The sequence below is a fragment of the Rhodococcus (subgen. Prescottella) equi genome (assembly GCF_003013675.1).
GTDB lineage: Bacteria > Actinomycetota > Actinomycetes > Mycobacteriales > Mycobacteriaceae > Prescottella > Prescottella equi.
Window position 1 is genome coordinate 3773354 of sequence record NZ_CP027793.1, and the last position, 56295, is coordinate 3829648.

Annotated in this window: 53 protein-coding genes (2 of these 53 only partly in view); 24 read left to right on the plus strand and 29 right to left on the minus strand. The window is 69.4% G+C overall.

Annotated features, from left to right (window positions below; all coding sequences use genetic code 11):
- Positions 1–432, plus strand: partial view of an IclR family transcriptional regulator gene (locus tag C7H75_RS17610; protein ID WP_005518689.1) — the 3' portion only. It extends 399 nt beyond the left edge of the window; 432 of the gene's 831 nt are visible here — the last part of the coding sequence; its start codon lies off the left edge, out of view; the stop codon is at positions 430–432.
- A complete protein-coding gene (locus tag C7H75_RS17615; protein ID WP_106851651.1) occupies positions 425–1636 on the plus strand; it encodes an acetyl-CoA C-acetyltransferase in 1212 nt (403 codons plus the stop codon). The genes C7H75_RS17610 and C7H75_RS17615 overlap by 8 nt, the downstream gene beginning before the upstream one ends.
- 55 nt (positions 1637–1691) lie before the next feature.
- Here the strand turns inward: C7H75_RS17615 and C7H75_RS17620 are convergent, their stop codons facing one another.
- The 3 genes from C7H75_RS17620 to C7H75_RS17630 all read right to left on the minus strand — a co-directional run bounded on the left by C7H75_RS17620 (position 1692) and on the right by C7H75_RS17630 (position 4784).
- The gene (locus C7H75_RS17620) at positions 1692–2609 is read right to left on the minus strand and encodes an NAD-dependent epimerase/dehydratase family protein (RefSeq protein ID WP_022597171.1); all 918 of its coding nucleotides are present in this window, start codon (positions 2607–2609) and stop codon (positions 1692–1694) included.
- Positions 2610–2762: 153 nt separating this feature from the next.
- The gene (locus C7H75_RS17625; protein WP_005518674.1) at positions 2763–3950 is read right to left on the minus strand and encodes a 4-hydroxybenzoate 3-monooxygenase; all 1188 of its coding nucleotides are present in this window, start codon (positions 3948–3950) and stop codon (positions 2763–2765) included.
- Positions 3951–4067: 117 nt separating this feature from the next.
- Entirely contained in the window at positions 4068–4784 is a 717-nt protein-coding gene (locus C7H75_RS17630; RefSeq protein ID WP_013416758.1) for an IclR family transcriptional regulator, read from the minus strand.
- A 178-nt stretch (positions 4785–4962) separates the two neighbouring features.
- Between C7H75_RS17630 and C7H75_RS17635 the strand changes: the two genes are divergently transcribed.
- The gene (locus C7H75_RS17635) at positions 4963–6246 is read left to right on the plus strand and encodes an MFS transporter (RefSeq protein WP_084846270.1); all 1284 of its coding nucleotides are present in this window, start codon (positions 4963–4965) and stop codon (positions 6244–6246) included.
- A 66-nt stretch (positions 6247–6312) separates the two neighbouring features.
- On the opposite strand, the gene C7H75_RS17640 is transcribed toward C7H75_RS17635, so the two are convergent.
- Genes C7H75_RS17640 through rfbD form a run of 4 tightly spaced genes read right to left on the minus strand, consistent with a single transcriptional unit; the run spans position 6313 to position 10045 of the window.
- On the minus strand, positions 6313–7089 hold the full coding sequence (locus C7H75_RS17640; RefSeq protein WP_005518669.1) for an SGNH/GDSL hydrolase family protein: 777 nt from the start codon (positions 7087–7089) through the stop codon (positions 6313–6315).
- Positions 7090–7138: 49 nt separating this feature from the next.
- Positions 7139–8218: a mannose-1-phosphate guanylyltransferase ManB gene (locus C7H75_RS17645; protein ID WP_005518668.1), complete on the minus strand. Its 1080-nt coding sequence runs from the start codon at positions 8216–8218 to the stop codon at positions 7139–7141.
- Complete coding sequence (locus C7H75_RS17650) at positions 8215–9117, minus strand: glycosyltransferase family 2 protein (protein WP_013416761.1); 903 nt, start codon at positions 9115–9117, stop codon at positions 8215–8217. Before C7H75_RS17650 ends, C7H75_RS17645 begins: the two co-directional genes overlap by 4 nt.
- Positions 9118–9151: 34 nt before the next feature.
- Positions 9152–10045 carry a dTDP-4-dehydrorhamnose reductase gene (gene rfbD, locus C7H75_RS17655; RefSeq protein WP_041674372.1) on the minus strand — a complete coding sequence of 298 codons (894 nt, stop codon included), beginning with the start codon at positions 10043–10045 and terminating at the stop codon, positions 9152–9154.
- 40 nt (positions 10046–10085) lie between these two features.
- Here rfbD and C7H75_RS17660 point away from each other — a divergent pair, with 40 nt between their 5' ends.
- Positions 10086–11621, plus strand: a complete 1536-nt coding sequence (locus tag C7H75_RS17660) for an LCP family protein (protein ID WP_372489600.1) — start codon at positions 10086–10088, stop codon at positions 11619–11621.
- A gap of 39 nt (positions 11622–11660) precedes the next feature.
- Positions 11661–12380, plus strand: coding sequence for a TIGR03089 family protein (locus tag C7H75_RS17665; protein ID WP_005518660.1), 720 nt, complete (start codon positions 11661–11663; stop codon positions 12378–12380).
- Between the two features lie 5 nt (positions 12381–12385).
- Here the strand turns inward: C7H75_RS17665 and C7H75_RS17670 are convergent, their stop codons facing one another.
- The 6 genes from C7H75_RS17670 to C7H75_RS17695 form a co-directional block, all read right to left on the minus strand.
- Positions 12386–14827, minus strand: coding sequence for an ABC transporter permease (locus C7H75_RS17670; protein ID WP_106851652.1), 2442 nt, complete (start codon positions 14825–14827; stop codon positions 12386–12388).
- On the minus strand, positions 14827–15582 hold the full coding sequence (locus C7H75_RS17675; protein WP_005518658.1) for an ABC transporter ATP-binding protein: 756 nt from the start codon (positions 15580–15582) through the stop codon (positions 14827–14829). Before C7H75_RS17675 ends, C7H75_RS17670 begins: the two co-directional genes overlap by 1 nt.
- 490 nt (positions 15583–16072) lie before the next feature.
- The gene (locus tag C7H75_RS17680) at positions 16073–16741 is read right to left on the minus strand and encodes a response regulator (protein ID WP_084847462.1); all 669 of its coding nucleotides are present in this window, start codon (positions 16739–16741) and stop codon (positions 16073–16075) included.
- 10 nt (positions 16742–16751) lie between these two features.
- A complete protein-coding gene (locus C7H75_RS17685) occupies positions 16752–17936 on the minus strand; it encodes a sensor histidine kinase (RefSeq protein WP_022597183.1) in 1185 nt (394 codons plus the stop codon).
- Between the two features lie 32 nt (positions 17937–17968).
- Positions 17969–18442 carry a 5-(carboxyamino)imidazole ribonucleotide mutase gene (gene purE / locus C7H75_RS17690; RefSeq protein ID WP_044991321.1) on the minus strand — a complete coding sequence of 158 codons (474 nt, stop codon included), beginning with the start codon at positions 18440–18442 and terminating at the stop codon, positions 17969–17971.
- An 84-nt stretch (positions 18443–18526) separates the two neighbouring features.
- Positions 18527–19810: a 5-(carboxyamino)imidazole ribonucleotide synthase gene (locus C7H75_RS17695; protein ID WP_087576507.1), complete on the minus strand. Its 1284-nt coding sequence runs from the start codon at positions 19808–19810 to the stop codon at positions 18527–18529.
- A gap of 113 nt (positions 19811–19923) precedes the next feature.
- Here C7H75_RS17695 and C7H75_RS17700 point away from each other — a divergent pair, with 113 nt between their 5' ends.
- On the plus strand, positions 19924–20472 hold the full coding sequence (locus tag C7H75_RS17700) for a GtrA family protein (RefSeq protein ID WP_005518653.1): 549 nt from the start codon (positions 19924–19926) through the stop codon (positions 20470–20472).
- Here the strand turns inward: C7H75_RS17700 and C7H75_RS17705 are convergent.
- From C7H75_RS17705 to C7H75_RS17720, 4 genes are read right to left on the minus strand one after another with little or no spacing between them, the layout of a single operon-like run.
- Positions 20469–21794: a sensor histidine kinase gene (locus C7H75_RS17705; RefSeq protein ID WP_005518652.1), complete on the minus strand. Its 1326-nt coding sequence runs from the start codon at positions 21792–21794 to the stop codon at positions 20469–20471. The genes C7H75_RS17700 and C7H75_RS17705 overlap by 4 nt on opposite strands.
- Before the next feature lie 12 nt (positions 21795–21806).
- A complete protein-coding gene (locus tag C7H75_RS17710) occupies positions 21807–22487 on the minus strand; it encodes a response regulator transcription factor (RefSeq protein WP_005518651.1) in 681 nt (226 codons plus the stop codon).
- Positions 22488–22526: 39 nt separating this feature from the next.
- The gene (locus C7H75_RS17715) at positions 22527–23111 is read right to left on the minus strand and encodes a PH domain-containing protein (protein ID WP_005518650.1); all 585 of its coding nucleotides are present in this window, start codon (positions 23109–23111) and stop codon (positions 22527–22529) included.
- Between the two features lie 42 nt (positions 23112–23153).
- Positions 23154–23729 carry an HdeD family acid-resistance protein gene (locus C7H75_RS17720; protein ID WP_005518649.1) on the minus strand — a complete coding sequence of 192 codons (576 nt, stop codon included), beginning with the start codon at positions 23727–23729 and terminating at the stop codon, positions 23154–23156.
- A 213-nt stretch (positions 23730–23942) separates the two neighbouring features.
- Here C7H75_RS17720 and C7H75_RS17725 point away from each other — a divergent pair, with 213 nt between their 5' ends.
- Positions 23943–24365 (plus strand): DUF7144 family membrane protein, encoded by a 423-nt coding sequence (locus C7H75_RS17725; protein WP_005518648.1) that lies wholly within the window; start codon positions 23943–23945, stop codon positions 24363–24365.
- Positions 24366–24368: 3 nt separating this feature from the next.
- On the opposite strand, the gene C7H75_RS17730 is transcribed toward C7H75_RS17725, so the two are convergent.
- On the minus strand, positions 24369–25202 hold the full coding sequence (locus tag C7H75_RS17730) for a biotin--[acetyl-CoA-carboxylase] ligase (protein ID WP_022597186.1): 834 nt from the start codon (positions 25200–25202) through the stop codon (positions 24369–24371).
- Positions 25203–25318: 116 nt separating this feature from the next.
- Here C7H75_RS17730 and C7H75_RS17735 point away from each other — a divergent pair, with 116 nt between their 5' ends.
- The 3 genes from C7H75_RS17735 to C7H75_RS17745 are packed head-to-tail and all read left to right on the plus strand — an operon-like array spanning position 25319 to position 27956.
- Positions 25319–26959, plus strand: coding sequence for an acyl-CoA carboxylase subunit beta (locus C7H75_RS17735; RefSeq protein WP_005518645.1), 1641 nt, complete (start codon positions 25319–25321; stop codon positions 26957–26959).
- The gene (locus C7H75_RS17740) at positions 26956–27294 is read left to right on the plus strand and encodes an acyl-CoA carboxylase subunit epsilon (RefSeq protein ID WP_005518644.1); all 339 of its coding nucleotides are present in this window, start codon (positions 26956–26958) and stop codon (positions 27292–27294) included. Before C7H75_RS17735 ends, C7H75_RS17740 begins: the two co-directional genes overlap by 4 nt.
- 17 nt (positions 27295–27311) lie before the next feature.
- Complete coding sequence (locus C7H75_RS17745) at positions 27312–27956, plus strand: Maf family protein (RefSeq protein ID WP_106851653.1); 645 nt, start codon at positions 27312–27314, stop codon at positions 27954–27956.
- Positions 27957–27966: 10 nt separating this feature from the next.
- On the opposite strand, the gene C7H75_RS17750 is transcribed toward C7H75_RS17745, so the two are convergent.
- Positions 27967–28353 (minus strand): group III truncated hemoglobin, encoded by a 387-nt coding sequence (locus C7H75_RS17750; RefSeq protein ID WP_013416775.1) that lies wholly within the window; start codon positions 28351–28353, stop codon positions 27967–27969.
- A gap of 117 nt (positions 28354–28470) precedes the next feature.
- On the opposite strand from C7H75_RS17750, the gene C7H75_RS17755 reads away from it, so the two are divergent.
- The 7 genes from C7H75_RS17755 to C7H75_RS17785 all read left to right on the plus strand — a co-directional run bounded on the left by C7H75_RS17755 (position 28471) and on the right by C7H75_RS17785 (position 34473).
- Entirely contained in the window at positions 28471–29382 is a 912-nt protein-coding gene (locus tag C7H75_RS17755; RefSeq protein ID WP_005518639.1) for a sulfurtransferase, read from the plus strand.
- Positions 29376–29792 carry a SufE family protein gene (locus C7H75_RS17760; RefSeq protein ID WP_175271425.1) on the plus strand — a complete coding sequence of 139 codons (417 nt, stop codon included), beginning with the start codon at positions 29376–29378 and terminating at the stop codon, positions 29790–29792. Before C7H75_RS17755 ends, C7H75_RS17760 begins: the two co-directional genes overlap by 7 nt.
- Before the next feature lie 111 nt (positions 29793–29903).
- A complete protein-coding gene (locus C7H75_RS17765; protein WP_106852036.1) occupies positions 29904–31331 on the plus strand; it encodes a condensation domain-containing protein in 1428 nt (475 codons plus the stop codon).
- A gap of 157 nt (positions 31332–31488) precedes the next feature.
- On the plus strand, positions 31489–33279 hold the full coding sequence (locus tag C7H75_RS17770; protein WP_022597190.1) for an acetyl/propionyl/methylcrotonyl-CoA carboxylase subunit alpha: 1791 nt from the start codon (positions 31489–31491) through the stop codon (positions 33277–33279).
- A 92-nt stretch (positions 33280–33371) separates the two neighbouring features.
- A complete protein-coding gene (locus C7H75_RS17775) occupies positions 33372–33773 on the plus strand; it encodes a DUF1707 SHOCT-like domain-containing protein (RefSeq protein ID WP_005518633.1) in 402 nt (133 codons plus the stop codon).
- On the plus strand, positions 33773–34114 hold the full coding sequence (locus C7H75_RS17780; protein WP_084843833.1) for a hypothetical protein: 342 nt from the start codon (positions 33773–33775) through the stop codon (positions 34112–34114). Before C7H75_RS17775 ends, C7H75_RS17780 begins: the two co-directional genes overlap by 1 nt.
- Before the next feature lie 5 nt (positions 34115–34119).
- Positions 34120–34473: a VanZ family protein gene (locus tag C7H75_RS17785; protein WP_022597192.1), complete on the plus strand. Its 354-nt coding sequence runs from the start codon at positions 34120–34122 to the stop codon at positions 34471–34473.
- A 7-nt stretch (positions 34474–34480) separates the two neighbouring features.
- On the opposite strand, the gene C7H75_RS17790 is transcribed toward C7H75_RS17785, so the two are convergent.
- From C7H75_RS17790 to lat, 3 genes are all read right to left on the minus strand, one after another.
- Complete coding sequence (locus tag C7H75_RS17790) at positions 34481–35296, minus strand: tyrosine-protein phosphatase (protein WP_013416779.1); 816 nt, start codon at positions 35294–35296, stop codon at positions 34481–34483.
- A gap of 80 nt (positions 35297–35376) precedes the next feature.
- On the minus strand, positions 35377–36927 hold the full coding sequence (locus tag C7H75_RS17795; RefSeq protein WP_013416780.1) for an MBL fold metallo-hydrolase: 1551 nt from the start codon (positions 36925–36927) through the stop codon (positions 35377–35379).
- 109 nt (positions 36928–37036) lie between these two features.
- Positions 37037–38377 (minus strand): L-lysine 6-transaminase, encoded by a 1341-nt coding sequence (gene lat / locus C7H75_RS17800; protein WP_106852037.1) that lies wholly within the window; start codon positions 38375–38377, stop codon positions 37037–37039.
- A gap of 65 nt (positions 38378–38442) precedes the next feature.
- On the opposite strand from lat, the gene hglS reads away from it, so the two are divergent.
- Both hglS and amaB read left to right on the plus strand, forming a co-directional pair.
- The gene (gene hglS, locus C7H75_RS17805) at positions 38443–39720 is read left to right on the plus strand and encodes a 2-oxoadipate dioxygenase/decarboxylase (protein WP_106851654.1); all 1278 of its coding nucleotides are present in this window, start codon (positions 38443–38445) and stop codon (positions 39718–39720) included.
- Complete coding sequence (gene amaB / locus C7H75_RS17810; protein ID WP_106851655.1) at positions 39717–41246, plus strand: L-piperidine-6-carboxylate dehydrogenase; 1530 nt, start codon at positions 39717–39719, stop codon at positions 41244–41246. The genes hglS and amaB overlap by 4 nt, the downstream gene beginning before the upstream one ends.
- On the opposite strand, the gene C7H75_RS17815 is transcribed toward amaB, so the two are convergent.
- From C7H75_RS17815 to C7H75_RS17825, 3 genes are read right to left on the minus strand one after another with little or no spacing between them, the layout of a single operon-like run.
- On the minus strand, positions 41243–42085 hold the full coding sequence (locus C7H75_RS17815) for an SDR family oxidoreductase (protein ID WP_106851656.1): 843 nt from the start codon (positions 42083–42085) through the stop codon (positions 41243–41245). The genes amaB and C7H75_RS17815 overlap by 4 nt on opposite strands.
- Entirely contained in the window at positions 42082–43548 is a 1467-nt protein-coding gene (locus tag C7H75_RS17820; protein WP_106851657.1) for a flavin-containing monooxygenase, read from the minus strand. Before C7H75_RS17820 ends, C7H75_RS17815 begins: the two co-directional genes overlap by 4 nt.
- On the minus strand, positions 43545–44492 hold the full coding sequence (locus tag C7H75_RS17825) for a patatin-like phospholipase family protein (RefSeq protein ID WP_106851658.1): 948 nt from the start codon (positions 44490–44492) through the stop codon (positions 43545–43547). Before C7H75_RS17825 ends, C7H75_RS17820 begins: the two co-directional genes overlap by 4 nt.
- A 61-nt stretch (positions 44493–44553) precedes the next feature.
- On the opposite strand from C7H75_RS17825, the gene C7H75_RS17830 reads away from it, so the two are divergent.
- Positions 44554–45213 carry a TetR/AcrR family transcriptional regulator gene (locus C7H75_RS17830; protein WP_064076667.1) on the plus strand — a complete coding sequence of 220 codons (660 nt, stop codon included), beginning with the start codon at positions 44554–44556 and terminating at the stop codon, positions 45211–45213.
- On the opposite strand, the gene C7H75_RS17835 is transcribed toward C7H75_RS17830, so the two are convergent.
- Positions 45194–45769, minus strand: a complete 576-nt coding sequence (locus C7H75_RS17835) for a DUF8020 domain-containing protein (protein ID WP_005518616.1) — start codon at positions 45767–45769, stop codon at positions 45194–45196. The genes C7H75_RS17830 and C7H75_RS17835 overlap by 20 nt on opposite strands.
- A 363-nt stretch (positions 45770–46132) precedes the next feature.
- Here C7H75_RS17835 and C7H75_RS17840 point away from each other — a divergent pair, with 363 nt between their 5' ends.
- Positions 46133–50701, plus strand: coding sequence for an ATP-dependent helicase (locus C7H75_RS17840; protein WP_064057820.1), 4569 nt, complete (start codon positions 46133–46135; stop codon positions 50699–50701).
- 4 nt (positions 50702–50705) lie between these two features.
- Complete coding sequence (locus C7H75_RS17845) at positions 50706–51503, plus strand: DNA-formamidopyrimidine glycosylase family protein (RefSeq protein WP_081186872.1); 798 nt, start codon at positions 50706–50708, stop codon at positions 51501–51503.
- Here the strand turns inward: C7H75_RS17845 and C7H75_RS17850 are convergent.
- Positions 51476–52093, minus strand: coding sequence for a TetR family transcriptional regulator (locus C7H75_RS17850; RefSeq protein WP_069856644.1), 618 nt, complete (start codon positions 52091–52093; stop codon positions 51476–51478). The two genes, C7H75_RS17845 and C7H75_RS17850, sit on opposite strands and share 28 nt — an antisense overlap.
- A 155-nt stretch (positions 52094–52248) precedes the next feature.
- Here C7H75_RS17850 and C7H75_RS17855 point away from each other — a divergent pair, with 155 nt between their 5' ends.
- Positions 52249–52788, plus strand: coding sequence for a hypothetical protein (locus tag C7H75_RS17855; RefSeq protein ID WP_005518606.1), 540 nt, complete (start codon positions 52249–52251; stop codon positions 52786–52788).
- On the opposite strand, the gene C7H75_RS17860 is transcribed toward C7H75_RS17855, so the two are convergent.
- Positions 52766–54520 carry a glycerol-3-phosphate dehydrogenase/oxidase gene (locus C7H75_RS17860; RefSeq protein WP_005518605.1) on the minus strand — a complete coding sequence of 585 codons (1755 nt, stop codon included), beginning with the start codon at positions 54518–54520 and terminating at the stop codon, positions 52766–52768. The two genes, C7H75_RS17855 and C7H75_RS17860, sit on opposite strands and share 23 nt — an antisense overlap.
- A 75-nt stretch (positions 54521–54595) precedes the next feature.
- On the opposite strand from C7H75_RS17860, the gene glpK reads away from it, so the two are divergent.
- Positions 54596–56110, plus strand: coding sequence for a glycerol kinase GlpK (gene glpK, locus C7H75_RS17865; RefSeq protein ID WP_044991324.1), 1515 nt, complete (start codon positions 54596–54598; stop codon positions 56108–56110).
- On the opposite strand, the gene C7H75_RS17870 is transcribed toward glpK, so the two are convergent.
- Positions 56074–56295, minus strand: the final stretch of a protein-coding gene (locus C7H75_RS17870) for a type II toxin-antitoxin system prevent-host-death family antitoxin (RefSeq protein WP_022597205.1). It continues 357 nt past the right edge of the window; the window shows 222 of its 579 coding nt (coding positions 358–579); its start codon lies beyond the right edge, outside the window; it ends in the stop codon at positions 56074–56076. The genes glpK and C7H75_RS17870 overlap by 37 nt on opposite strands.

Genomic DNA, 56295 nt, shown 5'->3' on the forward strand with positions numbered 1-56295 from the left:
ACCGTGTCCATCACGATCGGCACCCGCTTCCCCGCGTTCGCGACGTCGATGGGACGCGTGCTGTTGGCTGGTTTGAGCCCCGCGGAGCTGGACGCCTACCTCGCCCGCGTGGATCTGACCCCCATCACGGGCCGCACCATCGCCACACCTGCCGCCCTGCGCGACGAGCTCGACAAGATCCGGGTCGACGGCTTCTGCGTCGTCGACCAGGAACTCGAGGAGGGTCTGCGCTCGCTGGCCGCACCCATCCGCGACCGCGACGGCACTGTCGTCGCGGCCGTCAACATCTCGACACAGGCTGCGCGCTACACGACGGAGGCGGTGTACGACACGCTCGTGCCGGCCGCCGTCGCGACAGCCGACGCCATCTCGGCCGACCTGGCCCGTACCCAGACTCAATCGCCATCGCACCAAGGAACGAGATATGCCTGACGCAGTCATCTGCGAGCCCCTCCGCACCCCCGTCGGCCGCTTCGGTGGCGTCTTCCGGGACGTCGCCCCCGAGGATCTCGCAGCCACGGTGATCACCGAAATCGTCACCCGCACCGGCATTTCCGGTGGAGACATCGACGACGTCATCCTCGGCCAAGCGTCCCCCGGCGGCGAGGCGCCCGCGATCGGGCGAGTTGCGGCTCTGAACGCCGATCTGGGAGTGGACGTTCCCGGCCTGCAGGTGGACCGGCGTTGCGGTTCCGGGTTGCAGGCGATCATCCAGGCCGTGATGCAGGTCCAGTCCGGCGGCAGTGACCTCGTCCTCGCCGGTGGCGTCGAGTCGATGAGTCAGGCCGAGTTCTACGCCACCGGGATGCGGTACGGCGTCCGCGGAGAGTCCGTGGCGCTCAACGACCGTCTGGCGCGCGCCCGCGTCACCGCGGGAGGCCGTAACTATCCCGTCCCCGGCGGCATGATCGAGACCGCCGAGAATCTGCGTGCCGAGTTCGACATCAGCCGCGAGGACCAGGACGCGCTCGCGGTGCAGTCGCATCGACGTGCCGTCGCGGCGCAGCAGAGCGGCATCTTCGCGCAGGAGATCGTCCCCGTGGCGGTCCCGCAGCGCCGGGGCGACGCCCTCATCGTCGACACCGACGAGCATCCCCGCGCCGACACGAGCGTCGAGTCCCTCGCGAAGCTGCGCCCGATCCGCGGCAACGTCGACCCCGGCTCCACCGTCACCGCCGGCAACGCCAGCGGCCAGAACGACGGTGCCGCAATCGCAATCGTCACGACACCGGAGAAGGCGGAAGCTCTCGGGCTTCGTCCGCTCGCGCGCCTCGCGAGCTGGGCGGTCGCCGGTGTCCCGCCCCGGACGATGGGCATCGGGCCGGTCCCCTCCACCGAGAAGGCCCTCGCGCGGCTCGGCCTGTCGCTCGCCGACATGGGCGTCATCGAGCTCAACGAGGCCTTCGCGGCCCAGGCGCTCGCCGTGATCCGCACCTGGGGCCTCGAGCCCGACGATGCGCGCCTCAACCCCAACGGCTCCGGCATCTCGCTGGGTCACCCCGTCGGCGCCACCGGGGCCCGCATCCTCGCGACGCTGCTGCGCGAGATGGACCGTCGCGAGGCCCGATACGGCCTCGAAACCATGTGCATCGGAGGCGGCCAGGGCCTGGCCGCGGTCTTCGAGCGCATCGCCTGACCCCGGAAGACGAGCAGGGCCGACCCCGTGGGGCCGGCCCTGCGGTGTTTCTCGATCAGCGCGCCGTGGCGGCCTTGACAATCTCGTACATCTCCGCGATCGCGCGGGCACAGTCGCCCTGCGTGTAGCCGAGCAGCGCGGTCTCGGCGGGATCGGTGTCGTACGCAATGACATTGCCCCGGCCCTGGACGATGAAGCTGTCGGGCAGCAACGGATGCTCCTCGTCGCGCTCTTCGATCGAACGGTCACCTCCTGCGGCGTCGACCAGCAGCTGGAAGTACTCGGCGAAGGTGAGGTTCTGGTCACCGATCAGGTAAGCCCGGCCGGACTCGGCGTTCTGCAGCGCACCCCAGATCGCCTCGGCGAGCGACTGCGCCGACATGTAGTTCGTGCCACCGGCCGGTGCGAAGTCGGGGATCTGCGGCTCGTTGCCCGCAGCCCACGAGAACAGCTTGCGATAGCGCTTGGCGGACACGCCGCTGATGGCGCCCAGGATCGACGGCGGGTTCAGCGTCGAGACGTTGAAGTTCTCGTCGGCCAGGGCGCGCGCACCCTCGTCCGCCGCCTTGCGCGCGGCCACGTACGGCATCGTCTCCGCGTACTCCGGCCGCAGGTGGTGGTAGTAGCTGCCGACCTGGACGAAACGCGAGACCCCGGCCTCCTTCGCGAGCGCAGCGAAGCGCGGCACGCCACCGGTCTGGGTCTTCTCCCAGAACTCGGCCTCGTCCACGTCGCGGCCCATGTGCCGGATGTCCTGGCCCGCAGCGAACACGACGGCCTCGAACGGCGCCAGATCGTCGACCGTGAACGTCTGCTCCGTGTAGTCACCGAGCAGCACCGGGAAATCACGCACCGGGGAGTCGTCGGCCAGCGGATTGCGGGCGGCGACGGTGACGTCGTTTCCCTGATCACGCAGGTGCAGCGCGGTGTGGGCGCCGATCATGCCGGTGCCGCCGACGATCAGGATCTTCATGGAATGCCTCTTCTGTAGGTGGAGCGGTACTACCCTCACGAACCTACGGACGACACGATCGCCTGCATCCCGGATTCTCACCGAGCGAGAAACCGTCCGGGTTCGGCCGGCCCCGACCCCGACGCGGGGCCGGCCGAGACCCGTCCTCGCCGGTCAGCCCAGCGGGGTGCCGACGTAGTTCTCGGCGAGGAGCGTGCGGCCGGCCACCGACCGGGTGACCATGTCGAGCTCCGCGACCTGACGCTTGTGGTCGAAGCCGGACGCGTCCGGCAGTCGGTGCATCATCGAGGACATCCACCACGAGAAGTGCTGCGTGCGCCAGATGCGCGGCAGCACCGTCTCGGTGTAGGAGTCGAGTCGGCCGCGGTCGCCGGTCTCGAAGAACTCGGCCATGCCCTTGGACAGGACGTAGACGTCGGCGACGGCGAGATTGAGGCCCTTCGCTCCGGTGGGCGGCACCGTATGAGCGGCGTCGCCGGCGAGGAACAGGTTGCCGTGCTGCATCGGCTCGCACACGAAGCTGCGGAACTGCAGGATCGACTTCTCGAAGATCCGGCCGTCCTTGATCTCCGCGCCCTCACCGTCCACGCGTGCGTGCAGTTCCGACCAGATGCGGTCGTCCGACCAGTTGTCCACCGAGTCGTCCGGATCGACCTGGAGGTAGTGGCGCTGGACCTGCGGGGTGCGGGTGCTGATGAGCGCGAAGCCCCGCGGATGGTTCGCGTAGATCAGTTCCTCGGAGGACGGCGGCGCCTCGGCGAGGATGCCGAACCACGCGAACGGGTACTGGCGGAAGTGGTCCTGCCGAATCGACGGCTCGGGGATCAGCTTGCGGGTCTTGGTGCGCGAGCCGTCGCAGCCGCCGACCAGCGCACAGGTGAGCGTCTGCTCGCTCCCGTCCGCGTCGGTGTACGTGATGTAGGGCTTGTCGGAGGTGTGGTCGTGCACCTCGACGTCGGAGACGCCGAAACGAATGTCGCCGCCGTCGGCGAGCCGCTTGGCGATGAGGTCCACGAGGACCTCGTGCTGCGGATAGACCGTGACGGCGCGGCCGCCGGTGAGTTCGTCGAACGCGATGCGGTGTCCGCGCCCGCCGAAGCGCAGTTCGATGCCGTGGTGCTCGAGCCCCTCGGCCTTCACCCGGTCACCGAGGCCGGTCTCGACCATCAGGTCGACGGTGTTCTGCTCGAGCACGCCCGCGCGGATGGTGCCCTCCACCTCTTCCCGCGTCCGGGCCTCGAGAACGACGGATTCGATGCCGCGCAGGTGCAGGAGATGGGACAGCATCAGTCCGGCCGGGCCGGCGCCGACGATGCCGACCTGGGTGCTCGAGATGGACATGGGTAACTCCCTCGGTAGATCGTGATCGCCAACACTGTCCCGGCGAACGACCCGTGCGCGGCAGGCCCACTTTCACTGAGTGAAAGAGTATTTCGTCCCTCTCAGGTGAGACGTGTGTCACGCGACGCCACGGGAGATACCCCGCGCAGCGGCCCGCAGGGCGGGAATCAGGGGTGCCGGATCCTCGTCCGCACGAACCACCACGGAGACCGACGCGATCACCTCGCCCCCGGGCCGCAGAACGGGCGCAGCCACCGCGAGCGTGCCGATGTTGAGATGCTCCCGGCAGACGATGAACCCGGTCCGCCGGATCTCGTCCAGCGTCTGACGCAGCCGGTGCTCGCTCGTGATGGTGTGGGGGGTGAACCGCTCGAGTCCCCCGGCCAGCACTGCGCCGAGCAGATTCGGGCCACCGTGCGCGAGGAGAACGAGACCCCCACTCGACGCGTGCAGCGGCAGTCGCCCTCCGGCCCGCCCCACCACCGCAACCGCGCCGCGCGCCGAAAGCCGCTCCACGTACAGCGCCTCGAGTCCGTCGCGGACGATCAACTGCACGTTCTCCCGTGTCGCCTCGTACAGGTCTTCCAGGTAGGGCATGGCCACCTGCCTGAGACCGTGTGCGCGGGGCGCGAGAGCTCCCAGTTCCCAGAGCCGGACGCCGATCTCGTAGCGACCCTCGCCGTCACGTTCGAGCGCACCCGTCTCGACCAGTCGGGCGCACAGTCGATGGACGGTCGGTAGCGGCAGCCCGGTCCGCCGAGCAAGTTCGGACTGCGTCATCCGCAGCCGCTCCGAGGAGAACGAGTTGAGCACCCGGAACGCCCGACCGATCATGCTGCGGTCGATTCCGCCTTCGTCGCTCACCAGCCCAGTGTGGCCGGACCACACGCGCAGCAGACCGCCAACCCCTCGGTTTGCGGCTTGACATTCTCCTGTGACCCACCCAACAATGACCGAGTTCTTAAATTGAACGGTGGTTCGTATTGCGAACACCTTGGCTTCTGGAGATCGAATGAGCACCATCGAACGACTCGAGACACGCGGCCGCGCCGCGATGTGGGTCGCCCCACTGTGTTGGATCGCCGTCCTCCTCGACGGCTTCGATCTCGTGGTCCTGGGTGCGGTGATCCCCTCACTGCGCGAGTACGGCGACTGGAACCTGAGCACCAGCGCGATCACGACGATCTCCACGTTCGGCCTCGTCGGTATGACGATCGGCGCCCTCGTCATCGGCACCCTCACCGACGTGATCGGACGGCGGCGGGCACTGATCTACGCCGTCGCGGCGTTCTCGGTTCTCACGCTGCTGTGCGCGGTCGCGCCGAATCCGTTCGTCTTCGGACTGCTCCGCTTCCTCGCGGGAGTCGGACTGGGCGGCGCCCTGCCCACCGCGCTGGCCCTGGTGAACGAATTCTCCAAGAAGCAGGGTGGCGGATCGGCATCGACGATGCTGATGACCGGCTACCACGTCGGCGCCGTCGCCACGGCGGCCCTGGCACTCGTGCTCATCGACCCGTTCGGCTGGCACTCGATGTTCGTCGTCGGCGCCGCACCGGCCGTCGTACTGATCCCGTTGATGATCAAGTACCTGCCGGAATCGCCGTCCTACCTGCTGTCCAAGGGCCGCCGCGAGGAAGCCGAGACCATCGCGGCACAGTACGGACTCACGCTCGAGGCAGCCACGGCCGCCGACGCCCCCGTGGCCACGGCCACCGACCCCGTCAAGACACTCTTCTCACGAAAGTTCCTGCGCAACAGCATCGCCATCTGGGTGACGTCGTTCATGGGCCTGCTGCTGGTCTACGGCCTCAACACCTGGCTGCCGACGATCATGCGCGAGGCCGGCTACGAACTCGGTGCGGCCCTGACCTTCCTGCTGATTCTCAACGCCGGCGCCGTCGTCGGCCTGCTGGTCGCGGGCCGCGTCGCCGACAAGGTGGGGCCGCGGACCGCGGCAATCGCATGGTTCACCGGCGCAGCCGTCTTCCTCGCGCTGCTCAGCATCGACGTCGGCGGCGGCATCTACGTCATGGTCTTCCTGGCCGGCTGCTTCGTCTTCAGCGCGCAGGTGCTCGTGTACGCGTTCACCAGCGCCAACCATCCCGCGAACGTTCGTGCGACGGCCCTCGGCTGGTCGGCGGGCGTCGGCCGGGTCGGCGCGATCTGCGGACCGATCCTCGGTGGCGCGCTGCTCGGCGCCGGCTACGCGGTGCCGTGGGGCTTCTACGCCTTCGCCCTGGTCGGTCTGATCGGCCTCGTGGCGATCGCCTCGACCCGCAATCTCGGCACCGACTGACGGACCGCACACGAGAGAGGGCCGGCCGGGATTCCCGGTCGGCCCTCTCTCGTCGGACGACGCCCCCTACCGGATCGGTGCGAGCGTGGGCCGCTTGGCGGTGATGCCGTCGCCCGACGACGTCCCGCGCAGTCGGCGCCCGACCCACGGGACGAGGAACTCGCGCCTCCACCGGCGGTCGGCCTCGCGCTGGGACGCCCTGTCGGTGGGCAGCTCCGGACCGAGCGGGTCCATCACGATGTGGTGCTCGACGCCGAGGGTCTGGAGCACCCGGATCGCCATGTTCTGATGTCCCGGGGTGGACATGTGCAGGCGGTCCCAGTCCCACATCCGCAGGTCGCGGTACTCGTCGAAGCGCCAGAAGTCGACGATCCGGGCGCCGTGCCGGTCCGCCACCTCCCGGACCAGTTCGTTGTAGATCGCGGACCGGCCGCGCAGCTTGCCGAACACTGCCGCCCAGCCCGCGTCGTAGGCGGTCCACACGAGCACCTCGGCGCCGGTCGCGGCGAGCTTGCCGATGGCCTCGTCGTAGCGGGCGACGAGCGCGTCGATGTCGATCTTGGGCCGCATGAAGTCGTTGCCACCGGCGTAGATGGTCACGAGGTCGGGCTCCAGCGCGACGGCCGCGTCGATCTGTTCGTCGACGATGGGGCCGAGCAGCCGACCCCGGACCGCGAGATTCGCGTATCCGAAGTCGGCGCTGCGCGTGGCAAGTTCCTCGGCCACCCGGTCCGCCCAGCCCCGTAGCCCGTTGGGCCGGGTCGGGTCGGGGTCGCCCACCCCCTCGGTGAACGAGTCACCGAGGGCGACGTACCTGTGGAAGACCGGTTCCTGCGACAACATGACCCCAGTATTTCAGTAGCAGCGCTAAAGAAGTTGGCGGCGTGCGCAATCACACGTCGGTGCTGAACCGCACCCCGCCGTCGGGCAACTTCACGCCGGGCCACACGCGGGCGCCGCCGATCAGCTCGCAGCGGGCACCGACGTCGGCGCCGTCGCCGATCACCGCGTCCCGGATCAGGGCGCGCGGACCGATACGGGCACCGAAACCGATGATCGACCGCTCGACCACCGCACCGGCCTCGACCTGGGCGCCGTCGAACAACACCGCGCCGTCCAGTCGGGCTCCGGCGCCGACCTCGGCACCGCGGCCCACGACGGTGCCGCCGATCAACAGCGCACCCGGCGCCACCCCGGCGCCCGGATGCACGAGCGACTCGCCGCGCGGACCCTCGAGGGCCGGCGACGGCGCGATGCCGCGCACCAGGTCGGCCGAACCGCGCACGAAGTCGTCCGGGGTACCCATGTCCCTCCAGTACGACATGTCGACGTGGCCGAACACGCGGGCACCGTCGGCCAGCAGGGCCGGGAACACCTCGCGCTCGACGGACACCGGGCGATCCGACGGAATCTTCTCGATGATCTCGCGGCGGAAGACGTAGCAACCGGCGTTGATCTGGTCGGTCGGCGGATCCTGCGTCTTCTCGAGGAACGCCTTGACCCGGCCTTCCTCGTCGGTGGGGACGCAACCGAACGCGCGCGGATCGCCGACCCGCACGAGGTGCAGCGTGACGTCGGCGTTGGTGCGGTGGTGCGTGTCGAGGACCGCGGCCAGGTCGGTGCCGCCGAGGACGTCGCCGTTGAAGACCATGATGTTGTCGGCGCGCAGGCTCGGCAGCACGTTGCGGATGCCGCCGCCGGTGCCCATCGGCTCCACCTCGGTCACGTACTCGATCTCGAGCCCGAGGTCGCTGCCGTCACCGAAGTGCTCCTCGAACACCTTCGCCTTGAACGACGTGCCCAGGACGACGTGCTTGATCCCGGCCTGCTTGATCCGCGCCAACAGGTGCGTCAGGAACGGAACTCCCGCCGTGGGGAGCATCGGCTTGGGCGCCGACAACGTCAGGGGACGCAGCCTGGTCCCCTGGCCTCCCACCAGAATCACGGCATCGGTCTCCGCAGCGAGTGTCATGCTTTCCCCTCTGTCTCGATCTCTTCGTCCTCGCGTCCCGTGCGCTGGCGGACGGCTGCCGCAACCGCCAGCTTCGAACGCAGTGCCAATCCCCCGCGCAGGGCCCACCGCAGCGGCGCCTGCCACCACAGCGGATGCCGGTCCGCCTGGAAGCGGTAGGCGCTCTCATGATGTGCGGGCAGCATCAGTTCGGGATGCTTGCCGGCCGCGTGCCCCTTGGCGTGGGTGACCTCGGCCGACGGGACGAACACGTTGAGCCAGCCGGCCCGTCCCAGCCGGTCCCCGAGGTCGACGTCCTCCATGTACATGAAGTAGCGGGAGTCGAATCCGTTCACCGAATCGAACGCGGACCGGCGCATCAGCAGGCACGAGCCGGACAACCAGCCCGCGGGCCGCTCGGTGATCGTCTCGTTTTCCTGCCGGTACCGCTGCGTCCACGGATTCGACGGCCACACCGTGCCCAGCACCGCGTGCCCGGCGCCGGAGATCAGGTCCGGAACCTGCCGGGCGGACGGGTACACGCTGCCGTCGGGTTCGCGCACCATCGGGCCCAGGGCGCCGGCGCGCGGCCACCGGTCGGCGGCCGCGAGCAACTCGTCGATCGATCCGGGAGACCACCGCACGTCGGGGTTGACGACCACGACGAACTCGATGTCGGGGTCGATCTCGGCGACGGCGCGGTTGATCGCGCCGCCGTAGCCGATATTGCCGCCGGTACGCAGCAGCCGGACATGATCGTGAGCTGCTGCGGCGGCCTCGGGGGCGCCGTCCGTCGAACCGTTGTCGGCGAGGATGACCTGCGGGTTCTCGACCGTCGCGTCGGCCAGCGTGCTCAGAAAATGTTCCAGGTGCTCGCCCGGCGAGTAGGTCACCGTCACCACGGCCAGCTTCGAACTCACGCGGACAACCCTAGCCCGCGCGCCCGTATCGTCCTCATCGACGCTGCGCCAGCGCGTCGGCGAGGGCGTCGCGCCACGGGCGCAGCGGCGTCAGCCCGGCCGCTTCCCACGCGCGGGGAGACAACACGGAGTAGGCCGGTCGCGGTGCCGGACGCACGAACTCGGCACTGGTGCACGGCCGGACCCGTTCGGGGTCCGCGCCCACCCCGGCGAACACCGCGCGCGCCAGGTCGAACCACGTGGCGCTACCGGCGTTGGTGGCGTGCAGCGTCGCCCCGGGCCGGCCACCGACACGCGCCAGTTCGAGCAGACCCGCGGCCAGATCCACCGCGTACGTCGGCGAACCCACCTGGTCGTCGACCACCGAAACCGTGTCCTTCTCCTTCTCGAGCCGCAGCATCGTCGCGACGAAGTCGGTACCGCTTCCCGTGTACACCCACGCCGTCCGGACGATGTGTGCGTCGGGGAGCACCGCACGGATCGCCAGTTCGCCGGCCAGCTTGGTCCGCCCGTACGCGGTCCGGGGGCCGGTCGGATCCCCGGGCTCGTACGGTGCGGCGTCGGCGCCTGCGCGGTCCCCGGAGAACACGTAGTCGGTGGAGACGTGGATCAGGTCGGCGCCCGCCTTCGAGCAGGCCGACGCGAGATTCCGGGCGCCGGTCTCGTTGACCGCGGTCGCTGCCGCCTCGTCCGTCTCGGCGGCGTCCACGGCGGTGTACGCCGCGCAGTTCACGACGACGGCGCCGGGCGCCACCCACGAGTCGACGGCACCCGCGTCGGTGATGTCCAGCTCGGCCGAACCGACACCCTCCACCGGCAGGCCGGCGGCCTCGGCGCACTGCACCAATCGGCCGCCGAGTTGCCCCCGCGCACCCGTCACCAGAATCCTTCGCACAGGGAGCGAGTCTGGCACGCCGAGCGCCGCCATGCCCTGTCGAAGCGGAATCACCAGTAGCCTTGTCGCCAGTATGAGTACCGACCGTCATGGAGGCCGACGCGTGCCACACGAGCCCACCGCACGGAGGGTGCCGCGAGCGCAGAACCCGCTCTCGCGCATTCAGATCGCAGTCGCGGTCGTCGCGGTGCTGGTCCTCGTCATAACCGGATTCGCCTGGCGCAGTGTCGATTCGCTGCGCTCGAATCTCGCCACGATCGGCGGCCTCGGCCTCGGTGGCGCCAAGGACGGCGCCGTCGACATCCTGCTGGTGGGCACCGACAGTCGCACCGACGCGCACGGCAATCCGTTGAGCCAGGCGGAACTCGACTCGCTGCGTGCGGGCGAGGAGGTCGCGTCCAACACCGACACGATCATTCTCGTCCGGGTACCCAACGACGGCAGTTCCGCGACCGCGATCTCGATTCCGCGCGATGCGTACGTCGACGTGCCCGGCCTCGGGAAATCGAAGATCAACGCCGCCTACGGCGCCACGAAGGAAGCCGAGCGCCAGAAGCTGATCGAGGACGGCGAGTCCGAGAAGACCGCCGAGAACGAATCGAGCCAGGCCGGCCGCGAGGCTCTCATCAAGTCGGTGGCGAACCTCACAGGGGTGACGGTCGACCACTACGCCGAGATCGGGCTGCTGGGCTTCGTCCTGCTGACCGATGCCGTCGGCGGTGTCGACGTGTGCCTCAACGCGGCTGTGGACGAACCCCTCTCGGGCGCGAAGTTCCCCGCCGGCGAGCAGACGCTGTCGGGGCCGAACGCGTTGAGCTTCGTCCGTCAGCGCCACAACCTGCCCCGCGGCGACCTCGACCGCATCGTCCGCCAGCAGGTGTTCATGGCCTCGCTGGTGCGCGAGGTACTCAGCGCGAAGACACTCACCAGCCCGGGCAAGCTCAACCAGTTGAGCGCGGCGGTGAAGCGCTCGGTGGTACTCGACTCCGACTGGGACATCATCGAATTCGCCACCCAACTCCAGGACCTGGCGGGCGGCAAGGTGCGGTTCGAGACGATCCCGGTGGTCGACATCAACGGGATGACCGACTACGGCGAGTCGATCGTGCAGGTCGACCCCAAGGCGGTTCGCAAGTACGTGGCCTCCCTCGCCGGTGAGGAGCCCGCCGAGGACGACACCACCACGTCCACGACGCCGACGACCATGCCGGACATCGACGTGTCCTCGGTGACGGTCGACGTCGCGAACGACAGCAGCATCAGCGGTCTCGCGTCCACCGTCGCCGCGACGCTCGAGGACGAGGGGTTCGGACTGGGCGACGTCGGCAACAACACCGGCAAGTCCGTGAGCCGCAGCACGGTGTTCGCGAACAAGTCCGACAGCCAGGCCGGCCAGGCGGTTTCCGTCACGCTCGGTGGACTGCCGATCGAGGCGGACTCGTCGCTCGCGTCCGGCGAGGTTCGCGTCGTGCTCGCCGGCGACTACAAGAGCCCCGCGGGTTCGTCGACCGGGTCCGGCGGCGTCGTCGACGCGGGTACCTCCCCCACCCCCGTCGAACCCGGGCCCGCGATCGACGCCGGCAACAAGGGCCCGCACTGCGTGAACTGACCGGACAGGGGAACCGACCCCGCCGCGTGAACTGACAGAATGGGCGCCGTGACCGACCTGACCACCGCACTGCTCGATCCGATCCTCGCCGCCGACCCGGCGGGCCCCCGGATCACCTACTACGACGACGCCACCGGCGAGCGCATCGAACTGTCGGCGGTCACGCTCGCCAACTGGGCCGCGAAGACCGCCAACTTCCTGTCGGACGAGTTCGCGCTCGTGCCCGGCGCCCGGGTGTCGGTGCTGCTGCCCGCGCACTGGCAGACCGCCGCCGTGCTGCTCGGCGCCTGGTGGGCGGGCCTCGAGGTCACACTCGAGGCGGATCCCGACGCGGACGCCGCCCTCGTGACGGTCGACCGACTGGACGATGTGGCCGACGTCCCCGAGATCGCGGTCCTCTCGCTCGACGCGTTCGGGCGCCCCGTTCCCGACCTGCCTGTCGGTGTCACCGACTACGCGACGGCCGTCCGGGTGCACGGTGACCAGTTCCGGCCCAGCGGTTCCGGCCCTGCGGCCCTCGACGGCCGCGGCGTCGACGACGTCCTGTCCGCCGCCCGCTCCGGGGCCGCCGCCGACGGTGTCACCGGAAGCGACCGGGTGCTCTCCACCCGGTCCTGGTCGACGCCCGACGAGCTCATCGCCGGGCTGGTCTCGGTGCTCGCGGTGGGCGCGTCGCTGGTACAGGTGGCCAATCCCGACGCCGACGCGGTCGAACGTCGCGTCGGCGCCGAGAAGATCACCACCCGAGTCGGCGGGTAACCGGCTCACGCCAGTGCGGCCACCGGCGCCGTGCGCGCCGCCCGGCGTGCCGGCAGGATCGCGGCGACGACGCCGGCGATCCCGCCGCCGAGCACGATCAGCAGCAGCGTCAGCCACGGCAGGGTCCCGAGTTCGAGGTCGTCGAATCCGAACACCGACGCGGATCCGGTGATGCCGAACGCCAGACCCAGCACGACTCCGAGTGCGGACGCGACACCGGCGATCAGCACGGCTTCCCACAGCAGCAGCGACCGCAGACCCGCCCGCGTCAGGCCCACCGCCCGGAGCAGCCCGGACTCGCGGCGGCGCTCGAGCACCGACAGCGCCATCGTGTTCCCGACACCGATCAGCGCGATCACCACGGCCACCGACAGCAGCCCCGCGACGATCATCAACAGTGTGTCGAGGACCGTGTCGAGGGTCGCCCGCATCAACAGGGAGCCACCGACGTCGCTGCCCGGCGCCAATTGCTCCGCCAGTGACGCGATCTCGTCCCGGACCGCGCGCTGGTCGTCGTCGGAGAGACCGTCGACGAGCCGGATCCACAACTGCTCGGTACTCACCTGCGACGACAGCGTCCCCAACGCCCGCTGCTCGACCATCGCGGGCAGCTCACCCGAGTCGCCCACGGTGAACTCGCCGCGCGCCGCGTTGCCCGCGAGCATCACCATGGCTCCGGATTCGAGGCCGAGCCCGGTCCGGTCGTCGGCGGGCAGCAGCAGTTGACGGTTGCCCGGCAGGTCGATGTCGGTGCGCAGGGTCGCGCGCACCGCCGGCACGTCCGTGCCGTACACCGTGAGGGCGCGGCCGTCCGGGAGGGTGAGGTCCGCGACCGAGAGCGGTGCCACCGCATCCACGCCGTCCAGCGCCCGCACGCGGTCGGTGAGATCGATCGGCAGTCCCCCGTCCTGGTGCGTGGAGACGCTGACGTCCACCGGGAACTGGTCGTCGACCGCGCCGGGGGCACTCGCCTTGGTGACCGCGATCCCGACGACGAGTGTGCTCGTGAGCGTCACGCCGATCAGCAGTGCCGTCGCGGTCGCCGCGGTGCGCCGGGGGTTGCGCCCGGCGTTGCCCGCCGCGAGCATCCCGACCGGGCCACCGAAACGGCCCAGCACCGCACCGACGCGGGAGATCACGGCCGGGACGATTCGCTGGCTCAGCAGCACGATCGCCACGAACGTCAGCAGTCCTCCGACACAGGCGATGAGCACCTGAGCCGTGGCCGCACCGACCGCCAGGATGCCGACGCCGACGACCAGCCCGAGCAGGCCCAGGAAGCGGCGGGCCCGCGAGACCACCAGTGGTTCGGGTTTCGACTCGAGCGGCTGCAGCGCCGCCAGCGGCGACACCCGCGTCGCCGCCCGGCCGGGTGCCGATGCCGCGATCATCGTCATGGCGATGCCGACGAGCAGCCCCGCGATCACCGTGACCGGGGTGACGGTCAAGCCACGCAACGGAATCGGAGCGTCGGTGGCGGCCACGATCCGGCCCACCGCCCAGGCTGTCGCGACACCGGTCGCCACACCCAGCACCGACGCGACCGCGCCCACCCCGGCAGCCTCGGCCCGCACGCTGCGTCGCACCTGCGCGGCCGTCGCGCCGACGCAGCGGAGCAGCGCCAGCTCCTGCGTCCGGGCAGCGAGCAGCACCGCGAACGTGTTCGCGATGACCAGCCCCGCCACCACGACCGCGATGGCGCCGAACGCGAGAAGGACACTCGCCAGCAGATCGGAGTCGCCCAGGTACTGCTGCGACGCGAGCTCCGTCTGCCGGGCCGCGGTCTCCACGGTCGTGTCCGCCGGCAGCGCCGCGCGGACCCGGTCGGCCAACTGTTGCTGCGTCACGATGCCGTCGCCGGCGACACGGATCTCCCGCGCACCGCCACCCGCAGTCCACGCGTCCAACTGCGCGGGCGTCGCGAACACCGTGGCGCCGTCCATGCCCTGCGCCGTGCCGGACAGGTCGACATGTCCGACCACCTTCGCGGTCTCGGTGACCTGCCTGTCGCCGCCGAGCGTCGTGACGGTGATGTCGCTGCCGAGTGGGACACCCGAGTCCTTTTCCACCGCAACCTCACCCGGCACGTCCGGGAAGCGCCCGTCGGCGAGGGACTGCCAGCGCAGCGAGGCGTCGTCCGCCACGGACTGCGCGGACCCCCACGCCGCGGACTCGCCGTCGCGTCGCACCTTGACGCTGACCGAGACGTCCTCGCTCACCGCCCGCACGCCCGGCACCGCGGCGATCGCGGCCACGTCGGCGCTGCCGGTCACCACCACGTCCGACGACGCGTACTGACCGGCCAGCGAGTCCGTCACGCCGGATTTCAGCGTCGAGTTCAGGGTGAGCGTCGCGACGATGAAGGCCACCGAGATCACGACCGCGAGCGCCGAGGCGACGTACCGTCCCGCGTGGGCCCGCATCTGCGCCCATGCCAACCCGCGCATCAGTGCGTCCTGCTGACGTCGTCGGCACCGAGCAGGCGCATCGTCTCGATCACCGAATCGGTTGTGGGACGGTCGATCTCACCGGCGATCCGGCCGTCGGCGATCAGCACCACCCGATCCGCGTAGGACGCCGCGACCGGATCGTGTGTCACCATCACCACGGTCTGACCGGTCTCGCGCACGCTCGAGCGCAACAGGTCCAGAACCTCCGCGCCGGTGCGGGAATCGAGATTGCCGGTGGGCTCGTCCGCGAAGATCACGTCGGGCTGCGGTAGCAGAGCCCTCGCCACCGCGACCCGCTGCTGCTGCCCGCCCGACAACTCGTGTGGGCGGTGTCCGAGCCGGTCGGTCAACCCCAGTCGCCGCACCACCTCGTCGCGCCATCCCGGCTCGGGCAGACGTCCCGCCAACCGCATCGGCAGCAGCATGTTCTCCTCCGCCGACAGCACCGGCAGCAGGTTGAACGCCTGGAACACGAAGCCGATCCGATCCCGTCGCAGTTCCGTGAGCGCGCGGTCGCCCAGGGTCGTGATCTCGGTGCCGCCCACTTCGACGGTCCCGGCTGTCGCGGTATCCAGGCCGGCGAGGCAGTGCATCAGCGTCGACTTACCCGAGCCCGAGGGTCCCATGATCGCCGTGAACATCCCGGCCCCGAAGTCGACGTCCACCCCGCGCAGTGCATGGACCGCGGTGTCGCCGCTGCCGTACGTCTTCGTCAGGCCCCGAGCCCGCACCTTCTGGTCGTCAATTCTCATGCAGTCGACGTTATGGCTGGTCAGGGGTCCGGCACATCGGAGCGCGGGGCGATCTCCAGGCGGGCCGCCGTCATCCCTGGGTAGGACCGGCGGTCATCCTGGGTGCCCACTCCGGGCCTCGAGCGCGGAAATCCGCGCACCCGACTCAGGACTGGACGCTACGGCTCTCCACAGGCCCCGGCCCATCCACAGACTTTTCCCCTCCCTGGGTGCCACGCCGCGGTGCGTCATACCCGGGTCGGACTCTCCCCTCGTGAACCACTTCGGTATCCATACCCGTTCCGAGCCCCGTTCCAGAGTTGTCGTCGAAGTCGACGGACGCGAATTCCACAGCGGACCGGAGGTGTTCCACAGCGGCCGGAAGCGGCGGAACTGGCTGGTCCGGCAGGGATGGCCGGCGCTCGCGTCGCGCCCCGGCCTGAGTGTCCACCCCTTCCGAGTTGCGGCGGGAATCCGCCCGGGAGGCACAGGAGTGGGCGCAGAGGCCGACTCAGTCGGAGCCGAGCAGATCCTGCGGACGGACGAGACCGACCTGGAACGCGTAGACCACGGCCTGGACCCGGTCGCGCGAACCGGTCTTCGAGAGCACCCGCCCCACATGGGTTTTCACGGTCGCCTCGGACACCACGAACTTCTGTGCGATCTCCGAGTTCGACAACCCGTGGGCCATCGCCTCGAGCACCTCGATCTCGCGCGGGGTCATGTCCTCGGGCAGCGACGGGGCCGCCGAGTCGCTCAACATCGGCCCCACGTGCTGCAGCAGCTTGCGGGTGGAGCGGGCCTCGATCACGGCGTCGCCGCGGTGGACGGTGCGGATCGCGGCCAGCAGTTCCTCCGGGGGCACGTCCTTGAGCAGGAAACCGCTGGCGCCCGCACTGATCGCCGACATCACGTACTCGTCGTTCTCGAACGTGGTGAGCACCACCACCTTCGGGGAGTCGTCTCGCGCGGTGAGGCGGCGGGTGGCCTCGATGCCGTCCAGGTGCGGCATCTGCACGTCCATCAGCACGACGTCGGCGGCTGTGCGCTCCAACGCGGCCACACCCGCCGCGCCGTCGGATGCCTCGAGCACCACGGTGAGATCGGGCTGCGAGTCGATCACCATGCGGAAACCCGCCCGCACGAGCTGTTGGTCGTCGACGAGCGCCACACGGATCATGCGGACCAGCCTAGGGCGCGACGTACGGGAGCAGTCCCTGCACCCGGTAGCCGCCCCCGGACGCCGGACCGGCGGTCAGTCGCCCTCCGTGGAGTTTGGCGCGTTCGGTCATCCCGATCACGCCCTGACCGCCCGGCGACGGTTCGATCAACGCGGCCGCCCCGCCCCGGCCGTCGTCGGTGACGACGAGCTCGAGTTCACGCTCGCCCCAATACACGTCCACCCGCGCATGGGCACCGGGCCCGGCATGCTTGAGCACGTTGGTGAGCGACTCCTGCACGATCCGGTACGCGGTGAGACCGGCCCCGGTGGACAGCTCCCGCGGCTCGCCCGCAACGCTCAGAGCAATGTCCAGGCCGCCGCGCCGCAATTCGGCGACGAGCCCGTCGATGTCACCGACTCCCGGCATCGCGGAGAACTCGCGCGGCCGATCCTCGCGCAACACCGACAACAGCGCCCGCATGTCGGTCAGGGCCTGCCGCCCCGTCGAGGCGATGGTCTCGAGCGCGGTGATCGCCGCCTGCGGATCCTGCGCCGCGCCGTACCGCCCGCCGTCGGCCTGGGCGATCACCACCGTGAGGGAGTGCGCGACGATGTCGTGCATCTCGCGTGCGATGCGGGTGCGCTCGCCGAGGGCTGCGAGTTCGGCCTCCTGGGCGCGTTCGAGTTCGAGCAACCGGGCTCGTTCGGTCAGGCCCTCGATCTCCTTCAGACGGACCCGCCGCAGATCACCGAACGCCCACACCGCCAGCACGAACACGACGAGGAACGTCGACGTGATCACGGCCTCCTGCCAGCCGCGTCCGTCGTACGCGAAATACTCGAGACCGCCGATCGACGCGCCCCCGATCGCGATCAGCAGCGCCGTGTAGCTGCTCCACCGCGGGGTGTAAGCGGCGAAGGCGTACAGCGCGATCGGCACCGCGATCACGCTCGGCAGCAGCATGTTCGGGATCAGCACGAGGTGCGCCACCGCGAATCCCGCGATGGTGAACCCGGAGACGATCGTGTGGGAGCGTCGCCACGCCAGCGGCACCGTCATACCGAGCGACACGACCAACGCCTTGTCGCCGCCGTCGGAGGCGGCGGCCAGGAGGCAGAAGAACGACAGGAGCGCCGCCACGACACGGTCGATTCCGACCGCGTGGGCGGCGCTCCAGCGATACCAGCGCTCACTCAGGGGGAACCGGGCCATGCCGTCAGCCTAGAGCCCGGTTTCGCAGGCGCTCAGCCGAGCAGCTCGGCGCGCAGCGCCGCGTCCTTCTCCAGAACCATCTGCTCGAGACCTGCCTGGTAGTCCGCCATCCGCTGCTGCAGGGCCGGATCCGACGCACCGAGGATGCGGACCGCCAGCAGTCCCGCGTTGCGCGCGCCCCCGATCGACACCGTCGCGACCGGCACCCCGGCCGGCATCTGCACGATCGACAGCAGCGAGTCCATGCCGTCGAGGTACTTCAGCGGGACCGGCACGCCGATCACCGGCAGCGGCGTCGCCGACGCCACCATGCCCGGCAGGTGTGCGGCGCCGCCGGCACCGGCGATGATGACCTTGATACCGCGACCGGCCGCGTCATTCGCGTAGTCGAGCATGCGCTGCGGAGTGCGGTGGGCCGACACGACACCCACCTCGAACCGGACACCGAACTCGGCGAGAGCCTCCGCGGCGGCCTCCATGGTCGGCCAGTCGGAGTCGCTGCCCATGATCAGCCCGACGAGGGGCCCGTTCGATTCAGTCACTTGCCGTCCGTTCCTGTGTGATCGTTTCCGAATTTCCGTCGAGCCCGGTCAGGACCGACCGTGCTCGTCCCACCCGTCGGTCCACTCGGCGTGCGACAGCCAGTGCGCCGCCCGCTCCGCGCGCTCGCGCACCGCGGCCACGTACGCCGGGTCGTCGATCGAACCGGAGGCCGCGCCGAGCACGTTCACGTGCCCGATCTTGCGGTCCTTGCGCTCGCCCTTGCCGTACAGGTGCACCTTCGCGTCGGGCATCCGTGCGAAGAGGTGGTGCAGACGCTCGTCCATGCTCATGGCCGGTGCCTCGGGCGCGCCCAGCACGTTCGCCATCACCGTGACCGGCGCGATGGGCGACGGATCGCCGAGCGGGTAGTCGAGGACCGCGCGCAGGTGCTGCTCGAACTGCGACGTCCGCGCGCCGTCCTGCGTCCAGTGACCGGAGTTGTGCGGGCGCATCGCGAGCTCGTTGACGATCAACGTGCCGTCCGTCGTCTCGAACAGCTCGACCGCCATCGAGCCGACGACACCCAACTCCGACGCCACGCGCAACGCCAACTGCTCGGCCTCGGCGGACAGCTCCTTCGACAGCTGCGGCGCCGGTGCCAGCACTACCGCGCACTGGCCGCTCCGCTGAACGGTCTCTACGACCGGCCACGACGCACCCTGCCCGAACGGCGAGCGCGCGACCATCGCGGACAGCTCCCGCGTGAAGTCGACGGCCTGTTCGACCATCAACTGGACGCCCCTGTCGAGCTGCTCGGTGACGATCGCCTCGGCCTCGTCCGAGTCGTCGGTGATCCACACGCCGCGCCCGTCGTAGCCGCCGCGAACCGCCTTGATCACCACGGGCCACCCGTGCTCGGCGCCGAAACGGACGACGTCCTCGGCCCACGTGACCTCGGCGAAGGCCGGGATCGGGGCGCCCATCTCACCGAGTTTGCGGCGCATCGCCAGCTTGTCCTGCGCGTACACGAGCGCCTGCGGCGGCGGCTGCACGTTGACGCCCTCGGACACCAGCACGTCGAGGTGTTCGGTGGGGACGTGCTCGTGGTCGAACGTCAGGGCGTTGGATCCGAGCGCCGCCTTCCGCAGCGCAGCGAGGTCCTCGTGGCTGCCGAGCACGACGTCGGGGCTGACCTGCGCGGCGGGCTCGTCGATGCTGCCCGCCAGGACACGCAGGGTCTGGCCCAGTTCGATCGCGGCCTGATGCGTCATGCGGGCGAGCTGACCGCCGCCGATCATCGTCACGACGGGCATCCCGCTGGGGAGGTCACGCGGAGGAGTGGGGCGAGGTGCGGATTCAGATTTGCCGGTCACGACACACCATGGTGTCATGTTCGCTCGCGAACGCTTCTGCCGAGGTCATCCCCCGTCGCAACCTGTGAAGAACCTGATAAACAACGGTCCGCTGCCGCCGTCGAGATCGCGGCTTCGTAGAATACTTCGTTGTGTCTTTCGTCGACGCGGCGATGAGCCGAGTACCGCAGCCCTTCCGGGCCATCGTTCTTCGCCACCACGAGTTGATCAAGTTCGCAATCGTCGGCGGCACCACGATGGTGGTCGACCTCGCGATCTTCTACTCGTTGAGTCTGACGATCCTCGAACAGAAGCCGGTGGTCGCCAAGATCTTCTCCGGCGTCGTCGCCACGATCCTGAGTTACATCCTCAACCGGGAGTGGTCGTTCAAGCATCGCGGCGGGCGCGAACGCCACCACGAGGCCCTGCTCTTCTTCACGATCAGCGGGATCGGCGTCATCATCGCGGCGGCGCCGCTGTGGATCGCGAACAACGTCTTCGACATCCGCGCGTCGGCGAGTTTCACGACGGTCGTGATCGTCGACTTCATCCTGAACTACATCATCGGCAACCTGCTGCAGATGATCTTCCGCTTCTGGTCGTTCCGGCGGTGGGTGTTCCCCGAGGAGACCGGCGAGCACGAGCGCATCGAGGAGCCCGAGATCGCCCCCCTGGCCGGCGAGGACCCCACCCGCAACTAGCGCGGTTCGTGGATCCCGGCCACCCGCGTCGGGGCGTCGTCCTCGACCCGCGCCAGGAACAGCGCGAACAGTGCGGGCCGGCGCCGCTGCAGTTCCAGTCGGCCGCCGTCCGCCTCGACGAGGGCGCGGGCCAGCGCCAGCCCCACACCGGTCGAGCCGGCGCCCGAGAAGCCCCGATCGAAGATGTGCGGCGCCAGTTCGTCGCTCACGCCCTCCCCCTCGTCGGACACCTCCACGCAGACCCGCGCGTCGTTCTCCGACCCACGGCCGGCGGGCCCCGACGCGAGCCGGACCGACACCGTGCACGTGCCCGCGCCGTGCTGCAGCGAGTTGTCGATCAACACCGACACGGCCTCGCGCAGCCGGGACCCCGTCGACGACGACGTCAGCCTCGGCTCACCGCGTAGTCGGAGGACCCGGCCGGCCTCCTTGTACGGCCCCTGCCAGTCCGCCACGACAGTCGCCAGCTCCCCCACCACCGACACCGGCTCGCGTCCGGCCGAGCCGCTGTTGCGCGACGACCGGACCAGGTCGTCGACCGCCACGGTCAGCCGGTCCACCTGCGCCATCGCCTCCTCGGCCTCGTGCACGACGTCGGGGTCGGGATGCCCCGACAACTCGTCGAGCCGCAGTCGTACCGCGGTGAGGCGACTGCGCAGCTGGTGCGAGACGTCGGCGACCAGTGCGTGCTCGCGCTGCAGGCGCTGCGAGATCTCCACCGTCGCGGAGTCGAGGACGTCGGACACACGGTCGAGTTCGGGGATCCCGTGACGCCGCGAATCGGGCCGGAAGTCCCCCTCGGCCAACCGGGCGGCCCGCTCGGCCACGTCCTTGAGCGGGTCCGCGAGCCGTTTCGCGGTGACCACGGCAACTGCAGCACCGGCACCGATCGAGGCGAGCACGAGCAGTGTCACGGCGCCGACGGCCTGCCTCTGCAGCGTGCGCATGCGATCGGACGGCACCTCCAGCCGCAGCGAACCCGAAGTACCCATCGACAGCGACTCGACCAGAGGCGACGGCACCCTCTCGGCGCCGAGGTCCAACCGGGCAGCGCCCTCCTGCGGGGTCGGGTACACCACGACGAGTTTGCCGCCCTCGGGAACGACCAGACGCAGCGACGTCGTGTCGAGTCCGTCCTCGACGACACCCGAGGCACCCTCCTGGACGATGATCTCGGCGGCCATCCGATCGAGCCGGGCCTGCAGATCGCTTCGCGTGAAGTCCTCCACCCACAGCCAGGCGGTGTAGATCAGCGGCACACCCAGCAGGAGACCGGTGAGGATGACGACGGCGAGGATCGACTGCAGTATTCGGCGACGCACGGTGGGCGAACCCTAGTCGGTGTTGATCCGGAAGCCGACCCCGCGGACGGTGGCGATCTTCCGGTCGGCGCCCGCGCCCTCGTCTCCGATCTTCCGGCGCAGCCACGACATGTGCATGTCGAGTGTCTTCGATCCGCGTAGTTCCACGTCGCCCCACACCTCACGCAGAATCGTGTCGCGCGAGACGACCTGGCCGGCGTGCTCGAGCAACACCCGCAGCAGCTCGTACTCCTTGTTGGCCAACGCGATCTCGGAGCCGTTGACGAGCACGCGGCGCGCAGCCGGCTCGAGACGGATGCCGGCCACCTCCACGACGACGTCCTCGCCGCCGCCGCTGCGCCGCAACAGTGCCCGCACCCGGGCCATCAATTCCGCGAGCCGGAACGGCTTGCCGACGTAGTCGTCGGCGCCCGCGTCGAGGCCGACGACGAAGTCCACCTCGTCGGTGCGTGCGGTGAGCATCAGCACGGCGAGGTCGAGGCTGTGCGCGCGGAGCTGCCGGCAGACCTCGAGTCCGTCCATGCCGGGCAGGCCGAGATCGAGGATCAGTAGTTCGAACTCGCCGGTGAGCGCCCGCTCGAGCGCGGATGGCCCGGTCTGTTCGATCGTGACGGTGTAGCCCTCTCGGCCGAGTGCACGCGAGAGCGGCGCAGCGATGGCCTCGTCATCTTCGGCAAGCAGTACGGCGGTCACGACGACAGCCTACGGTCGGTTTCGTCGGCGCGGTCCCAATTACCATCCATTCCGGAAATCGCGGTGATCGTCGGGAGCAGCGCCGCGTCCGTCGTGTCCGGTGTTCGGGTAGCCGCCGGAGTGCGGATCGTTCGTGGCGTCGAAGACCTGCCGGTAGAGCAGCGAGTGCACCTTCTGCACCTCGGGGATGTCGTCGAATTCCAGTGGGTCGTCGGACGATGCGACGATCATCAACGTGCCGGTCCGCAGCATCCGGTCCACGAGTCCGTGCCGGAACTGGACGTTGCTGATCCGGTTCATCGGGATGTCGATTCCCGTGTGCGTCATGATTCCGTGCCGGATCATCACCCGCCGGTCGGTGACGATGAAATGCGTGGACCGCCACCGCAATACCGGGACGAGGGTCTTCCACACCACCAGTGCGAGCCACGCGACGACGATGACGGCGGAGGCGACGAGGCTCGCGCCGTCACTCAGCCGGCGTTGCGCGAGGCCCAGCAGGTAGCCGCCGATCGCAGCGGACAACACGAAGATCGTGACCGGGACGACGAGCATCTTCCAGTGCGGGTGCCGATGCAGCACCAACTCCTCGTCCGCCGCCAGTGCGTCTTCCGGGTATCCCATGCGACGAGTCTGACAGGTACAGGTCCGCCCGGGCCTGCGGGATCAGCGCACGCGACGGCCGAGGAACGCGGCGGCCAGCACGATGACGCCGTACAGGATCATCCACACACCGACGACGATCACGAAGACACCGAGGGACAGTTCGGGCTGCAGCAGCACGATCGCGCCGGCGACGACGCTGATGAGGCCGAGCACGATGCCCACGGCCCGGTTCCCGGGCACTTCGGAGGCACCCGCGACGATGTCGAGTACCCCCCGGAACACCCACCACGCGCCGATGACGAGCGCGATCACGACGAGTGTCTGCAGCGGGCTGCGCAGGACGAGGAATCCCAGGAGGACCGCGAGCGCTCCGGACAGGCCGGTGAGCGTGCGCGCGGCGGTGGGGGCGTCGACCTCCGCGAATGAGCGGACGATCTGGATGATCCCGAACGCGAACACCTGGATCGCGATCAGGACGGCCACCACCACCAGAGTTGCGTCCGGCCACACCAGGATTGCGATACCGAGGCCGAGGGTGAGCAGACCGAACACCGCGGTCAGCCCGGTCAGGAATCGGCGCGCGGTCTCCAATTGCCCGGTATCGCCCGCCACCCAGATGTCGTTCGGTGCGCTCATGGCTGTTCCCCTCCGCCTCACGAGAATTCGTGGATCAGCGTCAAGGTAGCAGCAATACCTGCGGCGGCGGACCGTACTGCGCACGCGATCGGCGGAGCCGACGCGGATTCACCCTTCGGGGGTGAGGAGCGCCCGAGCGATCGGCGACACAATCCTGCTGAGGGCAGTGGACTCTCCAGCGAAGTTGCTCGATCGATCGAAAGGGGAACTGCGATGAGCGATCGCACACCGACGACCCACAGTTCGGGCGGCGGAGCCAAGCAAGGGTTCGCGGCGGGCACGTCGATCGCCGCCGCGATCGTCCTGATGACCGTCGGGGTCCTGGAGATCTTCCAGGCGATCTCGGCACTCGCCGACGACAACTTCTTCGTCGTCGGACCCGAGTACGTCTACCAGTTCGACCTCACGACGTGGGGCTGGATCCACCTGGTTCTCGGCATCGTCGTCGTCCTCGTCGGCATCGGCCTGCTGACCGGCGCGACATGGGCGCGGGTGAGCGCGATCGTCATAGCGGCGCTGGCCATCATCGCGAACTTCCTGTGGATTCCGTGGTACCCCCTGTGGTCCATCCTCATCATCGCGCTCAGCGTCGTGGTGATCTGGGCTGTCTCCACGTGGGACACCAGCAGGGTCTGAGCCTCACACGGCTCGTAGATGGGTGATGTCGCCGGCCGACACAGCGACCGGCGACTTCCCGTCCGCCTCGATCACGATCCGGCCCTCGACGTCGACGTCGATCGCCGTCCCGATCAGTTCCCGATCCCCCGGAAGCTCGGCCCGCACTCGGCGGCCGAGCGTTCCGCACCTCTCCTTGTATGCGGCGGCCAGCGCGTCGACCTTCCATCCCGCGGCCTCCCACTCCCGGTGGCGCCGCGCCAGTTCCCGCAGGATCGCCCGCACCAACACCGTGCGGTCGGTGACCTCCGCGTCCTCGAGGAGCAGCGACGTCGCGGTCGGTACCGGCAGTTCGTCCTCCGTCAGGCTCACGTTCAGGCCGATCCCCACGACGACCGTCGGGACCGGCGCCGTCGCAGCCACCTCCGCGAGGATCCCGACCACCTTGCGTCCGCCGATCAACACGTCGTTGGGCCACTTGAGTTCGGCGTCCACGCCCGCGGTCCCGCGCAGGACGTCGACCACCGCGACACCCGCGAGCAGCGGCAGCCACCCGATGTCGGCCAGGTCCATGCCGGGCATGTCCAGGACGGCCGAGACCGTGACGAGGGCACGCGGCGCGCTCACCCACGGGCGGGCGTGCCGACCGCGTCCGCCCGTCTGGTGCTCGGCGATCAGAACACTGCGCGGATAGTCGGCATCACGGGGTGCCGCAAGGAGATCGGCGTTGGTGGAACCGGTCTCGGTCACGACGTCGACGCGCGACCAGAATGCGTCCGGGTCGCCGCCCGCATCACGGACGAGGGCGCGCCGGAGCACACCGGCATCGAGCGGGGGGCGGTTCAGATCGGTCCACATCCGTCCAGCCTAGGATGCGGCTCGAATGTGACTCGTCAGTAGCTTAGGTTCAATAATTCAACGCAACCTGACCTCGCTCGACGCGGGCCCCACAGACCTGGTTAAGCTCACTTCCCATGACCAGTGTGCAGGAGCCAGCCGCGGCGGAGGCGGCGAACACCCCGGATATCCACACGACGGCGGGAAAGCTCGCTGACCTGCGCAGCCGCCAGGCGCAGGCAATGCAGCCGATGGGCGAAGCCGCGATCGAGAAGGTCCACGCGAAGGGCAAGCTGACTGCGCGCGAGCGCATCCACGCGCTCCTCGACGAGGGCTCGTTCGTCGAGCTCGACGCCCTGGCCCGGCACCGCAGCACCAACTTCGGCCTCGCCGACAACCGTCCCGTCGGCGACGGCGTCGTCACGGGCTACGGCACGATCGACGGCCGCGACGTCTGTGTCTTCTCGCAGGACGCCACCGTCTTCGGTGGCTCGCTCGGCGAGATCTACGGCGAGAAGATCGTCAAGGTCATGGACCTGGCGCTCAAGACCGGTCGCCCGCTGATCGGCATCAACGAGGGTGCCGGCGCACGTATCCAGGAGGGCGTCGTCTCGCTCGGCCTGTACGGCGAGATCTTCCACCGCAACGTCCAGGCCTCGGGTGTCATCCCGCAGATCTCCCTGATCATGGGCCCGGCCGCCGGCGGCCACGTGTACTCCCCCGCGCTGACCGACTTCGTGGTGATGGTCGACGAGGCCAGCCAGATGTTCGTCACCGGCCCCGACGTCATCAAGACCGTCACGGGCGAGGACGTCACCATGGAGGATCTGGGCGGCGCCCGGACCCACATGGCGAAGTCCGGTGTCGCGCACTACGTCGCCTCCGGCGAGCAGGACGCGCTCGACTACGTCAAGGACCTGCTGTCCTACCTGCCGAGCAACAACCAGGCCGCGGCCCCGCGCCTGGCCCCGTCCGATCCGATCGTCGGTGCGATCGAGGACTCGCTCACCGACGAGGACCGCGAACTCGACACGCTCATCCCGGACTCGGCGAACCAGCCGTACGACATGCACGAGGTCATCCGCCGCATCCTCGACGACGACGAGTTCCTCGAGGTGCAGGCCGGCCGCGCGATGAACGTCATCGTCGGCTTCGGTCGCGTCGACGGCCGCAGCGTCGGCATCGTGGCGAACCAGCCCACCCAGTTCGCGGGCTGCCTGGACATCGACGCTTCCGAGAAGGCGGCGCGCTTCGTCCGCACCTGCGACGCGTTCAACGTCCCGATCATCACCCTGGTCGACGTTCCGGGATTCCTCCCCGGCACCGAGCAGGAGTACAACGGCATCATCCGCCGCGGCGCGAAGCTGCTGTACGCGTACGGCGAGGCCACGGTCGGCAAGATCACCGTCATCACCCGCAAGGCGTACGGCGGAGCGTACGACGTCATGGGCTCCAAGCACATGGGCGCCGACGTCAACCTGGCATGGCCGACCGCGCAGATCGCGGTCATGGGCGCGTCCGGCGCCGTCGGCTTCGTCTACCGCAAGCAGCTCCTCGAAGCCGCCAAGAACGGTGAGGACGTCGACGCGCTGCGCCTGAAGCTGCAGCAGGAGTACGAGGACACCCTGGTGAACCCGTACGTGGCGGCCGAGCGCGGCTACATCGACGCCGTGATCCCGCCGTCGCACACCCGCGGACAGATCGTCTCCGCGCTGCGTCTGCTCGAGCGCAAGATGGTTTCCCTTCCGCCCAAGAAGCATGGGAACATCCCCCTATGACAGCGACCACCCGGGAAGAAGTGCTCACCGACGCCGAGCTGCTTGATGCGTCCTCGCTCGAAGGAGCCGCGTTGGCCGAAGCTGTCGCAGGACTCGAGCCCGATGTCGCGGCCGATTCGCAGTCCCCGCTGATCAAGATCGTCAAGGGCAACCCCACCGACGAGGACGTCGCTGTGCTCGTCGCGGTGCTGTCCGCGGCGGCGGCGGCCTCGGGAGAGCCGGCTGGCGACGGCCTGCCGCCCGAGACCTGGGGCGCACCGACCCGCATGCATCGCGGGCACGCGCCGTTCTCGCCGTACTCGTTCGGCACCCCGGTCGCCGCGCGCCCGTTCTGATCGAACGGTCCGCACGAGTGACACACCTGGTTCTCGCCTCGGCGTCCCCGGCACGGCTGTCCGTGCTGCGGGGCGCCGGGGTCGAGCCCACCGTCCGCGTCTCCGGCGTGGACGAGGATGCGGTCATCGACCGCCTGGGGCCTTCTGCCGCCCCGGAAGCCGTCGTCACCACGCTCGCCGAGGCCAAGGCCCGCGACGTGATTCCCGCCCTGAATGCCGAGGGCATCACCGATGCCGTCGTCATCGGCTGCGATTCGATGCTGCTCATCGACGGCGAACTGCAGGGCAAACCGCACACCGTCGACGTCGCCCGGGAACGCTGGCGTTCGATGGCCGGCCGCAGCGCGACACTCCTGACAGGGCACAGCGTCCTGCGCCTGTCGGACGGCGTGGTCGTCGCCGACGCCTCGGATCACAGCGGCACCGTCGTGCACTTCGCCTCGCCGTCCACCGAGGATCTCGAGGCCTACCTCGCGTCGGGTGAGCCGTTGAAGGTCGCCGGCGCGTTCACCCTCGACAGCCTCGGTGGCTGGTTCGTGGAGCGACTGGAGGGCGATCCGTCGAGCGTGATCGGAATCGGCCTGCCGCTGGTACGGCGCCTGCTCTCGGCCGTCGGTGTCTCGATCGCCGAACTGTGGGCCGCCAACTCCCTGGTGCGCTGACCCCGCTCCGCTAGTTCCGGGCGCGCTGCAGCGCCGCCGCCATGGCGCGGGCCTTCGACTTGGCTCGTTCCGCGTCGACGCCGACAAACGACGCATCCACGGTGTCGCACCACAACGCCAACCACCGCTCGAACCGATCATCGGTGAGATCGTGCTGCCGGTGCAGCGCCTCGTGCACCGGCCCGAAGTGCCCCTGATATCTGACCGTGCGGAACAGGATCTGCTCCCAGAAGTCACCGACGACGGGTAGGTGCTCGTCGAGTCCCACGACGGCGAGGGTCTCGAAGACCGGGGCGAGCAGCGGGTCGACCAGGGCTCGTTCGTAGAAGGTGCGCAGGAGACGATCGACGTCGGCGCGGGTGGCCAGTTCCTCACGGGGGCCGTCGGGGGTCGTCACGGTGGCCGACAGTACCCGCCGGTAGCCGACGCGATATCGGTCACGCTGCCGAACGGGTGACCACTTAGACTCGTGGGTGGACAACCCTCCACCCACGCATGCCTCAGGAGCCCACCCGTGCCCGTCGCGCCAGACCCCAACCCCGCATTCGCTGCGTACGCCCACCCGGAGCGACTCGTGTCGACCGAGTGGCTGTCGATCAATCTGGGTGCTCCCGGCGTGAAGGTCGTCGAGTCCGACGAGGACGTCCTGCTCTACGACATCGGCCACATCCCCGGCGCGGTGAAGATCGACTGGCACCTGGACCTCAACGATCCGGTCACACGCGATTACATCGACGGCGCGGCGTTCGCCGACCTGATGAGCCGTAAGGGCATCTCCCGAGACGACACGGTCGTCATCTACGGCGACAAGAGCAACTGGTGGGCGGCGTACGCGCTGTGGGTGTTCACGCTGTTCGGCCACGAGGACGTGCGTCTGCTCGACGGTGGACGGGACGCGTGGATGTCGGAGAATCGCGACACCACGTTCGACGTCCCGACACCCGCCCCCACCGAGTATCCGGTCGTCGAACGCGACGACAGTTCGATCCGGGCGTTCAAGGACGACGTCCTGGCACACCTGGGCCACGGCCCGCTGGTCGACGTCCGGTCGCCGCAGGAGTACACGGGCGAGCGCACGCACATGCCCGACTACCCCGAGGAGGGCGCGCTGCGGGGCGGCCACATCCCGACCGCGGTGTCGATCCCGTGGGCCCGGGCCGCGGCGCCCGACGGGCGTTTCCGCAGCCGCCCGGAGCTCGAGGAGATCTACGGCGACTTCTCACGCGACGACGACGTGGTCGCGTACTGCCGCATCGGCGAGCGCTCGAGCCACACGTGGTTCGTCCTGACGCACCTGCTCGGGTACCCGAACGTACGGAACTACGACGGTTCGTGGACCGAGTGGGGCAACGTCGTGCGGGTCCCGATCGTCAGGGGTGACGAGCCGGGCACCGTGCCGGGCGCTGCCGTGGAAGCCGCATCGTGAGCCTGCCCGCCTCCCTGGCCGAGATCGTCGACGACTTCGCCGCCGTCGACGGGCAGGACAAGCTGCAGTTGCTGCTCGAGTTCAGCCGCGAGCTCGCGCCGTTGCCGGCCGAGCTCGAGCAGGACGCGATGGAGCCGGTGCCCGAGTGCCAGTCGCCGCTGTTCCTGTTCGTCGACAGTTCGGATCCGGAGAGGGTGCGTCTGCACTTCAGCGCGCCGGCGGAGGCCCCGACCACCCGCGGCTTCGCGTCGATCCTGCATCAGGGACTCGACGGGCACAGCGCCGCAACCATTCTCGCGGTTCCGGACGACTTCTACTCGGATCTCGGGTTGGCCGACGCGGTCAGCCCCCTCCGGCTGCGGGGCATGAGCGCGATGCTCGCCCGCATCAAGCGCCACCTGCGCAACTGAGCGGTACCTTTCCGCTGCACCACCCACCGGGGAGCGACCCTTCCCGACAACTTCACTGTGACGATCTTCACCGCCGCCACCGCGACGGGACAAGAGACTGGATTCTCCACGATGGAATTCACCGAGCTCGCGGACTACGCGATCTCCCCGGGCATGCTCACCGAGTGGTTACCCGAAGCCACCACCGGGTGGGTGGACGACGGCCGTCCGGCGTCGTACATCCACGAGGCACACCTGCGCCGCACCGCCGACGGCACCCACGACGACGGCCGGGAGTCCTGGCTCGGGGCCGCGTTCCGCATTCCGGGCGAGTTGGACCACGACGCCTTCCGTACGGCGGTGGGGATGTGGATCGAACGCCACGAGCCGCTGCGCACGCATGCCGCGCTGGGCCACGACGGGCGCATCACACGCCGCACCATCGACCCCGCCGGCATCGACCTCAACGAGGTCCGGCACGAGTTCGAGTTCGACGCGGACACCGTGTACGAGCGGGTCCACGACCTGTTCGACGAGCTGACCTCGCCGCACCGCTGGCCCGCGTATCTGTTCGTCACGCTCGAGCATTCCGATCCAACACCCGAATGCACGGTGTTCTTCGCTGCCGACCATTCGATCATCGACGGGCTCTCGATGGTATTGGTGGCGCACGAGATCACCAGCCTCTACACGGAGGCGCTGACGGGGAGGCCGTCGCTGCTGGTCCCGGCCGGCAGTTACATCGACTTCGGCGCCGAGGAACGAGCGGCCGCCTCGGCGATCGATCGCACCCACCCGGCCGTCGAGTGCTGGCGGGCGGCTTTCGAGCGCAGCAAGGGGCGCCTGTCGGACTTCCCGCTCGATCTGGGGCCGCGTCCGGCGGAACGGATCGCGCAGCGGGCAGTGTCGGAGTGGGTGTTCGACGCCGGCCAGGCCGCCGCCTTCAACACGGCATGCCACCGCGCGGGGCAGAACTTCTTCGCGGGCGTCCTGGCGTGCCTGGCGCAGTCGGCCGCCGAACTGAGCGGCGACACGGTGTTCCGGACCGTCACGCCCGTGCACACGCGGAACGATCCGCACTGGGCCACGTCGCTGGGCTGGTTCGTCGGCCTCGCCCCCATCGAGTTCGACATCGCCGGCGCGGCGGACTTCGCGGAGGCCGCCGCGCGGGCGTCGGCTGCGATCTCCCTCACCAAGCCGGCGGCGAAGGTGCCGTTCGCGCGGGTCGAGGAGATCCTGGGGACCCCCATCCGGCCGCGTTTCGTCGTCTCCTTCATGGACGTCCGGTTCGTTCCGATGGCCCAGCAGTGGCCGGAGATCCACGCGCGGGCGCTGCGCAGCCGTCACTACACCCACGACGTCTACGTCTGGGTGAATCGAACCCCGCACGGCCTCAACATCTCCGCGCGATTCCCGGGAACCGACACCGCCACCGAGAGCGTGATGTTGTTCCTGCACCGCGCGCGTCGCGCCATGCTCGACGTCGTCGCGGCCTCCGAGCCCGTCCGGGCGAACATGCCGACCGCCGTCGCGAGCACAGGTGCCACTACTGATCAGTAGGGTTGCGATGCCGCGCCGAGCCCTTAATGTGTAAGCGCTATCCGGTTACATCGTCTATCGGATTGATGCATACACTCCGATGAGATGCCAACAGATACCCGCCGGTGACCCCACAGGTGAGCCACGGGGACAGACCATGCGAAACACAGGAGGCTCAGTGCCCACTCAAGCCAGCGCGCAGATCACGAAGGTGCTCGTCGCCAACCGCGGCGAGATCGCTGTGCGGGTCATCCGAGCCGCGAAGGATGCCGGCTACGGCAGCGTCGCTGTCTATGCCGAGCCCGATGCGGATGCACAGTTCGTGAAGCTGGCTGACGAGGCGTTCGCCCTCGGCGGTCAGACGTCGGCCGAGTCCTACCTGGTGTTCGACAAGATCCTCGAAGCCGCGAAGAAGTCCGGCGCCGACGCGATCCACCCCGGCTACGGCTTCCTGTCCGAGAACGCCGACTTCGCGCAGGCCGTCATCGACGCGGGCCTGATCTGGATCGGCCCCTCGCCGCAGTCGATCCGCGACCTGGGCGACAAGGTCACCGCCCGCCACATCGCCGAGCGCGCGAACGCTCCGATGGCGGCCGGCACCAAGGACCCGGTCAAGAACGCCGACGAGGTCGTCGAGTTCGCCAAGCAGTACGGCGTCCCGGTCGCGATCAAGGCTGCCTTCGGTGGCGGCGGTCGTGGCATGAAGGTCGCGCAGACCATCGAGGAGATCCCCGAGCTGTTCGAGTCGGCCACCCGTGAGGCCATCGCGGCCTTCGGTCGCGGCGAGTGCTTCGTCGAGCAGTACCTGGACAAGGCCCGCCACGTCGAGGCCCAGGTCATCGCCGACAAGCACGGCAACGTCGTCGTCGCCGGCACCCGCGACTGCTCGCTGCAGCGCCGCTTCCAGAAGCTGGTCGAGGAGGCCCCCGCGCCGTTCCTGACCGACGACCAGCGCGCGCGCATCCACGCGTCGGCGAAGGCCATCTGCAAGGAGGCCGGCTACTACGGCGCCGGCACGGTCGAGTACCTGGTCCAGGGCGACACCGTCTCGTTCCTCGAGGTCAACACCCGCCTGCAGGTCGAGCACCCGGTCACCGAGGAGACCGCCGGCATCGACCTGGTCCGCCAGCAGTTCCTCATCGCCAACGGCGAGGAGCTGAGCATCAAGGAGGATCCGACTCCGCGCGGCCACTCCTTCGAGTTCCGCATCAACGGCGAGGACGCCGGCCGCGGCTTCATGCCCGCCCCCGGTCCCATCACCGTCTACAAGGAGCCCACGGGCCCCGGCGTCCGCGTGGACTCGGGTGTCGTCGCGGGCGACGTCATCGGCGGCCAGTTCGACTCGATGCTCGCCAAGCTGATCGTCACCGGCGAGAACCGCGAGCAGGCGCTGCAGCGTGCCGCGCGCGCTCTGGCCGAGTTCGAGGTCGACGGCCTCGCCACGGTCATCCCGTTCCACCGCCACATCGTCGAGAATCCCGCGTTCATCGGCGACGGCGAGAAGTTCGACGTCTACACCAAGTGGATCGAGACCGAGTGGGACAACCCGATCGAGCCGTTCACCGGTTCGGGGGCTGCCGCGGACGACGAGGAGAACCTGCCCCGTCAGTCGGTCGTCGTCGAGGTCGGTGGCCGTCGCGTCGAGGTCTCGCTGCCCGGTTCGTTCTCGATCGGCACGGGCGGCGCCCCGGCCGGCGTGATCCGCAAGAAGCCGAAGGCGCGCAAGCGTGGTGGCGCCGGTGGCGGTGCCGCTTCGGGTGACGCCGTGACGGCTCCGATGCAGGGCACCGTCGTCAAGGTCGCCGTCGAGGAGGGCCAGGAGGTCGCCGAGGGCGATCTGATCGTCGTTCTCGAGGCCATGAAGATGGAGAACCCGGTCACCGCGCACAAGGCCGGTGTCGTCACCGGTCTCGCGGTCGAGGCCGGCGCCGCCATCACGCAGGGCACGGTTCTCGCCGAGCTGAAGTGATGTCTCGGTAGGTAACCCACCGCTTCACACTGTGCGCGCCTCGCGAATTCGCGGGGCGCGCACAGTGCTGTTCGGGCAGTAGGCTTCACGACATGTCCGACGTCCCGGAGATCCGCATCGGCACCGCCGAACGCGAGCAGGCGCTCGCGGCACTGTCGCAGCACTTCTCCGACGGCCGGCTCACGGTCGTCGAGTTCGACGAGCGCAGCGGACAGATCGCCGCGGCCACCACGCGCGGGCAGCTGGACGAGGTGTTCTCGGATCTGCCGTCGCTCACGCCGTCCGCGCCGTCGAAGGTCTCTCCGGAGCCCGCGGACGTCGACGGTGAGAAGACGTGGCGCAACACCGTCATGGCGGTGATCCCGTTCGTGGCACTGGCACTGTTCTTCGTGGTGCCGATCGACAACAGTTGGCTGTTCTTCCTCCTGATCCCCGCGACCGCGGCGATCCTCTTCGGCGGCAGGGACGGCAGGAAAGGGCGCGGCAGCTGCTGATGGAACCGATCGAGATCAACGCCGGCTCCTGGTATCTGCGCGCACTCCGCGCCGACGAGCGGGTCGACGACCGTCCCGCGCTGCGTGACGGCGGCGTCACCGATCCCGGCTACGTCGCAGATCGTGCGCGGCAGTGGGAGACGGAGGAGCACTTCTCCTGGGCCGTGTGCGAACCCACGACGGGTGAACTGCTGGCCGAGGTGGGGCTGACGCCCGGCGGCGCCGACGGCGCGCTGAGCGGGTGGGCACGCGCCGGCCACGACGACGCGCTCGCGGCCGCCGCCGAGGCCGTCCGCCGGTTCGCCGAGGGTGCGCTCGGACTCGCCGTCACGGGACGATGAGGCCGATGCTCGACCGATTCGACAGGCGCTGTGTTCCGCTCGCGATCGCCACGGTGGTCGTGCTGGTGATGCTGTTCTCTCCCGGCTCCACGGTCCCGAGCGGACCGGAGAACAGCGACAAGATCACCCACGCGCTGATGTTCGCGGCGCTGGCCCTGACATCGCGCTATGCCCGGATCGGCGTGGGATGGACGGCGGCGTGGCTGCTGACGTTCGCCGCGGTGTCCGAGGTGCTGCAGGGCGCCCTGCCGATCCAGCGAAGTTGCTCGGTGTGGGACGCGGCGGCCGACGCCGTAGGCATCGTGGTCGGTCTGGTGGCCGCGCGGGTGCTGGCACGCCCGCTGCGCATCCCCGTCTGAGCCGCTCTCAGCCCTCCAGCAGGTGCGCGCGGATCGCGTCCTGTCCGGCGACGTCGATGCCGAGTCCGTCCGCGAAGTAGCCCTCGATCGAGCCGAACTTCTCGCGCATCTGGGTGAGGGCCGCCTGGAGGTACTCCGGCCGCACGCCGAGGACCTGCTTCAGCAGTTCCGGGTCGCCGCCGGCGGCGGTGAACTTGTCGAAGATCGACGCGAACGCCGGCAGCAACTGCTCGTTGGTGAGCAGATACTCGTGGAAGACGGCGTCCTCGTCCAATCCGAGCAGGAGCAACAGCGAGGCCGTCGCCCAGCCGGTGCGGTCCTTGCCGGTGGTGCAGTGCACGAGGGCCGGAAGATTGTCGTGCGCAGCCAGATCCGTGAACAGCGTGCGGTACGACGCGATGGCGCTCGGCAGGGTCACGAAGTCGCGGTAGCTGCCGAGGAAGTAGTCGAGCGCCTTGTTCTCGCCCAGCATCGACACCGCGATCGACGGATCCGACATCACGGCCTGCATCTGTGCGGGCACCGAGCGCAGCGCCTTGTCGGCGAGGACGTCGAGCGGGACCTCACGTGCCGACGGCGGCAACCGGTCCGGCGCCGCCTCCCGCTCGGAGTGGGTACGCAGGTCGAACACCGTCACCAGGCCGAGCTCCGCCAGACGCGGGGCGTCGTCGACAGTGATCTTGCTGAGGTCGGTCGAGCGGTAGTAGCGCCCGAACCGGATGGTCGCGCCGTCCCGCGTGCGGTAGCCACCGACGTCACGCAGGTTCGGGACGGACTCGATCGGGATGCTCGCACCGGGCTTCTCCCCGGAGGTTGACGTCATGCGCCCGAATCTAGACGAACCCGGCGGCCGAGGCTCGTGAAAGTCTCGGCCGCCGGGCTCGTGTCGTGTGGGGTGGGCCGTCAGCTCAGCTTCTTCGAGCGCAGTTCGTGGCCCTTCGAGGTCTTGCAGCGGCCGGTCTCGAGGTCCCACTGCCAGCCGTGCAGGTTGCACGTCAGGTTGGAGCCCTCGACGACGCCGAACTTGCTCAGGTCCGCCTTGAGGTGCGGGCAGCGACGCTGGATCTCGTAGCCGCCGACCTCGATCGAGGCGGTGTCGTCGTGCGCCTCGGCGAACCAGCCGTCGGCGTACGCGATGCGCTCGTCGGTGAGGCACTTGAAGAACGTGTAGAGGAACTCGTTGTACCCGCCGACGCGCCACGCCTCGAAGCGGGTGGACAGGAAGATCGTGTTGACCCAGTCCGGTTCGTCGTCGCGCAGCACGGTGCGCACCAGTTCGGGCGCGATGCGGAAGCCGTAGCGGTACTTGCCGTCCCCCTCCTGCGGCTCGCGGACCGTGCGATTCGGGAAGTCGAGGACGACGGTCTCGTCCCCCATCACCAGTCCCACCGGGTAGCCGATGCCGTCGCAGATCACGTCGGACTGCGCCATGATCGGCTCGAACTTGGCCTTGAGCGGTCCGAGCAGCGGCTCGCCCTCGGCGGGCGCCCACGAGGCCTTCTCCGCGGCGATGACGGGCGCCATGCGCTGCGCCATGTCCTCGATGTAGGCGGCCTTGTCGGTGAAGATCTTTTCGACGTCGGCGTCCGGGATGGGATGCGCCAGGGTGGCCTTCTCGCCGTGGATGTCGACGGTCGAGCCGGGGATCATCAGCAGGCCGCCGTCGTTGCCGTGGATCTTCATCTGCTCGAGGAACACGATCTGGTCGGGGAAGATGTTGCCCTCGTCGCCGTGATCGTCGTTGAGCGAACGGAGCGCGTCGTCGAGGAACACGGGCGGACCGGCGGACGGCACGACCCAGGTGGCTCCGACCTGCTCGATGTAGCTGCGGCAGCGGTCCATGCCGCGCTGGCGCTTCTGCTTGCCGAAGTTGCGCTTGGTGCCGGCCGGGATGTCGTAGACCATCGGGTACCAGATGGCGCCCGAGTACTGCAGCAGGTGGATGTCGATCTTGCCGAACGCCTCGAGCATCGGGTCCATGTCGACGGGCCGGGCGTCGTTCATGTTGAAGCACACGGTCTCGCCGTCGGAGACGACGAGGCCGGAGTCGCCGATCGGGCCGTCGGCCGGCGCGCGCAGCGCGATGATCATGATGTCCAGGTCGCCCTTGGGACCGCTCACCGTGTGCTTGACGGAGTCCTCGGTCTCGAAGAACTTGGTGAAGCCCAGCTTGCGGAGTTCACGCTCGAGGTCCGGCACCGGGTAGTCGGGGAGCAGGACGGTGGCGTCCTTGTTGACGTGCGCGGCCAGGGTCTCCGGATCGAAGTGGTCCTTGTGCAGGTGCGAGACGTACAGGTAGTCGACGTCCCCGAGGGCGTCCCAGTCGAGACCGGTGTTGTCCGGGAACGGGAACCACGACGCGAAGTACGCGGGATTCACCCACGGGTCGCAGAGAATCGACCCCGCTTCGGTCTGGATGTGGAATCCGGCGTGTCCGACGCTGGTGATCTGCACTCGTCTGCCTCCTCGATAGACCTCGACAATCGTAACGAGGCGAGGCCGCGATCCCGCCCGGCGCACCACCGATGTGGGCCGAAACACCAGGTATTCGGGACTTCGGCCCCTACGGATGCACCGCGGCCAGGGTCCGATCGAGCGCGTCGACGGCGGCGTCGAGTTCGGCGATGGTCACGGTGAGCGGCGGCCGGAACCGGATGCCGCGCTCCCCCGTCGCCAGGAACAGGACGTGTTCGCGCTCCCGCAGCCGCGTCACCACTCGGTCCCGGTGCGCGGCCGTCGGCAGCGTGATCGCGCACATCAGCCCGCGGCCCCGTGGCTCGGTGACGGCGTCGTGGGCGGCCGCGAGGTCGTCGAGCCGGCGCAACAGGTGGGTGCCGCACAGCCGGGCGCGGTCGATCAGACGGTCCTCCTCGATCACTTCGAGGATCCGGCGGGCCCGGACCATGTCGGTGAGGTTGCCGCCCCACGTCGAGTTGATCCGCGAGCTCACCTCGAAGACGTTGTCGTGCACCTCGTCGACGCGGCCGCCGGCCATGATCCCGCACACCTGCGTCTTCTTGCCGAACGCGACGACGTCGGGGGTGACGCCCAGCTGCTGGTACGCCCACGCGGTTCCGGTGAGCCCGCAGCCGGTCTGGACCTCGTCGAAGATCAGCAGCGCGTCGTGTTCGAGGCACAACTCCCGCATTCGGGCGAAGAACTCGGGGCGGAAGTGGTGGTCGCCGCCCTCGCCCTGGATCGGTTCGGCGAGGAAGCACGCGATGTCGTGCGGGTGGTCGGCGAATGCCCGCCGTGCCTGCGCGAGCGCGCGTTCCTCGGCCTGTTCCACGTCCCGTCCGTCGGTCAGGTACGGCGCGTCGATCCGTGGCCAGTCGAACTTGGGGAACCGCGCGATCTTGGTGGGGTCGGTGTTGGTGAGCGAGAGCGTGTAGCCGCTGCGCCCGTGGAACGCCTCGGTCAGGTGCAGCACCCGGGTGCCGAGCGCGGGATCGCGTCCGGCGGCCTCGTTGCGGCGGCTCTTCCAGTCGAACGCGACCTTGAGCGCGTTCTCCACGGCGAGGGTGCCGCCGTCGACGAAGAACAGGTGCGGCAGCGCCGGATCCCCGAGCACCCGCGCGAACGTGTCGACGAACCGCGCCATCGGGACGGTGTAGACGTCGGAGTTGCTGGGCTTGTTGATCGCGGCGATCGCGAGTTCGTGACGGAACGCGCCGTCGTCGGCGAGTGCCGGATGGTTCATGCCGAGCGCGGACGACGCGAAGAACCCGAACATGTCCAGATACGCGGTGCCGTCCCGTTGATCGACCACGCTCACTCCGCGTGAGGCCTCCAGATCGAGGACCAGGTCGAAACCGTCCGCGAGCATGTGCGCTCGCAGGACGTCGTGCACTCGCCCGGCCGGCAGGTTCGAGTCACCGGCCGCGGGGCGGACCGCGGTGCTCATGCTCAAAGGTTACGTCAGCGTTCCGCCCCACGTCCGGGCATCGAGGCTCGTACGATCGAGGAGCGATGGCCGAAATCCACGAACTGCGGTCGAGATTCGCTGCGGCGCTGTCTCGCATGTACGGCCGCGAGGTTCCGGAGTACACGACGCTCGTGGATGTCACCGAACAGGTCAATGCGGACCATCTGGCCGCGCACCCGGACACCGCGGAACGCCTCGGCAGCATCGGACGGGTGACCGCGGAACGGCATGGCGCAATCCGGGTCGGGACGCCGGCGGAGATGCACGACGTCGCGGTGCTGTTCGCCGGCTTCGGCATGTACCCGGTGGGCTTCTACGACCTGCGCGAGGCGACGCCGCCGGTGCCGGTGGTATCCACCGCCTTCCGCCCGATCGATCCCTACGAGTTGGCGCGTAACCCGTTCCGGGTGTTCACGTCGATGCTGACGACATCGGATCGGCGCTTCTTCGATGCCGATTTGCAGCGGCAACTCGACCGCTTCCTGGCACGCCGTCGCTTGTTCCCGGACGTGCTGTTGTCATTGGCCCGCCGCGCCGCGGACGACGGGGGCCTCGACGAGCCGCAGGCGCAGCGCTTCGTGGCGCTCGCGACGTCGGTGTTCGAGTTGTCGCACGAACCGGTGGACCTGGGGTGGTATCGCGAACTCGAGCAGGTCTCCGCGGTGGCTGCGGACATCGGCGGCGTCACCAGCACCCACATCAATCACCTGACGCCGCGGGTGCTCGACATCGACGACCTGTACGCGCGGATGTCGGCGCGCGGCATCGCGATGATCAACCGGATCCAGGGGCCGCCGCGGTGGCACGGCCCGGCGGTGCTGCTGCGGCAGACGTCGTTCCGGGCGCTGGCCGAACCGCGCCGCTTCGCGCTGCCCGACGGCTCGGTCACCGACGGCGCGCTGCGGGTGCGGTTCGGCGAGGTCGAGGCACGCGGGATCGCACTCACCCCGAGTGGGCGGGCACTCTACGACGAGCTGATGGACGCGGATCCGTCGAACGCGAACAGACTGTGGGACAAGCGCTTCCCGGCGTCGGAGGACGAACTCGAGAAACACGAGGCCGCCTATTTCACGTACCACGACGGGGTGCGCGAACCGATCGTCTACGAGGACTTCCTACCGAAGTCCGCGGCCGGCATCTTTCGATCGAATCTCGACACCGACACCGACACCGACACCCACACCGACACTGCCGCGTCCGCCGCAGGGTCCGGCACCGACTTCTCCCGCGCCTCGCTAGCGGCGGCGATCGGCCGGGACATCCACGATCCGTACGAGCTGTACCGACGTCAGCAGGAACAGTCGAGAGGACAACGGCGATGACACTTCCCGGCACAGGACTGTTGGCGGACCGGGCGATCGCGGCGCTTGGTCGTTGCGGGGCAACACTTCCCGACATCGCCGGCGACGCCGGACCGGCCCCCATCGAAGCGCGGACGCCCATCGACGGTTCCGTGCTGGCCTTCCTGCACCCCAGCACGTCCGCCGACGTCGACGCGGCGGTGCGGGGCGCGGCGGAGGTGTTCCCGCCGTGGCGGACTACGCCTGCCCCGGGGCGGGCCGCGGTGGTCCGCCGGTTGGGTGAGCTGCTCGTCCAGCACAAGACCGACCTGGCGGACCTGGTGACCCTCGAAGCGGGGAAGATCCGCTCCGAGGCCCTCGGCGAGGTCCAGGAGATGATCGACATCTGCGAGTTCGCGGTCGGACTGTCCCGGCAGCTGTACGGGCGCACCATCGCCTCGGAGCGGACGGGGCATCGGCTGGCGGAGACGTGGCATCCGCTCGGCGTGGTGGCGGTGATCTCGGCGTTCAACTTCCCGGTCGCGGTGTGGTCGTGGAACACCGCGCTGGCGCTGGTGTGCGGTGACCCGGTGGTGTGGAAGCCGTCCGAGACGACCCCGCTCACCGCGATCGCGTGCGACGCGCTGCTGCGCCGGGCGACGGCCGAGACCGGAGCCCCGGACGGCCTGCACCACGTGGTGCTCGGGACGGCGGTGGTGGGCGAGCAGTTGGTCGACGACCCGCGGATCGCGCTCGTGAGCGCGACCGGATCGGTCCGGATGGGGCGCGCGGTGGCGCCCCGGGTAGCAGCCCGCTTCGGCCGCTGCCTGCTGGAGTTGGGCGGCAACAACGCCGCGGTGGTGACGCCGTCGGCCGATCTGGATCTGACCGTGCGCGCGGTGGTCTTCGCGGCCGCCGGGACCGCGGGACAGCGCTGCACGACGCTGCGCCGGCTCATCGTGCACCGGTCGATCGTCAACGAGGTGACCAACCGGATCGCCGACGCGTACCGGCAACTGCGGGTGGGCAACCCGTTCGACGACGGCGTCCTGGTGGGCCCGTTGATCTCCGGAGCAGCGCTGCACGCGATGCACTCCGCGCTCGACACCGCGCGCGCCGACGGCGGCGTCGTCGTCACCGGCGGCGAACGCATCGGTGGCGGCGGCTCGTTCTACGTCAGGCCCGCGATCGTCCGGATGCCATCACAGACCACGATCGTGCGGGCCGAGACGTTCGCGCCGATCCTCTACGTCCTCGCGTACGACACGTTCGACGAGGCCATCGAACTGCACAACGCTGTCCCGCAGGGGCTCTCGTCGTCGATCTTCACCACCGACCAGCGCGAGGCCGAGCGATTCCTCGCCTCCGACGGCTCCGACTGCGGCATCGCGAACGTCAACATCGGCACGTCCGGCGCCGAGATCGGTGGCGCGTTCGGCGGCGAGAAGGACACCGGTGGCGGGCGTGAGTCCGGCTCGGACGCCTGGAAGTCGTACATGCGCCGCGCCACCAACACCGTCAACTACTCCGACGAACTCCCCCTCGCGCAAGGGGTGGAGTTCGGCTAGCCGGTCTGCTCGCCGCGGTTCTCGTCGCGTCGCAGCCGCGCGTCGTAGTCGGCCCGTGCGGTGGGGTCGACGCGGGTCAGTGCACGCTCACCGCCGACGGCGCGGCGGATCCACCGCACCAACCGTTCCGGTGCCACGGCGAGCCCGACGTCGAGTGCCGCGAGGTAACCCGGAACGGGTGTCTCGGCGCGGCGGGTGCGGACGGTACGGACGATCGCGTCGGCGATGTCCTCGGGATCGACCGTCGGCAGTCCCTTGCCGAGCGGTATGCCCGACGTGAGCGTCGTGCGTACGGCGCTCGGCAGGACAGTGCTGACGCTCACTCCGTGGTCGGCGAACTCGAGCCGGGCTGTCGCCGAGAGTCCCACGGCCGCAAATTTGCTGGCGTTGTACACCGCCAGCCCGGGGATCGCGATCTTCCCAGCGAGCGACGCGACGTTCACGACGTGCCCGCGTCCGCGCTCGATCATGCCGGGCACCACGGCCCGCATCCCGTGGATCGGGCCCCACACGTTGACGTCGATCGTCATCTCACCGGTCGCGTCCGGCTCGTCGAGGAACCCGCCGACCGGCATGACACCGGCGTTGTTGACGAGGATGTCGATCGCCCCGACGTCAGCCACACACGCGTCCCATGCCGTCCGGGACCGGACGTCGAGAACATGGGCAGTGCCGATGCCTGCTGCGGCATGCTCGACCGCACTCCGATCGAGGTCGGCGAGGGCGACGTCCGCTCCACGGGCGACGAAGGCCTTCGCGGTGGCGCGGCCGATGCCGCGTCCGGCACCGGTCACGAGCACTCGTGCACCCTCGAGCGCGATATCGGGATACCGGGTCATGGCGACACCTCCGTCGACGTCAGGTAGGCCGATGCGTCGAAGTCGCGCAGTCGTTCTCGCATGCGACCCGTCGACCACGGCCAGTTGAAGCTGTTGCGGCCGTTGACGTCCAGGAAGTAGCTCTGGCAGCCACCGGCGTTGTAGACGGTGGTGGCGAGGGCCTGCTGCACCTCCGCATTGAACGCCGCCTGCACCTCGGGGCGGGTCTCCATCCGGGTCCAGCCGGCTGCGCGCGCCGCTCCGATCGCCGCCGTCAGGTAGTCGAGCTGCGCCTCGAGGATCATGAACGCCGACGTATGGCCGGTACCCAGCGCCGGACCCAGCAGCACGTACGCGTTGGGGAATCCCGCGACGGTGGTGCCGAGGTACGCCTGCGGACTGCCCTTCCAGTGGTCACCGAGGCTGCGCCCCTGACCGTCGAACACCCGTCCGGCGATGGGCATGTCGAGGATGTGGAAACCGGTGCCGAAGATGATGGCGTCGATCTCCCGTTCCTGCCCGTCCGCGCCGATCACCACGTTGCCCCGCACCTGCTGCACCGCGTTCGCGTGCACCTCCACGTTCGGACGGTTCAGCGCCGGGTAGTAGCTGTTGGACATCAGCAGCCGCTTGCAGCCGAGGGTGTAGTCGGGGGTGAGCGACCGCCGCAGTTCCGGATCCCGGATCTGCGCCCGCAACTGCATGCGGCCGATCTGCTGGATCACCCGCAGGATCCACGGGTTACGGAAGCCGACCCCGAGAGCTTCCATGATCCCGTACTGGATGCGCCGCAACGCGTTCAGCGCCCCGGGCACCGCTCCGATCGCCGCCCGGACCGGACCGGGCAGCGTGGTGTCGGGCTTGGGCAGTACCCACTGAGCGGTCCGCTGGTACAGGTGCAGTTCCCCCACCACCGGCGCGATCTCGGGGACGAACTGCACCGCCGACGCGCCCGTCCCCACGACGGCGACGCGCTTGCCGGACAGGTCGTAGTCGTGGTTCCAGCGCGACGAGTGGAACACCTCCCCGGCGAACCCGTCGAGCCCCGGAATGTCGGGGACGAGCGGCTGATTCCACGGGCCCGCGGCCGCGATCACCGCGTTCGCGGTGAAGGTGCCGTTCGACGTCTCCAGCACCCACCGCCGCGTCGGCTCGTCCCACTGGGCACGCAGCAGTTCGGTGCCGAACTCGACTCGCTCGTGCACGCCGTGCTCGGCGGCCGTCCGCTCGATGTATTCGCGGATCTCGTGCTGTCCCGCGAACAGTCGGCTCCACCCCGGGTTCGGTGCGAACGAATACGAGTACAGCGCGGACGGCACATCGCACGCGCAGCCCGGATATGTGTTGTCGCGCCACGTTCCGCCGAGCGCGTGGGCCTTCTCGAGGATCACGACGTCGCCGATCCCCATGCGCTGCAACCGGATCACGGCACCGATACCCGAGATTCCGGCCCCGACGACGATCACCTCGTGGTGGCCGGTCATGCGGACGCTCCCGTCGCGAGGGCGCGCTGCACCGACGTTCGGGTGCTGCGCAGCGAGTGTTCCAGAGTGGCGAGTCGGCGCCTGTCGTCCATGAAGTTGGGGCCCATCACAGCGAGATCCTCGGCCGTCGCGTCGACCCGGATCACCCGCGTGCCGGACGCCTCCAACGCCGCACACTCGGCGTCGAGTCCGGCACTCATCCAGTTCCGCAGGACCGCTCGCTCGAGAGCGGCCGATCCCCGGCCGGGCACCCGACCCCGGGAGGCCATGGGCGCCAGCACGATCACCTCGCCGAGTCCGCGTTCGGCCAGCAGGTCGGCAGACGCGGTGGATGCCGCACCGCCGTCGACGTACCTCCGGCCGCCGATGGTGACCGGCCGCATCCAGCCCGGGATCGCCCACGACGCCCGCAACGCCTCGGACAGCGCCGCCTTCGGCGCCCCCTGCGCGCCGAAGGGCACTCGCTCCCCGGTCGCGGCGTCCATCGCGACCAGCCACGTCTGCGGATGCGCGACCCAATCACCGGACCCCGCGACGCCGGTGGCGAGGCGGTCGAGCCATTCCGCGTCTCCGCGCCCCTCCGGGAGCAGTCCGCTCAACCGGGTCATGGTGGGCAGCGCACGCCTCAGCAGACCGGGCGCACCCGGGCGTGGGCGCGGCAGTGGAGGGAATCGGCCGGGCGCGCCGGCGAGGTGTCCGGCGAGCACAGGATGCGTCGACTCCCGGAGTTGCATCGCGAGGATCTCGTCGACACCGATGCCGCTCCCGAGCATCGTGACGAGTTCGGCACCCGCGGACGTGCCGACGAGAACGTCGGCGTCGCGTGGGTCCCACCCGAGGGCGTCCCGGATCGCGATCAGCGCCGCGACCGTCCATGCCGCCCCCAGCGTCCCCCCGCATCCGATGACCAACCCGCGACCGAGATATGTGTCACTCGAAGTCATATCCAGAAACTAGCAGCATTCAAATACTCTCGGTAGCCCAAATGTCGTGAAGAATGACGGCATGGCACGTTTGACCAGATCGGAAAGCCAGGCCCGCACCCGCGCGGAGCTGCTCACGACCGCCCGCGACCTGTTCCTCACCGACGGCTACGCGCTGACTTCTCTCGAGAAGGTCGCCGAGACGGCGGGCTACTCGAAGGGCGCGGTGTACTCGAATTTCCGCGGCAAGAAGGAACTGTGCCTCGAGGTTCTCGACCTGATCCACACGACGAAGTTCGAAGAGGTGGCAGCGCTCGTGGCCGCCGACGGCGAACTCGACGAGCTTCTCGAACGTATCCAGGAGTGGGCCGAGCGCACCCTGGGCGACGTGGGTTGGACGATGCTCGAGTTCGAGTTCATCGCCGCCTGCCGGCACGACCCCGACGTGCAGGCCGCGCTGGCATCGGCCCTGGGGATGGCGCACGGAATGGTTCTCGCGCTGGTGAATTCGCTGACCGCCGCGACCGGTACCGCGCTGCCGCTGCCGCCCGAGGAGGCGGCGCGCAGCATCCTCAGCCTCGGAGTGGGCCTCGGTATCCAGCGCGCCATCGACCCCACCATCTCGGCGCGGATCGTCACCGACAATGTGCGCGCCCTCCTGCACCGAGGCTCGCCCCTCCCCGACTCAGGGGCGAGCGTCGGCTCACGACCCTCCGGCTCGGTCAGTACAGGGTGCCGATGAAATCGAAGATCGCGGGCTGAACCGCAGGGTTGGCGTTGCTGATTCCGGTGGCCGCGCCGATGACGCCACCGATCGCCGCACCGGGGATACAGCCGACGAACAGGAACAGCACACACCCGACGACCGCGCCCACACCGGCGCCGATCTGCGCATTCATCTGGCCGCCGCCCACCCAGCCCTTCTCGATCTCGCTGATCATGTTCGAGTAGGCGTCCTGGCGCGCGTCCACGTTGTTCAGCGCACTCACACCCTGTGCCGGGATCGCCGGCGTGAGAGTGAGTTTGCCGCCGTCGACCGACGGCACCAGCGGAACGTCCACCCCGGCCACCCGGTAGGTGAGCGGGACGGTGCCGACGGTCGTCCCCGCCGGATCGACGACGTCGACGACGTCGCCGGCCACCCGGAAGGTGCCCGCATCGAGGACGGTGTCGAGCGACGTACCGTTCGCGCCGATCTGGGTCTGGTAGTGGATTGCGCCCGGCGCCGGCGGCGGCCCGGGCTCGGCGTAGGCGGTACCGGTTGCCACGCCGAGTGCAGCGATGGCGAGCACGGACACAGCCGCAGTCCTGTGGAGTTTCACGGGGAGCTCCCTCCTTGCGGGAAGACGGCCCCGACCTGGTCAAAGACCGTCCGGAACATCCATTAGACTAATGAGTGGAGGCCGGTCTGTACGGCCTAACCGGGATTCCTGACCGATTCTCGGACGACTTCGACGACGGGCCCCGTCGCCGGTCCGGCAGCGTCCGGTGATGTCCGATTCGACCGCATTCGCCCCGGCATACCGACTCTCCGGCGCGAGCGTGCCGACCACCGCGTGGGACACCGGCGTGGAGTAGAGACGCGATGTCGCCTCCGCGACCGTCGGGCGCCCGCATCGCTGATCGGCGAAGTGTCGGTACCTGCAGGCAAGATGGACCGCATGGACGCCGTCCTCGATCGCTTCTCCGCGCCCACCAGGGAGTGGTTCGACGGTGCCTTCCCCGCACCCACCGCCGCCCAGTTGGGTGCGTGGGACTCCATCGCGAGTGGTTCGCACACGCTCGTCGTCGCGCCTACCGGGTCGGGAAAGACGCTGTCGGCGTTCCTGTGGGCGCTGGACCGGTTGGCGACGGCGGTCGAGGCCGGCGCATCCGACGAGAAGCGCGCCGCTGAGCGGCGCACCACGGAGCAGCGCACCACCAAGGTGCTCTACATCTCTCCGCTCAAGGCGCTCGGCGTCGATGTCGAACGCAACCTGCGGGCGCCGCTGGTAGGCATCACACAGACCGCGAAACGTCTGGGGTTCGAACCGCCCGAGATCCGCGTCGGTGTGCGGTCGGGGGACACCCCCACCGGCGAACGGCGCAAGATGATCAAGACGCCGCCGGACATCCTCATCACCACACCCGAGTCGCTGTTCCTGATGCTCACGTCGTCGGCGCGGGAGACCCTCACCGGCGTGGAGACCGTGATCGTCGACGAAGTCCACGCGGTCGCCGGCACCAAGCGCGGCGCCCACCTCGCGCTGTCGCTCGAGCGTCTCGACATGCTGCGCGACAAACCGGTCCAGCGGATCGGACTGTCGGCCACGGTGCGCCCGCACGAGGAGGTGGGCCGCTTCCTCGCGGGTTCGGCACCGATCCGCATCGTCGCTCCCCCCGCGGCGAAGACGTTCGATCTCACGGTGCGGGTCCCGGTCGAGGACATGACGGAACTCGGTATCGCCGAGCCCGATCCGGAGTCGATGTCGCCCACTCCGCAGGCCGGGTCGATCTGGCCGCACGTCGAGGAACAGATCGTCGATCTGATCCTCGACCACCGCTCGTCGATCGTGTTCGCGAACTCGCGCCGGCTCGCCGAGAAGCTCACCGCCCGGCTCAACGAGATCTACGCCGAACGGCTCGGCGGCGCCGTCGAGAAGCAGGGCAGACCGCCCGCGCAGCTCGGCGCGCCCACCGAGGTCAACTACGGTGCCGATCCCCTGCTGGCGCGGGCCCACCACGGCTCGGTCAGCAAGGACCAGCGGGCGATCATCGAGGACGACCTCAAGTCCGGGCGTTTGCGCTGCGTGGTGGCCACCAGCAGCCTGGAACTCGGAATCGACATGGGCGCAGTCGATCTCGTGGTGCAGGTGGAGGCGCCGCCGTCGGTCGCGAGCGGGTTGCAGCGCGTCGGCCGCGCCGGACACCAGGTGGGCGAGATCTCCCGTGGTGTGCTCTTCCCCAAGCACCGCACCGACCTCATCCACTGCGCCGTCACGGTCGAACGTATGACGAACGGCAAGATCGAGGCACTCGAGATTCCCGCGAATCCGCTCGACATCCTCGCGCAGCAGACCGTCGCCGCCACCGCCCTCGAACCTCTCGACGTGGAACAGTGGTACGACGTCGTCCGGCGCAGCGGTTCCTTCGCGACCCTGCCCCGTTCGGCGTACGAGTCGACGCTCGACCTGCTCGCGGGTCGCTATCCGTCGGACGAGTTCGCCGAACTGCGTCCCCGCCTGGTGTGGGACCGCGACGGTGGCACCCTCACCGGGCGCCCCGGTTCGCAGCGTCTGGCCGTCACGTCGGGCGGCGCGATCCCCGACCGCGGCCTGTTCGCCGTCTACATGGTGGGCGAGCGACAGTCCCGGGTCGGCGAACTCGACGAGGAGATGGTCTACGAGTCCCGCGTGGGCGACGTGTTCGCGCTCGGCGCCACCAGTTGGCGGATCGAGGAGATCACCTACGACCGGGTGCTGGTCAGTCCCGCGTACGGGCTGCCCGGACGGCTGCCGTTCTGGCACGGCGACGGTCTCGGCCGTCCCGCCGAACTCGGCGAGGCCCTCGGCGGCTTCCTGCGCGAGCTGTCGTCCAGCACGCCGGACGAGGTGGCCGCGCGTCTGGTCGCCGCCGGGCTCGACACGAACGCCACCACCAACCTCGCCGCGCTGATCGAGGACCAGCAACAGGCCACCGGGCGGGTACCCACCGACCGCACCCTCGTGGTGGAGCGCTTCCGCGACGAGCTCGGCGACTGGCGACTGGTGCTGCACTCGCCGTACGGGCTGCGGGTGCACGCACCGTGGGCGCTCGCGATCGGTGCGCGCCTGCGTGAGCGATTCGGTGTGGACGCCGCCCCCACCGCGTCCGACGACGGCATCATCGTGCGTCTGCCCGACACCGACGACACCCCGCCCGGCGCGGAACTGTTCGCGTTCGAGCGCGACGAGATCGAGGACATCGTCACCGACGAGGTGGGCGGCTCGGCGCTGTTCGCGTCCCGGTTCCGTGAATGTGCCGCACGCGCACTGCTGCTACCCCGCCGCACCCCCGGCAAGCGGGCCCCGTTGTGGCAGCAGCGGCAGCGGTCGGCACAGTTGCTCGACGTCGCGCGCAAGTTCCCGACCTTCCCGATCCTGCTCGAGACCGTGCGCGAATGCCTGCAGGACGTCTACGACCTGCCCGCGTTGCGGGATCTGTTCGGCCGCATCGCCCGCCGGCAGATCCGGATGGTCGAGGTCGAGACCGCAACGCCGTCACCGTTCGCGAGTTCGCTGCTCTTCGACTACGTGGGCGCGTTCATGTACGAGGGCGACAGCCCGCTCGCCGAGCGTCGCGCAGCCGCACTGTCGCTCGATTCCACACTGCTCGCCGAACTGCTCGGCCGGGTGGAGTTGCGCGAACTGCTCGACGCCGACGTCATCGCGAAAGCCGAGCGGGAACTGCAGCGGCTGGCGCCCGAACGCCATGCCCGCGACGTGGAGGGCATGGCCGATCTGTTGCGTCTGCTCGGCCCGGTCACCACCGAGGAAGCCGCCGAGCGCTCCACCGCCGATCCGGTGCCGTGGCTCGACGAGCTCGTCGCGCACCGGCGCGCGCTGCGCGTCTCGTTCGCAGGACGCCAGTGGTGGACGGCCGTCGAGGACGCCGCCCGGCTGCGCGACGGGCTGGGGGTGCCGCTGCCCATCGGTACGCCGGCCGCCTTCATCGAACCCGTCGACGATCCGCTCGGCGATCTGCTCGGTCGTTATGCGCGCACGCACGGTCCGTTCACGGTGTCGGAGGCCGCGGAGCGCTTCGGAATCGGCTCCGCCGTCGCTCGCGACGTCCTTGCGCGACTGGCGAACGAGAAACGTGTCGTCGAGGGCGAGTTCCGGCCCGGCGCGTCCGGCAGCGAATGGTGCGACGCCGAGGTGTTGCGCCGACTGCGGCGCCGCTCGCTCGCGGCGGCGCGGGAGGAGGTGGAGCCGGTCAGCACCGCGACGCTGGGCCGGTTCCTGCCCGGCTGGCAGCATGTCGGTGGCTCGCTGCGCGGACTCGACGGCGTGGTGACGGTCGTGGAACAGCTTGCGGGCGTTCCCGTTCCCGCGTCCGCCCTCGAGTCTCTGATCCTGGCGTCGCGGGTGCGCGACTACTCCCCCGCGATGCTCGACGAACTCACCGCCACCGGCGAGGTGCTGTGGTCCGGTGCCGGGCAGATCTCCGGGAAGGACGGCTGGGTGAGCCTGCACCTGGCCGACTCGTCTCCGCTGACATTGGCGACGCCCGCCGAGATCGATCTCACCGACCTGCATCGCAGCATCCTCGACACCCTGGCCGGCGGCGGCGCGTACTTCTTCCGGCAACTGTCCGACACCGTGCAGTCCACCGACGACACCGCACTCGCCGCCGCGCTCTGGGACCTGGTGTGGGCCGGGTACATCGGAAACGACACGTTGGCCCCGCTGCGTGCGCTGCTGTCGGACACCTCGCGTGCCACCCCCAGCCACCGCACGCCGCGGCGTGCGCCCCGCGCTCACGCGTATCGCCGGCTCGGACGTCCCACGATGCCCACCCGCAGCGGCCCGCCCACCGCGGGGGGACGGTGGTCGCTACTACCCGAACCGGAACCCGACCCCACGCTCCGCGCCCACGCCACCGCCGATCTGCTGCTCGAGCGGTACGGCGTCGTCACGCGCGGCTCGGTGGTCGCGGAGGAGGTTCCCGGCGGCTTCGCGTCGATGTACAAGGTGCTCACCGGCTTCGAGGACGGCGGACGCTGCCGGCGCGGCTACTTCGTCGACACCCTCGGGGGCGCGCAGTTCTCCACGCCCGATGTGGTCGATCGCCTACGCACCCACAGCGACTCGATCGAGGGCCGCCACACGACGGCACCTGCCGTCACACTCGCCGCGTCCGACCCCGCGAACCCCTACGGCGCGGCACTGCCGTGGCCGCAGTCGATGGCCGGTGACGATGCCCCCAAGCATCGCCCGGGCCGCAAGGCCGGGGGCCTGGTGTCGCTCGTCGACGGCGAACTGGTGTTGTTCGTCGAGCGCGGCGGACGGACCGTCCTCACCTTCACCGACGACATCGGCGTCCTGCGCACCGCCGCCGAATCGCTTGCCGCCACCGTGAAACGCGGCGGCATCGACAAGGTCGTCGTCGAGAAGGTCGACGGCGCCACCATCCACGGCAACGACTTCGCGCCGTTGCTCACCGAGGTGGGCTTCTCGGCCACCCCGCGCGGCTTCCGATTGCGGGCGTGACGCGATGCCCGAGGGAGACACCGTGTGGCAGGCCGCGCGACGCCTCGATACCGCGCTCGCCGGTCGCGTCCTGACCGAGTGCGACATCCGGGTGCCGCGCTACGCGACCGTGGACCTGTCCGGCGAGGCGGTCGACGCGGTCGTCGCCCGGGGCAAACATCTGCTGACCCGTATCGGCGCGCACACGATCCACACGCACCTGAAGATGGAGGGCTCCTGGCAGGTGTATCCACGCGGCGCTCGATGGCGGCGTCCCGCGCACCAGGCACGGATCGTACTGGGCACCGAAGACACTGTCGCCGTGGGCTTCTCCCTCGGGATCACCGAAGTGGTCGATCGCAGCGACGAGGAGAGTGTGGTGGGGCATCTCGGCCCCGATCTACTCGGCGCGGACTGGAACGCCGTGGTGGCCACCTCGAATCTCGTTGCGGCGGGCGAACGTCCCATCGGCGAGGCACTGTTGGACCAGCGCATCATGGCGGGTATCGGCAACGTGTACCGCAACGAGATCTGCTTCCTGCGCGGCGTCGATCCGCGCACCCCGACCGCTCGGGTGCCGGACCTGCCGAAGGTGGTCGACCTCGCGCACCGGGTGCTCCGCGCCAACCGGGACCGACCCGTCCGTGTCACCACCGGCGACCGGCGACCGGGACGACGGGACTGGGTGTACGGGCGCGGCGGCAAGCCGTGTCTGCGCTGCGGAACTCCGATCGCCGCGGCCGAGTTCGGTGAGGAGCCCGGCCGTGAGCGGTCGATCTTCTGGTGTCCGAACTGTCAGCCCCTGCTCCCGCCCGGCGGCTGACCCGCCGCCTGCAGCAGCGCGACGCAGTGCGCGACGAACTGCTCGCGCGGAGCGGTGATCGTGCCGTCGAGGTATCCGATGAACAGGCTCGTCAAAGCTCCGACCAGACCGACCGCCGTCATCTGACGCTCGTCCGGATCGGACAGCGGCGAGAGTTGCTGGTGCACCAGCAGGACGAATGCCGGCGCGAGTTCGAGTCCCTGTCCACCCAGCGCCGGTTCGGCCAGTGGTGCGAGTAACAGCACCCGCCCGCGCGCCGGATCGTCGACCATCAACTCGACGAACGTCGACACCGCCGCGACCGCCCGATCCTGCGGCGATCCCGACGACGCCACGGCCGCGACGAGCGCGTCCCGCGCCTGCCTGCCCACGTCCTCGTACACGGCCCGCACGAATTCGTCCCGGTCGGCGAAGCTCTCGTAGAAGTAGCGCTCGGTGAGCGCGGCGGATCGGCAGACCGCTCGAACGCTGACGGCGGCGCCGCCCTCTGCGCCCAGCAGTTCGATTCCGGCACCCAGGAGTGCCTCCCGGCGCGCGGCGCGGCGTTCCTCGAGGCCGGTGCCCGCCCAGGTCCGCCGTTGCGCGTCCAACAACCCTCCAGTCCTTGACCGACTTCCGCCGATCCTAATCTGACAACAGGTGTAGTCACTCTTTCGGGAAGTCGGCTCGCATGACGGGCTCGTCCACCGCAACGATCCGAGTCACTACGCGCCACCCATGGGGTGATTGTGCGACGCTCTGTCGCATGGAATCGGATCTCCGCTCGTTGCTGCACCGGCCGTTGCTGAGCCGGTCCGTGCCGCTCGACAAGGACAACGCCGCCAGCCGGATCAGTGCCTACGTGTACGGCAACATCCTCATCCTCGCGGCGTTGATCCCGGAAACGATCTCGCGCAGCGATTCCCGCACGATCGCCGTGGTCGCCGGCACGGCGATCTCCACGTTCATCGCGCACGCGTTCGCCGAGGGGGTGGGCAAGTCGGTGCGCTCGGGCCGTCAGCTGACCACCGCCGAACGCTTCGCGGAGCTTCGCGACTCGGTACCGGTACTGAGCTCGGCGGTCGTGCCGATCGTCGTGCTGGGTACCGCATACTTCGGCTGGCTCGAACCGTTCACCGCGCAGGTGATCGCCGAGGTCGCGATCCTCGTCCGGATCGCGTCCATGGTGTTCGTCATCACGCGCCTGCGCGGCGAGCGGCCGTCCGGTTACACGCTGATCGCGGCGGCGGCGCTCGCCGTCGTCGCCACCGCGATCGTCGTGCTCAAGGTCGTGCTGACCCACTAGGGGCGGTGCCGGGTACCGGTTCGAGAATTTCCGCGCGGGCCTCGGGGGCCGCGGCACGCAGGGCGTCGGCGGAGAGGTCGTCGGGCTGCGCCTGCGAGAGCACCTCGGCCTCGACGCGGGCGCGGTACGTTTCGACCTCGCGGTCGATCGTGGCGTCGTCCCAGCCGAGGATCGGCGCGACCAGGCGGGCCACCTGCTCGGCGCAGTTCACCCCGCGGTGCGTGTACTCGATCGAGATGCGCGTGCGGCGGGCGAGGATGTCCTCGAGGTGCAGCGCACCCTCCGCGGCGACGGCGTACACGGCCTCCGCCTGCAGGTAGTCGGGCGCATCGGTGATCGGCTGCAACAGTTCCGGCGACTGCTTGGCCGGGGCGAGAACCTCGTCGATCAGCGATCCGTAGCGACCGAGCAGGTGCTTGATCCGGTAGGGGTGCAATCCGTACAGCTGTCCGAGGTGCACCGCCTGGTTCACGAGCGCGAAGTAGCCGTCCGCGCCCACCAGCGGAACCTTCTCGGTGATCGACGACGCGACGGCCGCCGGAAGATCCTCGGCCGCCAGATCGACGGCATCCTTGCCCATCACCCGGTAGGTGGTGTACTTCCCGCCGGCGATCGCGACCAGGCCCGGCGCCACGCGCGCCACCGCGTGCTCGCGGGACAGCTTCGACGTCTCGTCGCTCTCCCCCGCAAGCAGTGGACGCAAACCCGCGTAGACGCCGTCGATGTCCTCGTGGGTGAGCGGGGTGACCAGCACCTTGTTGACGTGGCCGAGGATGTAGTCGATGTCGGCCTCGGTGGCGGCAGGGTGCGCGAGGTCGAGGTTCCAGTCGGTGTCGGTGGTGCCGATGATCCAGTGGTTGCCCCACGGAATCACGAACAGCACGGACTTCTCGGTACGCAGGATGATCGCCGAGTCGCTCACGATCCGGTCCCGCGGAACCACGATGTGCACGCCCTTCGATGCGCGCACCCGGAACCGGCCCCGCTGGTGCGAGAGCGCCTGGATCTCGTCCGTCCACACGCCGGTCGCGTTGATGACGACGTGTCCCTTCACTTCCGTGGTGGCGCCGGTCTCCGAATCCCGCACGCGCACACCGGACACTCGGTCCGCCTCGCGCAGGAAACCGACGACCTGCGTGGAGGTACGCACCACCGCACCGTAGTGCGCCGCGGTACGCGCGACCGTCATCGTGTGACGGGCGTCGTCGACGACGGTGTCGTAGTAGCGGATACCGCCGATCAGCGCATTACGCTTGAGTCCGGGCGCCATCCGCAGCGCGCCGGCCCGCGTCAGATGCTTCTGTGCCGGAACGGACTTCGCGCCGCCCATTCGGTCGTACAGCAGGAACCCGGCCGCCATGTACGGGCGCTCCCACCCGCGATGGGTCAGCGGGAAGAGGAACTTGAGCGGTTTGACGAGATGCGGCGCGAGCGTCGACATCGACAACTCCCGTTCGTGCAACGCCTCCGCGACGAGCCCGAACTCGAGTTGTTCCAGGTAGCGCAAACCCCCGTGGAACATCTTCGACGAACGGGACGACGTGCCCGACGCGAAATCCCGCGCCTCGACGAGCGCGACCTTCAGTCCGCGGGTCGCGGCGTCGAGGGCCGCGCCCACACCGACCACCCCGCCACCGATCACCACCACGTCGAACTGCTCGGTTCCCAACTGGTCCCACGCCTGCGCCCGCTGCTGCGGGCCGAGGAACTGCACACCAGGCTGCTTGTCCAACTCGGTCTCCCGTGGTTGTCGGCGAATCTGGTCTCAGGCTAGTAGCTTCGTGGCCAGACTGCCCGAGAGACGAGGATGACCGTGACCAAGTACATCGCCGCGATCGACCAGGGGACGACCTCGAGCCGGTGCATGATCTTCGATCACGACGGTGACGTCGTCGGCGTCGCACAGAAGGAACACGAGCAGATCTTCCCGGAGCCGGGCTGGGTGGAGCACGATCCCGAGGAGATCTGGACCAACACCCGCGAGATGGTCGGGTCGGTCCTGGCCAAGACCGACCTGACCGCCAAGGACATCGCCGCGGTGGGAATCACCAATCAGCGCGAAACCACCGTCGTGTGGGATCGCGAGACCGGAAAGCCCGTCTACAACGCGATCGTGTGGCAGGACACCCGTACCGACAGTCTGTGCGACGAGCTCGGCGGTGACGAGGGTCGCGGACGCTTCCGCGAGACCACCGGGCTGCCGCTGTCCACGTACTTCTCGGGGCCGAAGGTGCGGTGGATCCTCGACAACGTGGACGGCGCACGCGAGCGGGCCGAGGCCGGCGAACTCGCCTTCGGCACGATCGACTCCTGGATCATCTGGAACCTCACCGGCGGTCTGCACATCACCGACGTGACCAACGCCTCGCGCACTCTGCTGATGGACCTCGAGACCCTCGACTGGGACCACGACATCTGTGCGGCGATGGGAATCCCGGTGTCGATGCTGCCCGAGATCCGCAGTTCATCCGAGGTGTACGGCGATCTGGCGCTGCCCGGCATCTCGGCGGGAATCCCGATCGCCGGGATCCTCGGTGACCAGCAGGCCGCGACGTTCGGTCAGGCGTGCTTGTCGGAGGGCGAGGCCAAGAACACCTACGGCACCGGCAACTTCCTTCTGCTCAACACCGGCACCGAGAAGGTCCACAGCGAGCACGGTTTGCTCACCACGGTCTGCTACAAGCTCGGCGACAAGCCCGCCGTCTACGCCCTGGAGGGGTCGGTGGCCGTCACCGGCTCGCTGGTGCAGTGGCTGCGTGACAACCTCGGAATCATCCAGTCTGCCAAGGACATCGAACCGCTGGCACAGACCGTCGAGGACAACGGCGGTGCGTACTTCGTGCCCGCCTTCTCGGGTCTGTTCGCGCCGCGGTGGCGTCCCGATGCACGCGGCGTCATCGCCGGACTCACCCGATATGTCAACAAGGGTCACCTGGCGCGCGCCGCTCTCGAGGCCACCGCGTACCAGACCCGCGAGGTCATCGAGGCCATGCGCGCCGACTCTGGGGTCGAACTCACGACGCTCAAGGTCGACGGCGGCATGGTGGTCAACGAGACACTCATGCAGTTCCAGTCGGACATCTTGGATGTCCCGGTCACGCGTCCGGTCGTGAACGAGACCACCGCGCTCGGCGCGGCGTACGCGGCCGGCCTGGCCGTCGGATTCTGGGAGAGCGAGGACGACATCCGCACCAACTGGGCGGCGGACAAGACCTGGGAACCTCGGATGGGCGACGCCGAGCGCGAGCGCCTCTACGCCGGCTGGAACAAGGCCGTCGAGCGCACCTACGGCTGGACCGACGAGGACAACGCCTCCACGTAGGCCTTCCACGCCTGGAGTCGCTCGCGCCAGTAATCCGCACCCGGACCGGGCCCTACCTGAGTTGCGCGAATCCGAACCTCGGCGTCGTCCCCGGCGAAGTCGATCCGCACCTCGATCGGTGACTGAGCCGTTGCGGCCTCGGATCCCCACCTCATCGCGATGGTCTCACCGTCGACGCAGTCCAC

What these genes read in the sequence shown, in the direction of transcription:
- C7H75_RS17730 (WP_022597186.1), bottom strand. Translation starts at nt 25,202, where the DNA reads ATGTGGACCGATCTGAACCGCCCCCCGCTCGATGCCGGTGTGCTCCGG.
- C7H75_RS17670 (WP_106851652.1), bottom strand. Translation starts at nt 14,827, where the DNA reads ATGCGCGGGTTGGCATGGGCGCAGATGCGGGCCCACGCGGGACGGTAC.
- amaB (WP_106851655.1), top strand. Translation starts at nt 39,717, where the DNA reads ATGACACTTCCCGGCACAGGACTGTTGGCGGACCGGGCGATCGCGGCG.
- C7H75_RS17615 (WP_106851651.1), top strand. Translation starts at nt 425, where the DNA reads ATGCCTGACGCAGTCATCTGCGAGCCCCTCCGCACCCCCGTCGGCCGC.
- C7H75_RS17685 (WP_022597183.1), bottom strand. Translation starts at nt 17,936, where the DNA reads ATGGCCCGGTTCCCCCTGAGTGAGCGCTGGTATCGCTGGAGCGCCGCC.
- glpK (WP_044991324.1), top strand. Translation starts at nt 54,596, where the DNA reads ATGACCGTGACCAAGTACATCGCCGCGATCGACCAGGGGACGACCTCG.
- C7H75_RS17640 (WP_005518669.1), bottom strand. Translation starts at nt 7,089, where the DNA reads ATGTTGTCGCAGGAACCGGTCTTCCACAGGTACGTCGCCCTCGGTGAC.
- C7H75_RS17715 (WP_005518650.1), bottom strand. Translation starts at nt 23,111, where the DNA reads ATGGGATACCCGGAAGACGCACTGGCGGCGGACGAGGAGTTGGTGCTG.
- C7H75_RS17765 (WP_106852036.1), top strand. Translation starts at nt 29,904, where the DNA reads ATGGAATTCACCGAGCTCGCGGACTACGCGATCTCCCCGGGCATGCTC.
- C7H75_RS17735 (WP_005518645.1), top strand. Translation starts at nt 25,319, where the DNA reads ATGACCAGTGTGCAGGAGCCAGCCGCGGCGGAGGCGGCGAACACCCCG.
- C7H75_RS17645 (WP_005518668.1), bottom strand. Translation starts at nt 8,218, where the DNA reads ATGACACTCGCTGCGGAGACCGATGCCGTGATTCTGGTGGGAGGCCAG.
- C7H75_RS17790 (WP_013416779.1), bottom strand. Translation starts at nt 35,296, where the DNA reads ATGACGTCAACCTCCGGGGAGAAGCCCGGTGCGAGCATCCCGATCGAG.
- hglS (WP_106851654.1), top strand. Translation starts at nt 38,443, where the DNA reads ATGGCCGAAATCCACGAACTGCGGTCGAGATTCGCTGCGGCGCTGTCT.
- C7H75_RS17785 (WP_022597192.1), top strand. Translation starts at nt 34,120, where the DNA reads ATGCTCGACCGATTCGACAGGCGCTGTGTTCCGCTCGCGATCGCCACG.
- rfbD (WP_041674372.1), bottom strand. Translation starts at nt 10,045, where the DNA reads ATGGCGGCGCTCGGCGTGCCAGACTCGCTCCCTGTGCGAAGGATTCTG.
- C7H75_RS17635 (WP_084846270.1), top strand. Translation starts at nt 4,963, where the DNA reads ATGAGCACCATCGAACGACTCGAGACACGCGGCCGCGCCGCGATGTGG.
- C7H75_RS17620 (WP_022597171.1), bottom strand. Translation starts at nt 2,609, where the DNA reads ATGAAGATCCTGATCGTCGGCGGCACCGGCATGATCGGCGCCCACACC.
- C7H75_RS17845 (WP_081186872.1), top strand. Translation starts at nt 50,706, where the DNA reads ATGCCCGAGGGAGACACCGTGTGGCAGGCCGCGCGACGCCTCGATACC.
- C7H75_RS17680 (WP_084847462.1), bottom strand. Translation starts at nt 16,741, where the DNA reads ATGATCCGTGTGGCGCTCGTCGACGACCAACAGCTCGTGCGGGCGGGT.
- C7H75_RS17825 (WP_106851658.1), bottom strand. Translation starts at nt 44,492, where the DNA reads ATGACTTCGAGTGACACATATCTCGGTCGCGGGTTGGTCATCGGATGC.
- lat (WP_106852037.1), bottom strand. Translation starts at nt 38,377, where the DNA reads ATGAGCACCGCGGTCCGCCCCGCGGCCGGTGACTCGAACCTGCCGGCC.
- C7H75_RS17840 (WP_064057820.1), top strand. Translation starts at nt 46,133, where the DNA reads ATGGACGCCGTCCTCGATCGCTTCTCCGCGCCCACCAGGGAGTGGTTC.
- C7H75_RS17660 (WP_372489600.1), top strand. Translation starts at nt 10,086, where the DNA reads ATGAGTACCGACCGTCATGGAGGCCGACGCGTGCCACACGAGCCCACC.
- C7H75_RS17720 (WP_005518649.1), bottom strand. Translation starts at nt 23,729, where the DNA reads ATGAGCGCACCGAACGACATCTGGGTGGCGGGCGATACCGGGCAATTG.
- C7H75_RS17725 (WP_005518648.1), top strand. Translation starts at nt 23,943, where the DNA reads ATGAGCGATCGCACACCGACGACCCACAGTTCGGGCGGCGGAGCCAAG.
- C7H75_RS17780 (WP_084843833.1), top strand. Translation starts at nt 33,773, where the DNA reads ATGGAACCGATCGAGATCAACGCCGGCTCCTGGTATCTGCGCGCACTC.
- C7H75_RS17665 (WP_005518660.1), top strand. Translation starts at nt 11,661, where the DNA reads ATGGGCGCCGTGACCGACCTGACCACCGCACTGCTCGATCCGATCCTC.
- C7H75_RS17820 (WP_106851657.1), bottom strand. Translation starts at nt 43,548, where the DNA reads ATGACCGGCCACCACGAGGTGATCGTCGTCGGGGCCGGAATCTCGGGT.
- C7H75_RS17855 (WP_005518606.1), top strand. Translation starts at nt 52,249, where the DNA reads ATGGAATCGGATCTCCGCTCGTTGCTGCACCGGCCGTTGCTGAGCCGG.
- C7H75_RS17695 (WP_087576507.1), bottom strand. Translation starts at nt 19,810, where the DNA reads ATGACACCATGGTGTGTCGTGACCGGCAAATCTGAATCCGCACCTCGC.
- C7H75_RS17630 (WP_013416758.1), bottom strand. Translation starts at nt 4,784, where the DNA reads ATGATCGGTCGGGCGTTCCGGGTGCTCAACTCGTTCTCCTCGGAGCGG.
- C7H75_RS17775 (WP_005518633.1), top strand. Translation starts at nt 33,372, where the DNA reads ATGTCCGACGTCCCGGAGATCCGCATCGGCACCGCCGAACGCGAGCAG.
- C7H75_RS17815 (WP_106851656.1), bottom strand. Translation starts at nt 42,085, where the DNA reads ATGACCCGGTATCCCGATATCGCGCTCGAGGGTGCACGAGTGCTCGTG.
- C7H75_RS17740 (WP_005518644.1), top strand. Translation starts at nt 26,956, where the DNA reads ATGACAGCGACCACCCGGGAAGAAGTGCTCACCGACGCCGAGCTGCTT.
- C7H75_RS17625 (WP_005518674.1), bottom strand. Translation starts at nt 3,950, where the DNA reads ATGTCCATCTCGAGCACCCAGGTCGGCATCGTCGGCGCCGGCCCGGCC.
- C7H75_RS17675 (WP_005518658.1), bottom strand. Translation starts at nt 15,582, where the DNA reads ATGAGAATTGACGACCAGAAGGTGCGGGCTCGGGGCCTGACGAAGACG.
- purE (WP_044991321.1), bottom strand. Translation starts at nt 18,442, where the DNA reads ATGGGCAGCGACTCCGACTGGCCGACCATGGAGGCCGCCGCGGAGGCT.
- C7H75_RS17830 (WP_064076667.1), top strand. Translation starts at nt 44,554, where the DNA reads ATGGCACGTTTGACCAGATCGGAAAGCCAGGCCCGCACCCGCGCGGAG.